General features: G+C 66.7%; 53 protein-coding genes (1 of these 53 cut by a window edge). 34 read left to right on the top strand and 19 right to left on the bottom strand.

The genetic code is table 11. From position 1 onward, the window contains the following. Positions 1-83, top strand: partial view of a CDP-alcohol phosphatidyltransferase family protein gene (locus ROR02_RS02320; protein ID WP_147162395.1) — the 3' portion only. Its footprint begins 802 nt before the window's first position; the window shows 83 of its 885 coding nt (coding positions 803-885); its start codon lies beyond the left edge, outside the window; the stop codon is at positions 81-83. Between the two features lie 77 nt (positions 84-160). Further along, a complete protein-coding gene (queG, locus tag ROR02_RS02315) occupies positions 161-1231 on the top strand; it encodes a tRNA epoxyqueuosine(34) reductase QueG (RefSeq protein ID WP_147162394.1) in 1071 nt (356 codons plus the stop codon). Between the two features lie 45 nt (positions 1232-1276). On the opposite strand, the gene ROR02_RS02310 is transcribed toward queG, so the two are convergent. Next, positions 1277-2002: a ribonuclease T2 family protein gene (locus tag ROR02_RS02310; protein WP_147162393.1), complete on the bottom strand. Its 726-nt coding sequence runs from the start codon at positions 2000-2002 to the stop codon at positions 1277-1279. 742 nt (positions 2003-2744) lie between these two features. Between ROR02_RS02310 and ROR02_RS02305 the strand changes: the two genes are divergently transcribed. The 6 genes from ROR02_RS02305 to ROR02_RS02280 all read left to right on the top strand — a co-directional run bounded on the left by ROR02_RS02305 (position 2745) and on the right by ROR02_RS02280 (position 8954). After that, complete coding sequence (locus ROR02_RS02305) at positions 2745-4118, top strand: ABC transporter substrate-binding protein (RefSeq protein ID WP_147162392.1); 1374 nt, start codon at positions 2745-2747, stop codon at positions 4116-4118. Positions 4119-4205: 87 nt separating this feature from the next. Next, complete coding sequence (locus ROR02_RS02300) at positions 4206-5222, top strand: branched-chain amino acid ABC transporter permease (RefSeq protein WP_147162391.1); 1017 nt, start codon at positions 4206-4208, stop codon at positions 5220-5222. Between the two features lie 2 nt (positions 5223-5224). Beyond that, the gene (locus ROR02_RS02295) at positions 5225-6385 is read left to right on the top strand and encodes a branched-chain amino acid ABC transporter permease (RefSeq protein ID WP_147162390.1); all 1161 of its coding nucleotides are present in this window, start codon (positions 5225-5227) and stop codon (positions 6383-6385) included. A gap of 4 nt (positions 6386-6389) precedes the next feature. Continuing rightward, entirely contained in the window at positions 6390-7151 is a 762-nt protein-coding gene (locus tag ROR02_RS02290) for an ABC transporter ATP-binding protein (RefSeq protein ID WP_147162389.1), read from the top strand. Then, a complete protein-coding gene (locus ROR02_RS02285) occupies positions 7148-7936 on the top strand; it encodes an ABC transporter ATP-binding protein (protein WP_147162388.1) in 789 nt (262 codons plus the stop codon). Before ROR02_RS02290 ends, ROR02_RS02285 begins: the two co-directional genes overlap by 4 nt. Positions 7937-8126: 190 nt before the next feature. Continuing rightward, a complete protein-coding gene (locus ROR02_RS02280; RefSeq protein ID WP_147162387.1) occupies positions 8127-8954 on the top strand; it encodes a universal stress protein in 828 nt (275 codons plus the stop codon). Positions 8955-8983: 29 nt separating this feature from the next. On the opposite strand, the gene ROR02_RS02275 is transcribed toward ROR02_RS02280, so the two are convergent. The 3 genes from ROR02_RS02275 to ROR02_RS02265 form a co-directional block, all read right to left on the bottom strand. Continuing rightward, positions 8984-10885, bottom strand: coding sequence for a cobaltochelatase CobT-related protein (locus tag ROR02_RS02275; protein ID WP_147162386.1), 1902 nt, complete (start codon positions 10883-10885; stop codon positions 8984-8986). Between the two features lie 11 nt (positions 10886-10896). Further along, positions 10897-11886, bottom strand: coding sequence for a cobaltochelatase subunit CobS (cobS, locus tag ROR02_RS02270; RefSeq protein WP_147162385.1), 990 nt, complete (start codon positions 11884-11886; stop codon positions 10897-10899). An 88-nt stretch (positions 11887-11974) separates the two neighbouring features. Continuing rightward, positions 11975-12586 carry a J domain-containing protein gene (locus ROR02_RS02265; RefSeq protein ID WP_147162384.1) on the bottom strand — a complete coding sequence of 204 codons (612 nt, stop codon included), beginning with the start codon at positions 12584-12586 and terminating at the stop codon, positions 11975-11977. A gap of 176 nt (positions 12587-12762) precedes the next feature. Between ROR02_RS02265 and ROR02_RS02260 the strand changes: the two genes are divergently transcribed. From ROR02_RS02260 to ROR02_RS02250, 3 genes are all read left to right on the top strand, one after another. Then, the gene (locus ROR02_RS02260) at positions 12763-13074 is read left to right on the top strand and encodes a BolA family protein (protein ID WP_147162383.1); all 312 of its coding nucleotides are present in this window, start codon (positions 12763-12765) and stop codon (positions 13072-13074) included. A 223-nt stretch (positions 13075-13297) separates the two neighbouring features. Then, positions 13298-13606: a hypothetical protein gene (locus tag ROR02_RS02255; protein ID WP_147162382.1), complete on the top strand. Its 309-nt coding sequence runs from the start codon at positions 13298-13300 to the stop codon at positions 13604-13606. 230 nt (positions 13607-13836) lie between these two features. Continuing rightward, positions 13837-14622 carry a TVP38/TMEM64 family protein gene (locus ROR02_RS02250; RefSeq protein WP_147162381.1) on the top strand — a complete coding sequence of 262 codons (786 nt, stop codon included), beginning with the start codon at positions 13837-13839 and terminating at the stop codon, positions 14620-14622. A 95-nt stretch (positions 14623-14717) separates the two neighbouring features. Here the strand turns inward: ROR02_RS02250 and proC are convergent, their stop codons facing one another. The 3 genes from proC to ROR02_RS02235 all read right to left on the bottom strand — a co-directional run bounded on the left by proC (position 14718) and on the right by ROR02_RS02235 (position 16546). Beyond that, on the bottom strand, positions 14718-15530 hold the full coding sequence (gene proC / locus ROR02_RS02245; RefSeq protein ID WP_147162380.1) for a pyrroline-5-carboxylate reductase: 813 nt from the start codon (positions 15528-15530) through the stop codon (positions 14718-14720). Continuing rightward, the gene (locus tag ROR02_RS02240; protein ID WP_147162379.1) at positions 15530-16030 is read right to left on the bottom strand and encodes a type III secretion system chaperone family protein; all 501 of its coding nucleotides are present in this window, start codon (positions 16028-16030) and stop codon (positions 15530-15532) included. The genes proC and ROR02_RS02240 overlap by 1 nt, the downstream gene beginning before the upstream one ends. A gap of 150 nt (positions 16031-16180) precedes the next feature. Next, positions 16181-16546 carry an accessory factor UbiK family protein gene (locus ROR02_RS02235; RefSeq protein WP_176599698.1) on the bottom strand — a complete coding sequence of 122 codons (366 nt, stop codon included), beginning with the start codon at positions 16544-16546 and terminating at the stop codon, positions 16181-16183. A 238-nt stretch (positions 16547-16784) separates the two neighbouring features. Between ROR02_RS02235 and rfaD the strand changes: the two genes are divergently transcribed. From rfaD to ROR02_RS02175, 12 genes are all read left to right on the top strand, one after another. Then, positions 16785-17771 carry an ADP-glyceromanno-heptose 6-epimerase gene (rfaD, locus tag ROR02_RS02230; protein WP_147162378.1) on the top strand — a complete coding sequence of 329 codons (987 nt, stop codon included), beginning with the start codon at positions 16785-16787 and terminating at the stop codon, positions 17769-17771. A gap of 125 nt (positions 17772-17896) precedes the next feature. After that, entirely contained in the window at positions 17897-19087 is a 1191-nt protein-coding gene (locus tag ROR02_RS02225; RefSeq protein ID WP_147162377.1) for an aspartate aminotransferase family protein, read from the top strand. A gap of 1 nt (position 19088) precedes the next feature. Further along, positions 19089-20018 (top strand): ornithine carbamoyltransferase, encoded by a 930-nt coding sequence (gene argF / locus ROR02_RS02220; RefSeq protein ID WP_147162376.1) that lies wholly within the window; start codon positions 19089-19091, stop codon positions 20016-20018. Continuing rightward, positions 20015-20971: an Hsp33 family molecular chaperone HslO gene (hslO, locus tag ROR02_RS02215; RefSeq protein WP_147162375.1), complete on the top strand. Its 957-nt coding sequence runs from the start codon at positions 20015-20017 to the stop codon at positions 20969-20971. The genes argF and hslO overlap by 4 nt, the downstream gene beginning before the upstream one ends. 59 nt (positions 20972-21030) lie before the next feature. After that, the gene (locus ROR02_RS02210) at positions 21031-21654 is read left to right on the top strand and encodes a hypothetical protein (RefSeq protein ID WP_147162374.1); all 624 of its coding nucleotides are present in this window, start codon (positions 21031-21033) and stop codon (positions 21652-21654) included. Between the two features lie 34 nt (positions 21655-21688). Then, positions 21689-22024, top strand: coding sequence for a tRNA-binding protein (locus tag ROR02_RS02205; RefSeq protein WP_147162373.1), 336 nt, complete (start codon positions 21689-21691; stop codon positions 22022-22024). 116 nt (positions 22025-22140) lie between these two features. Next, the gene (locus ROR02_RS02200; RefSeq protein WP_246135358.1) at positions 22141-22809 is read left to right on the top strand and encodes a hypothetical protein; all 669 of its coding nucleotides are present in this window, start codon (positions 22141-22143) and stop codon (positions 22807-22809) included. Positions 22810-23124: 315 nt separating this feature from the next. Further along, a complete protein-coding gene (locus ROR02_RS02195; protein ID WP_147162372.1) occupies positions 23125-23583 on the top strand; it encodes a phasin family protein in 459 nt (152 codons plus the stop codon). A gap of 205 nt (positions 23584-23788) precedes the next feature. Next, entirely contained in the window at positions 23789-24256 is a 468-nt protein-coding gene (locus ROR02_RS02190) for a MarR family winged helix-turn-helix transcriptional regulator (RefSeq protein ID WP_147162371.1), read from the top strand. Between the two features lie 21 nt (positions 24257-24277). After that, positions 24278-25591 carry an adenylosuccinate lyase gene (gene purB, locus ROR02_RS02185; protein WP_147162370.1) on the top strand — a complete coding sequence of 438 codons (1314 nt, stop codon included), beginning with the start codon at positions 24278-24280 and terminating at the stop codon, positions 25589-25591. Positions 25592-25675: 84 nt separating this feature from the next. Beyond that, complete coding sequence (locus ROR02_RS02180) at positions 25676-26287, top strand: RNA methyltransferase (protein ID WP_147162369.1); 612 nt, start codon at positions 25676-25678, stop codon at positions 26285-26287. Positions 26288-26508: 221 nt separating this feature from the next. Next, positions 26509-27036 (top strand): invasion associated locus B family protein, encoded by a 528-nt coding sequence (locus ROR02_RS02175; RefSeq protein WP_147162368.1) that lies wholly within the window; start codon positions 26509-26511, stop codon positions 27034-27036. Between the two features lie 149 nt (positions 27037-27185). On the opposite strand, the gene fliP is transcribed toward ROR02_RS02175, so the two are convergent. The 4 genes from fliP to ROR02_RS02155 are packed head-to-tail and all read right to left on the bottom strand — an operon-like array spanning position 27186 to position 29009. Then, positions 27186-27974: a flagellar type III secretion system pore protein FliP gene (fliP, locus tag ROR02_RS02170; protein WP_147162367.1), complete on the bottom strand. Its 789-nt coding sequence runs from the start codon at positions 27972-27974 to the stop codon at positions 27186-27188. Beyond that, positions 27971-28345, bottom strand: coding sequence for a flagellar biosynthetic protein FliO (gene fliO / locus ROR02_RS02165; protein ID WP_147162366.1), 375 nt, complete (start codon positions 28343-28345; stop codon positions 27971-27973). The genes fliP and fliO overlap by 4 nt, the downstream gene beginning before the upstream one ends. Before the next feature lie 5 nt (positions 28346-28350). Beyond that, positions 28351-28722 carry a hypothetical protein gene (locus tag ROR02_RS02160; protein ID WP_147162365.1) on the bottom strand — a complete coding sequence of 124 codons (372 nt, stop codon included), beginning with the start codon at positions 28720-28722 and terminating at the stop codon, positions 28351-28353. Beyond that, positions 28719-29009, bottom strand: coding sequence for an EscU/YscU/HrcU family type III secretion system export apparatus switch protein (locus ROR02_RS02155; protein ID WP_246135359.1), 291 nt, complete (start codon positions 29007-29009; stop codon positions 28719-28721). The genes ROR02_RS02160 and ROR02_RS02155 overlap by 4 nt, the downstream gene beginning before the upstream one ends. Before the next feature lie 351 nt (positions 29010-29360). Between ROR02_RS02155 and flgB the strand changes: the two genes are divergently transcribed. The 7 genes from flgB (at position 29361) to ROR02_RS02120 (ending at position 35981) form a co-directional block, all read left to right on the top strand. Further along, complete coding sequence (gene flgB / locus ROR02_RS02150; protein WP_147162363.1) at positions 29361-29768, top strand: flagellar basal body rod protein FlgB; 408 nt, start codon at positions 29361-29363, stop codon at positions 29766-29768. Between the two features lie 83 nt (positions 29769-29851). Continuing rightward, positions 29852-30262: a flagellar basal body rod protein FlgC gene (gene flgC, locus ROR02_RS02145; protein WP_147162362.1), complete on the top strand. Its 411-nt coding sequence runs from the start codon at positions 29852-29854 to the stop codon at positions 30260-30262. 345 nt (positions 30263-30607) lie between these two features. Further along, positions 30608-30937, top strand: a complete 330-nt coding sequence (locus ROR02_RS02140) for a flagellar hook-basal body complex protein FliE (RefSeq protein WP_147162361.1) — start codon at positions 30608-30610, stop codon at positions 30935-30937. A 53-nt stretch (positions 30938-30990) separates the two neighbouring features. Next, on the top strand, positions 30991-31257 hold the full coding sequence (gene fliQ / locus ROR02_RS02135; protein ID WP_170244917.1) for a flagellar biosynthesis protein FliQ: 267 nt from the start codon (positions 30991-30993) through the stop codon (positions 31255-31257). Between the two features lie 97 nt (positions 31258-31354). Further along, the gene (gene fliR / locus ROR02_RS02130) at positions 31355-32116 is read left to right on the top strand and encodes a flagellar biosynthetic protein FliR (RefSeq protein WP_147162360.1); all 762 of its coding nucleotides are present in this window, start codon (positions 31355-31357) and stop codon (positions 32114-32116) included. Between the two features lie 233 nt (positions 32117-32349). After that, positions 32350-33441, top strand: coding sequence for a flagellar biosynthesis protein FlhB (flhB, locus tag ROR02_RS02125; RefSeq protein ID WP_147162359.1), 1092 nt, complete (start codon positions 32350-32352; stop codon positions 33439-33441). Continuing rightward, the gene (locus ROR02_RS02120; RefSeq protein ID WP_147162358.1) at positions 33438-35981 is read left to right on the top strand and encodes a hybrid sensor histidine kinase/response regulator; all 2544 of its coding nucleotides are present in this window, start codon (positions 33438-33440) and stop codon (positions 35979-35981) included. The genes flhB and ROR02_RS02120 overlap by 4 nt, the downstream gene beginning before the upstream one ends. Positions 35982-36017: 36 nt before the next feature. Here ROR02_RS02120 and ROR02_RS02115 read toward each other — a convergent pair whose 3' ends face one another. The 3 genes from ROR02_RS02115 to ehuB are packed head-to-tail and all read right to left on the bottom strand — an operon-like array spanning position 36018 to position 42831. Then, positions 36018-37061, bottom strand: a complete 1044-nt coding sequence (locus ROR02_RS02115) for a response regulator (RefSeq protein ID WP_147162357.1) — start codon at positions 37059-37061, stop codon at positions 36018-36020. 3 nt (positions 37062-37064) lie between these two features. Continuing rightward, the gene (locus ROR02_RS02110) at positions 37065-41957 is read right to left on the bottom strand and encodes a PAS domain S-box protein (protein ID WP_147162356.1); all 4893 of its coding nucleotides are present in this window, start codon (positions 41955-41957) and stop codon (positions 37065-37067) included. Next, the gene (gene ehuB, locus ROR02_RS02105) at positions 41950-42831 is read right to left on the bottom strand and encodes an ectoine/hydroxyectoine ABC transporter substrate-binding protein EhuB (protein ID WP_170244916.1); all 882 of its coding nucleotides are present in this window, start codon (positions 42829-42831) and stop codon (positions 41950-41952) included. Before ehuB ends, ROR02_RS02110 begins: the two co-directional genes overlap by 8 nt. A 622-nt stretch (positions 42832-43453) precedes the next feature. On the opposite strand from ehuB, the gene ROR02_RS02100 reads away from it, so the two are divergent. The 4 genes from ROR02_RS02100 to ROR02_RS17525 all read left to right on the top strand — a co-directional run bounded on the left by ROR02_RS02100 (position 43454) and on the right by ROR02_RS17525 (position 48327). Then, complete coding sequence (locus ROR02_RS02100; protein ID WP_147162354.1) at positions 43454-45577, top strand: PAS domain-containing sensor histidine kinase; 2124 nt, start codon at positions 43454-43456, stop codon at positions 45575-45577. A gap of 202 nt (positions 45578-45779) precedes the next feature. Further along, entirely contained in the window at positions 45780-46787 is a 1008-nt protein-coding gene (locus ROR02_RS02095) for an OmpA family protein (protein ID WP_147162353.1), read from the top strand. A 254-nt stretch (positions 46788-47041) separates the two neighbouring features. After that, positions 47042-48124 (top strand): AAA family ATPase, encoded by a 1083-nt coding sequence (locus ROR02_RS02090; protein WP_147162352.1) that lies wholly within the window; start codon positions 47042-47044, stop codon positions 48122-48124. Next, entirely contained in the window at positions 48121-48327 is a 207-nt protein-coding gene (locus tag ROR02_RS17525) for a DUF4276 family protein (RefSeq protein WP_147162407.1), read from the top strand. Before ROR02_RS02090 ends, ROR02_RS17525 begins: the two co-directional genes overlap by 4 nt. A gap of 82 nt (positions 48328-48409) precedes the next feature. On the opposite strand, the gene gyrB is transcribed toward ROR02_RS17525, so the two are convergent. From gyrB to rpsT, 5 genes are all read right to left on the bottom strand, one after another. Then, positions 48410-50818, bottom strand: coding sequence for a DNA topoisomerase (ATP-hydrolyzing) subunit B (gene gyrB, locus ROR02_RS02080; RefSeq protein ID WP_147162351.1), 2409 nt, complete (start codon positions 50816-50818; stop codon positions 48410-48412). Positions 50819-50871: 53 nt separating this feature from the next. Beyond that, on the bottom strand, positions 50872-52029 hold the full coding sequence (gene recF, locus ROR02_RS02075; protein WP_147162350.1) for a DNA replication/repair protein RecF: 1158 nt from the start codon (positions 52027-52029) through the stop codon (positions 50872-50874). 137 nt (positions 52030-52166) lie between these two features. Then, positions 52167-53285 carry a DNA polymerase III subunit beta gene (gene dnaN / locus ROR02_RS02070; protein ID WP_147162349.1) on the bottom strand — a complete coding sequence of 373 codons (1119 nt, stop codon included), beginning with the start codon at positions 53283-53285 and terminating at the stop codon, positions 52167-52169. A 142-nt stretch (positions 53286-53427) separates the two neighbouring features. Continuing rightward, on the bottom strand, positions 53428-54933 hold the full coding sequence (gene dnaA / locus ROR02_RS02065; protein ID WP_147162348.1) for a chromosomal replication initiator protein DnaA: 1506 nt from the start codon (positions 54931-54933) through the stop codon (positions 53428-53430). 703 nt (positions 54934-55636) lie between these two features. Then, a complete protein-coding gene (rpsT, locus tag ROR02_RS02060; RefSeq protein ID WP_147162347.1) occupies positions 55637-55903 on the bottom strand; it encodes a 30S ribosomal protein S20 in 267 nt (88 codons plus the stop codon). Positions 55904-56110 lie beyond the last annotated feature (207 nt).

The following is a 56110-nucleotide window of genomic DNA, read 5'->3' as shown; positions in this document are numbered from 1 at the left end:
CCGACGGCGGCGCTTCGCCCCCCGGGGCCACGCCCCCCGGTGCCACGCCCCCCGGGGCCGCGCCTCCCGCTTCCTCGTCCTGAGGCCCGTGTCGGCCCCTTTCCCTCGCGGGGGAGGGGCCCGCCCGGCTCCGGGGGCCGGTTGTCCGGAGTCCCGCTCCATGGTTTCCGAAAAGCAGCGTGCCCAGCTTCGGGCCCGGGCCCATGCCCTGGGCTTCGAGGCCTGCGCGATCACCGCCGCCCGCCTGCCCGAGGGCGCGGGGGAAGACCTGCGCGCCTTCGTGGCCCAAGGTCATCACGGCCCCATGGCCTGGATGGCCGAAACCCTGGAACGGCGCGCCGATCCCCGCGTGCTCTGGCCCGAGGCGGTTTCGGTTGTTACCCTGGGCCTGTCCTACGCCCCCCCCGAAATTCCCGACCCCACCGGCGGCGATCCCACCCGCGCCTGCTTCAGCGTCCATGCCCGCCACCGCGATTATCACGCCGTGGCCAAGGGCCGGGCCAAGACCCTGGCCCAGTGGATGGTCTCGCGCCTGGGGGGCGCGGTGAAGGTGTTCGTCGATACCGCCCCGGTGATGGAAAAACCCCTGGCCCACGCCGCCGGCCTGGGCTGGCAGGGCAAGCATACCAATCTGGTCAGCCCCCGTTTCGGGTCGTGGCTGGTGCTGGCCGAGGTGTTCACCACCGTTGACCTGCCCCCCGATCCCCCCATGCCCGATCGCTGCGGGGCCTGCCGGCGTTGCCTGGACGCCTGCCCCACCGGGGCCCTGACGGCGCCCCATGTCATGGATGCCCGGCGCTGCCTCGCCTGCCTGACCATCGAAACCCCGGGACCGATCCCCGAGCCCCTGCGCGGGGCCATGGGCAACCGCGTGTATGGCTGCGATGCCTGCCTCGCGGTGTGCCCGTGGAACCGCTTCGCCCCGCCCACGACCGAGCCCGCCCTGGTGGCGCGCCCCGACCTGATCGACCCGCCCCTGGCCGAACTGGCCGCGCTCGACGATCCCGGCTTTCGCGCCCGCTTCAGCGGCACCGGGGTGCGCCGGTTGGGCTACGCGCGCTTCAAGCGCAACGTGCTGATCGCGCTCGGCAACAGTGGCGCCCCGGCCCTGAAGGACGCGGTGGCGCCGTTCCTCGACGATCCCGATCCGGTGATCGCCGACGCAGCCCGTTGGGCGTGGGGGCGGTTGGGCGCGGAAGAGGGGAACGAGGAAGGGGAAGGGCACGAATAAGGGAAAGGGCGGGGAGGCTCGCCTCCCCGCGCCCCTCCGATCCGTTCAGGGGACGGCGAGGGGTTCGGGGGTGCAGCGCAAGCTGGCGGCGCCTTCGGCCAGGTGGGCGCTGTCCAGGGCCAGGCCGGAGCCGCTGTCGCGCAGGTAAATCCGCAAATCCACCAGAACGGCGCGGCGCTGGGCGCCCCGGCCGACGCGATCCACCTTCAAGCTGGCGGCCTTCAGGATACCCGGCCCGAAATCGGCTTCAAGCGCCCGGCACAAGGCGGCGCTGGTCACGGTGTCGCCCTGGGCCTTGCTGATCAGGCGTTGCGTTTGCGTGGCCCGCGCGGTTTGGGTCAGCGCGATGGCCGTGCGCATGTAGGTGTCGGCATCCCAGCCGGTGCAGGTGCCATGCTTGATCCATTCGTGCCGATCCAGGTGCGAGGCCACCCCGGGCATGACCTCGGCCAGCGCCTGCTCCAGGGCCGGGTCTTGCAACGGCACCGGCGGCAGATCGTCCCAGCCCGGCGAGCGATCGCGGGCAATCAGGTCATCAGATACCGCGCAATAGGCCCGCCCCCGAGGCTGCGGCCACAGGCCATGCAACGACAGCAAGGCATTGGTTGAGGCGTCGGAGGGGGCGCACTCGGGCTTGGCGTCTGGAGTCGCCAGCGTGGCGCAAAAGCCCGGAGTCCAACTGAGCGCCAGCACGAAGTCGTCGGCGCGGGCGAAAGAGGCGCCCGCCACCAGGGCGAGCACGACAGCAAAGGGCGCGAAAAAGGAGCGCATGGCAGGGTCCTTGCCGCATCAAAGGAAAAGGGACTCACCACGCTACCCGTTCGGGCGATCGCGCGCAGCCCGAGAGTCGCCGCCGTGATCGCGGGACAGCGGGCCGGGGACCAGCCTTTGCCGCGTTTGCATCGGTTTTGCATCGGTTTTGAAGAGGAACCGGGGGACAAGCGGAGTCCTCCGGGAAATCCCGGAGGAAGCCTCAATCCGCTTCCAGTCGCGGAGGGGCTTCAGCCTCACCCCCTTTCAACCTCTTGTCAAGCCAGGGAAAAAGGGAGGCGTTTCCACGGGGTGGGGGCGGCGGGCGGTCCGGGCCGGGTGCGAACGGGGTCCGGATCGGGTGTAATGCCAATTTTCCCTTTTTGATTCAAAGGCGTGATCCTTTTCCACGGGGTTCCCGCTCCCAAAAACAACCTTTATCATCTATTGCCTCGCGAACACACGTCTTCTTGCCCGCCGGGGTCTGGGGGCGCGCCGCGTCCCCAGGCGGGGGTTTGGGGGCGCCGCCCCCAACGGGCCTTGCCCGATCCACCCCCCGCTTCCTTTCCCTGAACCGCCCGGTCCTTAAATTACGCAATCAGGTGCCAAAATAGGGTGTTGATTCGATCGGCCCAGGCACCCATACTGCTCCCCATAACGGGCGAAGACCCGGAGAGAGGTTTTACGGTACCGACGGATCACCCGCAAAGGGGAGCGTCGGCCCGGGGGTATTCATCTTCAAGAAACAAGGGAGGACCGACGTATGTCGGAGACGCGTGACACCATCAGTGTGCCTGGTTCCCTGCCCTCCGTTTCCCGGCGCGGCGTGCTCAAGGGCTCGCTGGCCGTGGGGGCTGCCCTGGGCATGCCCACCATCCTGACCCGGCCCGCCTGGGCGCAATCGGGCTTTCGCAACGATCCGGGCAGCGGAGCCACGGTGACCTTCGGGTTCAACGTGCCCCAGACCGGCGCCTACGCCGACGAGGGCGCCGACGAGCTGCGCGCCTTCGAGCTGGCGGTCAAGCACATCAATGGCGAAGGCGACGGCGGTCTTCTCAAGACCATGAAGCCCCTGGCCCTGCGCGGCAACGGGGTGCTGGGCAAGAAGGTCCAGTTCGTGACCGGCGACACCCAGACCAAGGCGGACGCGGCCCGGGCCTCGGCCAAGCGCATGATCGAAAAGGACGGGGTGATCATGTTCTCCGGCGGCTCGTCGTCGGCGGTCGCGGTGGCCCAGCAGGCGCTGGCCCAGGAAATGGGCGTGGTCTTCATGAACGGCCTCACCCACTCCAACGACACCACCGGCAAGGACCGCCGCCGCTACGGCTTCCGCCACTTCTTCAACGCCTACATGTCGGGCGTGGCCCTGGCGCCGGTGCTGAAGGAAGAACTGGGCGCCGATCGCCGCGCCTATCACCTGACGGCGGATTACACCTGGGGCTGGACCCAGGAAGAATCCCTCAAGAACGCCACCGAGGCGATGGGCTGGGAAACCGTGGCCACGGTGCGCACGCCGCTCGGTGCCGGCGACTTCTCGCAGTACATCACGCCCGTTCTCAACTCGGGCGCCGACGTGCTGATCTTGAACCACTACGGCAAGGACATGGTCAACTCGCTGACCCAGGCCGTGCAGTTCGGGCTGCGCGACAAGATGGTCAACGGCAAGAAGTTTGAAATCGTCGTGCCGCTGTACTCCCGCCTGATGGCCCAGGGCGCGGGCGAGAACATCAAGGGCATTCTGGGCACCAAGAACTGGAACTGGTCGCTTCAAGACGAGGCGTCCTTGACCTTCGTCAAGTCGTTCGGCCAGGCCTACGGCTTCCCGCCGTCGCAGGCGGCCCAGACCTGCTACGTGCAAACGCTGCTGTATGCCGATGCCTGCGAGCGCGCCGGTACCTTCCATCCGCCGGCGGTGATCAAGGCCCTGGAGGACTTCCAGTTCGACGGCACCGGCGACGGCCCCACCTTGTACCGCGGCGCCGATCACCAGTGCTTCAAGCGCGTGCTGGTGGTGCGTGGCAAGATGAATCCCACCAGCCAGTTTGACCTGCTGGAAGTGGTCAAGGAAGTGCCGGCCGACGTGGTGACCTACGACCCGAACATGTTCGGGGGAGAACTGGGCCCCTACGAGGTCTGATCACCTGACCCTCGCCCGCGGGGCCGGTCGCCGCCCAGGCGGAGACCGGCCCCGTCGTCTCCTTGCCCCGCGCGAAAGCCCGATGCCATGGACGCACTATTGCTTCAAGTCCTGAACGGACTTGACAAGGGGGGCGCGTATGCGCTCATCGCCCTTGGTCTCACCCTTGTTTTCGGAACCCTGGGCGTTGTCAATTTCGCCCACGGTGCCCTGTTCATGCTGGGCGCCTTTTGTACGGTAACACTGCAAAAAATCCTGGGCACCTCCGTGCGGGTGCGCGACGAAAGCGTGACCTTCTTCGAAGCGTACAAGGAGGTCCCCTACCTTGTTTTGTGGTTTGGCGACGCCGGCAAGGCCGTGTTGCAATGGGTGGTGCCGCTTTCCATCCTGCTGGCCATTCCCGTCATGATGCTGATCGGCCTGGTCATGGAACGAGGCCTGATCCGCCACTTTTATAAACGACCACACGCCGAACAGATCCTGGTCACCTTTGGCCTCGCCATCGTGTTGCAGGAAATCATCAAGGCGATGTTTGGCGCCAACCCCATTCCCCAGGTCGTGCCCCCGATTTTCTCCGGCTCGGCCGAGATCGGGGAGTGGCTGGGCCTGGGCCCCGGGGTCAGCTATCCGTGGTGGCGCTTGATCTACCTGGCCTTCTCGCTGTCGGTGGTGGGTGCCGTGTTCGCCTTCTTGCAGCGCACCACCTACGGCATGACCGTGCGCGCCGGCATGGCCGATCGCGAAACCGTGGGCCTCTTGGGCATCGACATCGAAAACCGCTTCACCCTGGTTTTTGGTCTCGCCGCCGTGGTCGCCGGGCTGGCCGGGGTCATGTACACCCCCGTCCTGCCGCCCGACTATCACATGGGCATGGACTTCCTGGTTTTGTCGTTCGTGGTCGTGGTCGTGGGCGGCATGGGCTCGCTGGGGGGCGCGGTGGCTGCCGGCTTCCTGCTGGGCATCGTGCAGTCGTTCGCCTCGATGACCTTTATCAAGGAAATCCTGCCCGGCATTGACCAGATCATCATTTACTTGATCGCCGTGGGCATCCTGCTGGCCCGTCCCCGTGGCCTGATGGGCCGCAAGGGCGTGATGGAGACCTGACCATGACCCTTGATTCCCCGCGCCGCGAGGCCCTGGTCATGGCGGTGTTCGCCGTCGTGATCCTCACCATGCCCCTTTGGATGGCGCCGTTTGGGGCTTCCTACCCCGACTTGCTGCAAAAGTTCGCCATCTACGGCATTTTCGCCATTGGGTTCAACATCCTGTTCGGTCTGACCGGCTACTTGTCGTTTGGCCACGCCGCGTTCCTGGGCGTGGGATCGTATGCCGCCATGTGGTCTTTCAAGGCGCTCAGCGCCAACGTGCTGCCCGCCGTGCTGGGGGGCGTGCTGATCTCGGGGCTGTTCGCCGCCCTGATCGGCTACGTGTGCCTGCGCCGCTCGGGCATCTACTTTTCGATCCTGACCCTGGCGCTGGCCCAGATGTCCTACAACATGGCCTATTCGGTGCTGACCCCGATCACCAACGGCGAAACCGGCCTCAAGCTGACCCAGACCGACGCGCGCGTGTTCGACCAGCTGGCGGGCGTGGTGCCCGAGGCCGGCTTGCCGTCCACCTCGCTGTTTGGCCTGGAGATGACCGGCTATCCCGGCTTCTACTTCTGCGCCGTGGCCTTGATCGGCGCCTTCTTCGTCGCGCTGCGCATTTTCAATTCGCCCTTCGGCCTGAAGCTGCGCGCGATCAAATCCAATCAGACGCGGCTGTTGTACACGGGGTTCAATCCCAAGCCGCACCTTTGGGTTGCTTTCATCCTGTCGGGCATGTACGCGGGGCTCGCGGGGGCCTTGCTGGTGGTCACCGATCCGCTGGCCGGGGCCGAGCGCATGCAGTGGACCGCCTCGGGCGAGGTGGTGCTGATGACCATCCTGGGCGGGGCCGGCACCCTGGTCGGGCCGCTGCTGGGCGCCGGGTTGATCAAGTACTTTGAAAACATCTTCAGCAGCTTCAACGCCCAGACCCTGCACGACGCCTTTTCGTTCCTGCCCGATTTCCTGGAAAACACCCTGGTTTTCCTGATCAGCCCGTTCGTGGGCCATGGCTGGCACCTGACCTTGGGGGTGCTGTTCATGCTGGTGGTCATCTTCCTGCCCGGAGGCCTGATGGAAGGCATCCGTCGTCTGACCCGTCTGGTGAAGGCGCGCCGGGACCGGAACAGCGACCCGGAAGGCGCGGCCGTCGTGCCGCCTTCGTCGGTGGAGGGCTAGGGCCATGGGCGATATCCTGCTTCACGTCAAGGACGTGCACAAAAGTTTCGGCGGCCTCAAGGCCCTGACCAACATCAACCTGGCCATCGAGCAGGGCACCACCCACGCCATCATCGGCCCCAACGGGGCGGGCAAGTCCACCTTGCTCAACACGGTGATCGGCCGCCTGGTGCCCGACAGCGGCTCGGTGATGTTCGGCGGGCGCTCGCTCACCGGCCTGAAGCCGTTCGAGATCAATCAGGTGGGGGTGGTGCGGGTGTTCCAGACCCCCGAGATTTTCCCCGACCTGACCTTGCTGCAAAACGTGATGATCCCGGCGCTGGCCAAGAAGGAGGGCTCGTTCCGCTTCAACGCCTTCGCCAGCCTGTTCAAGGACACCGACGTGCGCGACCAGGCGCTGGCCATGCTGGAGGACCTGGGCCTGGCCGAGCAGAAGGACCGCGAGGCCGCCCACCTGTCGCGCGGCGACAAGCGGCGCCTGGAAATGGCGATGGGCCTGGTGCAGCGCCCGCGCCTTTTGTTGCTCGACGAGCCCACGGCGGGCATGGCGCGCCACGACACCAACCGCACCATCGACCTGTTGCAGGAGGTCAAGAAGACCGGCCTGACCAAGGTCATCATCGAACACGACATGCACGTGGTGTTTTCGCTTGCCGATCGCATCACGGTCCTGGCCCAGGGCACCATCATCTGCGAAGGCACGCCCGACGAAGTCCGGGGCAACCCCAAGGTCCAGGAAGCCTATCTGGGAGGCGCGCATCTATGACCGACACCCCCACCTTGCTGCCGGCCTTCGATGGGGCCAAGGCGCCGGGCAAGAAGCCCATCCAGGCCCTGGGCACCGCGCCGGCGTTCTTCTATTGCCGCGACGTGCATGCCTATTACGGCGAAAGCTACGTCGTGCAGGGCGTCAGCTTCGACGTGCGCGAGGGCGAGATCCTGGCTTTCCTGGGCCGCAACGGCGCCGGCAAGACCTCGACCTTGCGCACCTTGGCCCGGGTTGACAGCCCGCAGTTGCGCCACGGCGAAATCTGGCTCGACCACAAGCCGCTGCACCGCATGCAGGCCCATCAGGCGGCGCGCAACGGCGTCGCCCTGGTGCCCGAGGACCGGCGGATCATTCCCGGCCTGACGGTCGAGGAAAACCTGATCTTGTCGCAGATCGCGCCCCCGATCGGCTGGTCGATCGAGCGCATCTACGAGTTGTTCCCCCGCCTGGGGGAACGGCGCAACCAGGAAGCCGTTACCTTGTCGGGTGGCGAGCAGCAGATGCTGGCGATCAGTCGGGCGCTCGCCCGCGATATCAAGCTGCTGCTGCTCGACGAACCCTATGAAGGGTTGGCGCCGGTCATCGTGCACGAAATCGAACGCACGCTGGAAAGCGTCAAGGAGCTGGGTATTACCACGATCATCGTGGAGCAGAACGCGATCGCGGCCCTGCACCTGGCCGACCGGGCGATCATCATGGACATGGGAGAACTGGTGTTCGACGGCACCGCCCAGGAGGTTCTGGATAACGCCGAGCTGCGCCAGACGTATCTGGCGATCTAGAGTTCGTCAGGGAAAAGGGGGTACCGCTTTTCCCGCAAGGACAAACTCAAACAAAGGGATCCAGAGTCCGTCCGCTTCAACGGGAAACGGACGGACTCTGAAGGGGCTGTCCCGGTGCAAGGGGGCGGTTCGGGCCCTGCTGGCCCCGGCCTTCCCCCTTGCGTGCGGGCGAGAAAAAAGCGAGGGGGGAATGGAACTGCGCCATCTGTTCGTGCACCTGGACAGCACGCCGGTGCGTGCGCGTCGTGTCGCGCTGGCCCTGGGGCTCGCGCGCCGGTTCAACGCCCATGTCAGCGCCCTGTTCGCCCAGGTCGATGGCGTGGTTCCCACCTACGGGCTGCCCGAGGGCCTGCCGCTCACCACCCAGGCGACGGGGGCGCATGTCATCGACCGCTTCGCGGCCGAGGCACGGGCGGTCGGGGTGTCGTTCGATGCCGCCGTGGCGCCTCCCGGGGGGGCGGCCGAGGTGATCAACGCCACCTTGGAAGGCGCGCGCGACAGCGATCTGGCCTTGCTGGGGGCGTGCCAGGAGGTTTATGCCCACGGCGAGGTGCCGCCCGACCTGATCGCCCAGGTCATTCAGTGGTGCGGGCGGCCGGTTTTGCTGGTGCCCTGCCACGGCCAGGCGGAAACCCTGGGGCGCCGCGTGCTGGTGGGCTGGAATGGTACCCGCGAGGCGGCGCGCGCGCTGAACGACGCGCTGCCCCTGATGCGCCACGCCGAGGCGGTCTATCTGCTGTCGATCGCGCCTCCGTCCGAAATCGCCGCCGAGCTGGCTCCGTCAACCGGGGGCGTGGTCCGCCACCTGCGCCGCCACGGGATCGAGGCCACCTTGGTGCGCGAGCCCCGCCATGCGCTTTCGGTGGCCGATACCCTGGTCTCGCGGGTGACCGACTTCGGCTGCGATCTTCTGGTGCTGGGGGCGTTTGGCCACCTGAGCCTGCCCGCGTGGCTGCGCCAGGGGGTGACCCGCCCCCTGGTCGGCCAAAGCACCGTCCCCACCTTGCTGTCCCATTGACCAGGGAGGAAAGGGGGGCGGCGGCGAGGTTACATGACCAGCGGCGCGGCGCGGCGGTCGCGGCGGGGGTCGACGTCTTCCGAGAACAGGGCCAGGAGTTCGCGCATCATGGTGCCGCCCAGGTCCTCGGGGTCGTTCAAGGTCACGGCGCGGCGGTAATAGCGCGTCACGTCGTGGCCAATCCCGATCGCCACTAGCTGCACCGATGACGTGGTTTCAATCTGGGCGATGACCTCGCGCAGATGGGATTCCAGGTAATGGCCGGTGTTGGCCGACAAGGTGCTGTCATCGACCGGGGCGCCGTCGGAAATGACCATCAGCACGCGCCGGGCCTCGGGGCGCAGGGCCAGCCGGCTATGCGCCCACATCAGGGCCTCGCCGTCGATGTTTTCCTTCAAGATGCCTTCCTTCAGCATCAGGCCCAGGGCACGGCGCGCCCGGCGCCAGGGCTGATCCGCCGGCTTGTAGATGATATGGCGCAGGTCGTTGAGCCGGCCCGGGTTGGCGGGCTGGCCGTTTTCCTTCCACATCTCGCGCGAACGCCCGCCCTTCCAGGCGGTGGTCGTGAAGCCCAGGATCTCGACCTTCACCCCGCAGCGTTCCAGGGTGCGCGCCAGGATGTCGGCGCTGAGCGCGGCCACGGCGATGGGGCGCCCGCGCATCGAGCCCGAGTTGTCGATGAGCAAGGTCACGACGGTGTCGCGGAACTCGGTTTCCTTCTCGCGCTTGTAGGAAAGGGCATGGGACGGGTTGGCGACCACCCGCGCGAGGCGGCCCACGTCGAGGATGCCGTCTTCCAGGTCGAACTCCCACGCCCGGGTCTGCTGGGCCATCAAGCGCCGTTGCAAGCGGTTGGCGATGCGCGACACCACCCCTTGCAGGGGAACCAACTGGCGGTCCAACTGGGCGCGCAGGCGGTTGAGTTCGTCGGGATCGCACAGATCAAGGGCTTCCACCACCTGGTCGAAGGCGCGGGTGAAGGCCTTGTAGCGCGGCGCGATCTCGGGGGGCGGCTCGTTGCGCCGGCGCGAGGGATCGCCGGCTCCGGCCGGATCCTCGCCGTCGGCGCCCGGCATCATGCCATCCTCGGCGCACTGGGCCTGATCGTCGCCCTCGGCGCCCTCGCCGGTGCCCGCTTCCAGGCTGGGGTCGCTTTCCGGGCCACGGCTGGTCACGCCCTCGGGGGGCGGGCCCTTCTCGGGATCGCCGGGCTCGGGGTTGCTGTCGTCCGACGAGGGGGCGTCGTCGTTTTCCGACTCCTCGGTTTCGTCGGTGAAATCCTCCAGCCCCATCTCGGCCAGCAAAGAGCGGGTCACCCGGGCGAAAAGGGCCTGATCGTCCAGGGCCCCGGCCAACTGGTCCAGCGCCCCGGCCAGGGCCGGAGGAAAGGCGGTGCGCACCAGGGCCTGGACCTGGGTCATCACCGGGCCGGCCGGCACCGCGCCAAAGCGGGCCAGCGCCAGCAGGCGCACGGCGTCGTTCACCGGCACCTGGGTGGGGTCGGTGACGGAGGCGAAGCCCTCGCCAGCCAGGCGGCGCTCGATGGTGCCGCCCAGGTTCAAGGCCACGCCCGCCATCTTGCGCGCGCCCAGGCTTTCGTAGCGGGCTTGTTCCAGGGCCTGGTAGATTTCGCGCGCGGCCACGTTGCCGGGCTCCAGGCGCGCGGCCAGGGTGGCGTCGTGGTGGCGCAGCTTCAAGGCCAGGCTGTCGGCGGTGCCGCGCAGGCGGGTCAGCATTCCCGGCTCGGGCATGCGGGGCGGCAGGGGCAGGCGGACCTGACCGCCGGCCAGGGCGCCGGGGCCGGGGGCATACGTGACCGCGAGCCCGGGGTGCTTGGCGATGGCGCGCAAGGTGGCCGCCGTGACCGACTTCAAGGTTTCCACGGCGGTGTCGGACGCGTTGGTGGCCCCCAGGGGCCGGCGGTTTTGCACGAACGCCCCCTCTAGCTCAAGGTCACGCGCGACGCGGCGATGCTTTCGGGCAGGTCGCGGCCAAAGCAGCGCTGGTAGTATTCGGCCAGGATCGGACGTTCCGTTTCATCGCACTTGTTGAGGAACGTCACCCGGAAGGCATAGGCATCGTCGCCGAAGATCAGGGCGTTCTCGGCCCAGGTCAGCACGGTGCGCGGCGACATGACGGTGGAAATGTCGCCGTTGATGAAGCCGCTGCGCGTCAGGTCCGCCACCGCCACCATGGCCGCCAGGGCCTTGCGCCCCTCGTTCGTGTCGTAGCGGGGCTGCTTGGCCAGAACGATGCCCAGTTCAACGTCGGGGTCGAGGTAGTTGAGCGTGGCCACGATGTTCCAGCGGTCCATCTGGCCCTGGTTGATCTGCTGGGTGCCGTGATACAGGCCGGTGGTGTCGCCCAGGCCCACCGTGTTGGTGGTGGCGAACAGGCGGAAAGAGGGATGCGGGCGGATGACCTTGCTTTGGTCGAGCAGCGTCAGGCGCCCTTCGACCTCCAGCACGCGCTGGATGACGAACATCACGTCGGGACGGCCGGCGTCGTATTCGTCGAACACCAAGGCGACGGGGCGCTGCAAGCACCAGGGCAAGATGCCCTCGCGGAACTCGGTGATCTGCTGGCCATCGCGCAGCACGATGGCATCCTTGCCCACCAGATCAATGCGGCTGACGTGGCTGTCGAGGTTGACGCGGATGCAAGGCCAGTTGAGACGCGCCGCCACCTGTTCGATGTGGGTGGACTTGCCGGTGCCGTGGTAGCCCTGGATCATCACCCGGCGGTTGTGCGCGAACCCGGCCAGAATCGCGAGCGTGGTATCGGGATCGAAGCGATAGGCGCTGTCGCGATCGGGTACGTGCTCGCTGGCCTGCGAAAAGGCGGGGACGTGCATGTCGGTATCAAGGCCGAACAGGTCGCGCACCGGAACGGTGATGTCGGGGGCATTCAGCAAGGGCTCGGCGGCGGTCATGGGGATTCCTCGAAGATCGCAAGGCACAAACAAAGGGGGGAAAGGCACGGGCGCACGCGGCGCCTTGGCCGGGAAAAGCGAACGGGCGTCAGGCGCCCAGGGCGGCGCGTAGGACGTGGTAGGCTTCGGTCACCATCTTGAAGCGCTCCTCGGCGTCGCGATCCCCCCCGTTGGCGTCGGGATGATAGCGTTTCACGAGGGTTTTGTAGCGGGTTTTCAACGCGCTCAATGTCAGGGGCTCGTCAAGGTCCATCACGCGCATGGCGCGCGCGCGCGGCCCATCCTCGCGGTGGCGGGGTCTGGGGGAGTCCTGGCCGGGACCTTCACCGGCCATGCCCTCGGGGCCGAACACGGTGAAGGGGTCGTGCATCCGCTCGGCGACGCCGGCGCAGCGATCGCCCAGGGGCCACGTGGGGCGGTCCCAGACGGTGGCGCGACGGATCATGGTTTCGATGTCGGTTTCGTTCAGGCCATCATAGTAGTTCCAGGCCTTGTTGTAGGCCTGAACGTGTTCCAGACAGAACCAGTAGTATTCGCGCAGATCGCGGCTTTTGGGGGCGCGGTACAGGCCCTCGTGGGTGCAGCCGGGATGGTCGCACAAACGGGTCTTCGCGGCGCCCTGGGGCCCGAAGCTGTCAAGGGGGGGAATGGGGCGGCGCTTGCGGCGGCGATCCCATCCAGTGTTATCGGCGCGGGTCATGATGGGCCCACTATGGCGCCCGCGCTGTCTTGAGGCAAGACGCCTCCCGGTTCTCCCCTTGAACCGTGCCGGAGTCGGCCCACATCGGGTCGGAAGGGGTTTTTTCGTCCGCGAGCCCTAACCCGGCTGGCGAGGCAGGATGTTTCCCCGCTTCCCTGGCGAAGGAAAAATATCGCATGGCCCATCCTCCCGTGAGTGAGCAGATTTTTGAACGCCTGGAAACGGCGCTGGCCCCCGAGCATGTCGCGGTGCGCGATGAGTCCCGGCGCCATGCGCATCACGCGGCGATGCGGGCCGGACACGGCGGCCACGGGGAAACCCATCTGCACGTCGAGATCGTCGCGGCGCGGTTCGAGGGCCTTACCCGCCTGGAACGCCACCAGGCTGTCATGGCGGTGCTGGACGGGGTGTTCGCCGATGGCGTGCATGCGCTGTCGTTGCGGCTGCGCACGCCGGCCGAGGCCGCCGCGCAGGGGGCGCACGGCTAGATTCCCCGCCTGCGGCTCAAAGTGCGTCGCAAATTGCGAACGCACCGGGGTCTTCCTTCGCCAAAATCAACCCGAACGCTTATGATTTAAGGAATTATGAACGCCACAGGTTTGGCACGCCCCTTGCTTTCGTCTCTGTGTGTCCAGGAAGGGCGATCAACCCGGCTGAACCGGACGACAAGAAACGAACGATCCACGGACTAGAAAGCAGGGGGTTACGGTCATGAGTGCCAAACTTGCGGGTGAAATGGGTAATCGGGTTCTGATCCTGAGCGAGGATGCGATCATTCTTGATCAGGCGCGGTTGCAGCTGGAAGATCGCTTCGAAGTGGTGACGGCGAGCGCCGCCGACAACGGCCTGCGCGTTTTGGAAGAAGAGGGGCCCTTTGCCCTGGTTCTCGCCGATCTGTCGCCGGACGGCCCGGTGTGGGATGGCATCTTGGAATGCCTCTACTCCCTGCCGAGTGACACCGCCTTGATGCTGCTGGGCAATGGCCCGATGGGCGTGCCTCCCGGGGTGATGCTGCACTAAGCCTGGCCCGGGCTCCGGTACCGCTCGGAGCCTTGCTTGGAAGAAGAAGCAGTCCGTCGGACGACAAGGGGTCGGACGGGGAGGAATAAGAAAAAACATGGCCAAGAGGTTGAGGGACGGCGCCATCTGGGGGCGCCGTCTTTTTTTGGTGACTTGACCCCCGCGTCGCGGGCGGGCCTTGTGGGCGGGCCGGTTCCGGCTTTCCCTGGTTCGTCCGCCCTGGAGCCCCCATGTCGCCGTGGTCGTCTGGTGTCGCCCTGGCTCGCCGCAAACGCTGGGCCTTCGCGCTGGTTCTGGCGGGAATGGCGGCCGCCACCGTGTGGGCCTGGGGGGGCACAGGCGCCGGGGCGTTGCTTGATCCCGTCCGGCTGGCCGCGCTGGCGGCGCCCTGGCTCGCCCATCCCCTGGCCCCGGTGGCGGCCGTCGGCGCGATTGTCGCCCTGGGACTGGTGGGGTTTCCCGTTACCGTTTTGATCCTGGCCGTGGGGTTGGCCTTCCCTCCCGCTGTTGCCTTGATCGTCAACGCGGCCGGCCTCATGGCCAGCGCCGTGGTCTTGTTCGTGGCCGGCCGGGGGCTGCGGCGCTGGCTGCGGGTGTCGCCCGTTCTTGGGCGCGAACCGGAGTCGCCCGTTCTTGGGCGCGAACCGGAGTCGCCCGGGAAGGGGCGCGGACAGGAACCCTCCGGGAAAAGGCGCTGGCGGGGCCTGGCCCTGGCCGAGGGCGGCGCGGCCGGCGTGGCCGCCTTGCGCAACATTCCGGTGGTGCCGTTTTCAATTCTCAGCGTGCTGTATGGCGCAAGCCCGATCGGCTGGCGGGTCTACCTGCTGGGCACGGCGGTGGGCATGGCCCCGGGGGTGGTGGCGCTGTCCCTGCTGGGCGAGCGGCTGGCCGCGACCGTGCGTCACCCCGATGGCTGGTCGATCGGCGCCCTGGTGCTGACCGCCGGGCTCACCGCCTGGGGCGCCCACGCCGCCCAGCGCTGGGCCGAAAAGCGCCCGGGCCGGGCGGGGGAATAGAAAGGGACGCTTCACGACGGGGTGGTCTGCCCTTTCTCCGGGGCTCCGCCCAGTCCCTTTCTCCGGGGCTCCGCCCCAGTCCCCACCGGGCCCGGTTACGAGGCCAGTTCGCGCGAGCGGTGGGCGGCCGCTTCCAGGGCCCGCTTCATCAGGGGGGCCAGGCCGTCGTCGGCCATCAGCACCGCGAGCGCGGCGGCGGTGGTGCCGCCGGGGCTGGTCACCGCGCGGCGCAGGGCGGCCGGCTCGTCGGGCTGGGCATCGAGCAGGGCGCCCGATCCCGCGACCGTCTGCCGGGCCAGCTTTTCCGCCAGCGCGGGGGGAAGCCCCGCGGCCCGGCCAGCCTCGGCCATGGCCTCGACCAGCAAGAACACATAGGCCGGCCCGCTGCCCGACAGCGCCGTCACCTCGTCCATCAGCGCCTCGTCGTCCACCCAGTCGACGGCGCCCACGGCCGAAAGCAGGGTTTCGCAGGCGGCCCGGGCCGGGGCCTCGACCCGGGGGTTGGCGCACAGCACGGTCATGCCGCGCCCGATGGCGGCGGGCGTGTTGGGCATGGCGCGCACCACGGCGGCGGGCGCGTTCAACATCCGCTCGATGCCGGCCAGGGTGATGCCGGCGGCGATGGACAGGAACACGGTGCCCTGGGCCACCAGCGGCCCGTAAGCGGGAAGAACCGAGTTGATCATCTGGGGCTTGACCGCGACCACGCAGATATCGGGCCGGGGGGTCAGGGCCAGGGCCTCGTCTTGGGTGATCCGGCGCACGCCGGGGGGCACCTCGGCGGCCGGATCGACCACGGCAACGGCGGCGGGATCAAGTCCTTGCGCCAGCCAGCCGGCCAGCATCGACCCACCCATGCGTCCGCAGCCCAGCAGCAAGACGCGCAGGCCCAACAACTCCGATGTCATCACGCTTCCCCGACGGTTTCCAGCAAGGCGGCGTCGATCGCTTCCTGGGCCGACTTGCCGCCCCAGATGGCGAACTGGAAGGCCGGATAGAAGCGTTCGCATTCGCCGATGGCGATCTCGACCAGTTCCTCGACCGTGGCCCGGTTCAGATCCTGCCCGGTCAGCAGCACGGTGTGGCGGAACATCGGGATGCCGGTTTCGGTCCACAAGGCAAAATGGCCCAGCCACAGGCGTTCGTTGAGCAGGGCCAGCAGTTCCAGGATTTCCGAGCGCCGGGCCTTGGGCGTGCGCATGTCGAAGGCGCAGCTGAAATGCAAGGCGTCCAGGTCCTCGGACCAGGCGAAGAACAGCCCGTAATCGCACCAGTGTCCCGGGACCTCGGCGGCCATTTCCTGATCGCCCCGGCGCTCGAAGGTCCAGTCCTTGCAAGCGGCGATGGTTTCAATCAGGTCGATGGGATTGGGCGCGGCCGATTCCAGGGGAGAAATCATCGTGGTCATGTCCACGGCTCCGTGTGTGCGGGAAGGACACGTCCACGGACAACGTGGCACGGTTCCCGGGTCAAGGGTGTTCGTCCGGGCGGGACACCCCTTCGTCCCCTTTCCCCGGCGGATCCCGTGGGATCCGGGGCCGGGGGCGAGAGGACGACCTCAGGCGTCGGAGGGCGTCGTGTCGTCCGGTGCAACGCGGGCGGCTCCGTCGACGGGGGGGGTGGAGCGGTGGGCCTGGGCGGTGGCGCCCCGTCGGGGATGGGTGCTGGCGCCGGCGCGGGCGGCCAGCTGGCTTTCCATCTCGGCAAGCCGGCGTTCCAGGTCTTCCTGGCGCTCGCGGGCTTCGCGGACCATGGCCTCGACCACCTCGAAATCCTCGCGACGGACGAGATTCATATCCGACAGGATGCGCTCGACCCGGCTGCGGATCAGGGTTTCCATCTCGCCGCGCAATCCGCCCAGGGCGCCGGCGGCGCCGCCGGCAAGGCGCGACAAATCGTCAAACAGGCGGTTGCTGGGGGTCATGCCCTCTCTCTCTTTCGCGACACGCTCGTGGATTTCCGGCTCCAACGGCCGGCAGGGCTCTGCGGCGCTGGCCGAGAACCCGCCCGTATTATGCGGTCCCGCGCGCTTTGATGCAACCCGTGCCCTCGTTCGCTTCCCCGGCGGAGGCCTGGGGCCCTGGATCGGGGGATGACGCCCGCCGGCGACATGCGTATAACCCCGGGCTTGAAGGATCCTTGAACACAGGGGACGGCAGGCCATGATTCTCGTAACCGGCGGAGCCGGCTTCATCGGCTCGAACATCCTGGCCGGCCTGGAAGCCCGGGGCTTCGACGACCTGGTGGTGGTGGACCGCCTGCGCGACGGCGACAAGTGGCGCAACATCGCCAAGCGCGCCCTGGCCGACATCATCACGCCCGCCGACCTGCCGGCCTTCCTGGCCGCGCACCAAGGCGAGATCGCCGTGATCATCCACATGGGGGCGATTTCGGCGACCACGGAAACCGATGTCGACCGCATCGTGGCCAACAACGTGCGCCTGACCCTTGATCTGTGGTCGTGGTGCACCCGCCACGGGGCGCGCTTCATCTACGCCAGCAGCGCCGCCACCTATGGCGCCGGCGACGAAGGCTTCGACGATGCCTTCACGCCCGAGGCCCTGGCCCGCCTGCGTCCGTTGAATCCCTATGGCTGGTCCAAGCACATGATCGACCGGCGCCTGTGCGCGCTGGTGAGGTCGGGCGCGGCCACGCCGCCGCAGTGGGCCGGGCTCAAGTTCTTCAACGTGTACGGCCCCAACGAGGCGCACAAGGGCCCGATGCGCAGCGTCGTGCACCAGATCCACCCCTTCGCGCGCGAGGGCAAGCCGTTCGGGCTGTTCAAGTCCTACCGCGAGGGCATTCCCGACGGCGGCCAGCTGCGTGATTTCATCTGGGTGGACGATGTCGTGGACGTGGTCTCGTGGCTGGTCGACACGCCCACGGTCAGCGGCCTGTTCAACGTGGGCACCGGGCAGGCGCGTTCGTTCGCCGATCTGGCGAGCGCGGTCTACCGGGCCCTGGATCAGGCGCCCCGCCTGGAATACCGCGACATGCCCGAGTCCTTGCGCCCCCGCTACCAGTATTTCACCGAGGCGCGCATGGACCGGCTGCGCCAGGCCGGCTACCCGGGATCCTTCACGCCCCTGGAAGAGGGCGTGCGGCGCTATGTGCAGGACTATCTGGAGAAATCCGACCCCTTCCGTTGACATCGGCACGCGCAGGCGTAATAACACTCGCTTTCCTCCGGCCGGCATCATGCCCCTGGACGCGTCTTTCGTCGTCCCGGCGCCCAAGCCCATCCGCCGGAGGGGTCCCCTGACGCGAGTGTCCGATGTCCACGATCCCGGCCTTGATGCCAAACTATGCTCGTCTTGACCTGTCCTTCGACCGGGGCGAAGGGGCGTGGCTGCATGCCACCAACGGGCGACGATATCTTGATTTTGCCGCTGGCATCGCGGTGACCTCGCTGGGACATGCCCATCCCCATCTGGTGGAGGCCCTGACCCGGCAGGCGGGCAAGCTGTGGCACTGCTCGAACCTGTTTCGCATTCCCGAGCAGGAGCGGCTGGCCGAGCGGCTGGTGGCGGCTTCGTTCGCTGATTCCGTGCTGTTTTGCAATTCGGGCGCCGAGGCCATCGAGGCGTCCTTGAAGCTGGCCCGGCGTTATCAGTTCGAGCGCCTGGGCGGCGTGCGGCGCTGGCGGACCCTGGTCACCCAAAACGCCTTTCACGGGCGCACGATGGCGACCATTGCCGCCGGGGGCCAGCAAAAGCACATCCACGGTTTCGAGCCGGTGATGGAAGGCTTCGACCGGGTGCCCTATGGCGACCTGGAGGCGGCCCGCGCCGCCATCACTCCCGAGACCGGCGCCATTCTGGTGGAGCCCATCCAGGGCGAAGGCGGCGTTCATCCGGCGCCCGCCGGGTATCTGGCGGGCTTGCGCGCCCTGGCCGACCAGGAAGGGCTGGTGTTGATTCTGGACGAGGTGCAGACCGGCATGGGCCGCACCGGCACCTTGTTCGCCCACGAGCTCGACGGGATCGTGCCCGACGTGGTGGCCACCGCCAAGGGATTGGGCGGCGGCTTCCCGGTGGGCGCGTGCCTGGCGCGGGGGCCGTTCGCGGGCGTTCTGACCGCCGGCACCCATGGCACCACCTTTGGCGGCAACCCGCTGGCCATGGCCGTGGGCAACGCCGTGCTCGACGTGCTGCTGGCCGACGGTTTCCTGGAACAGGTCCGCGCCCATGCCGCCACCTTGCGCGCGGGCCTGGAAGCCCTGGTGGCGCGCTATCCCGGCCTGCTGGCCGAGGTGCGCGGCCGGGGCCTGCTGCTGGGGCTCGCGTGCCGCTGTCCCAACGCCGACTTGTTGAGTGCCTTGCGCGACGAGGGCCTGCTGGCGGTGCCCGCCGCCGATAACGTCGTGCGTTTGCTGCCGCCCTTGACCCTTGGCCTTGCCGACATCGAGGCCGCCGAAGCTTGTCTTGCGCGTGCGTGCGCGCGCCTTGCCGGGGAGACCGTCTGACATGGCCCGGGCCCGTCCCATTCGTCATTTTCTTGATCTTGCCGACATCGACCCGGCGACCTTGCGTGGCATCGTGGACCAGGGGGCGGCCTTCAAGGCCGCCCGCCACGCGGGCACGCCCGAGACCCCCGTGCTGGCCGGAAAAACCCTCGCGCTGATTTTCCAGCGCAACTCCACGCGAACCCGGGTGTCGTTCGAAGTCGGCATGCGGCAGCTGGGGGGCGATGTCCTGGTGCTGACCGGCGATACGCTGCAACTGAGCCGGGGCGAGACCATCGCCGACACGGCGCGGGTTCTGTCGCGCTACGTCGATGCCATCATGCTGCGCACCGACAGCCACGACGACCTGGACGAACTGGCGGCGCACGCCAGCGTGCCGGTGATCAACGGTCTGACCAACCTGGCCCATCCCTGCCAGATCCTGGCCGACATCATGACGGTGGAAGAACACCGGGGGCCGATCGCGGGCAAGGTCGTGGCCTGGGTGGGCGACGGCAACAACGTGTCGTGCTCGTGGATCAAGGCGGCGGCCCGCTTCGGGTTTTCCATCCGCGTGGCCTGTCCGGCCGAGTTCGCGCCTCCGGACGATGTCGTCGCGTGGACGCGGGCCAACGGTGGCGACGTGACCGTGACCGACGATCCGGCCGCCGCGGCGGCCGGGGCCGACTGCGTCGTGACCGACACCTGGATGTCGATGAGCGTGGGTGAAGCCGAGCGCGAGATGCGCACGCGCCTGCTGCATCCCTACCAGGTCAACCGGCCGCTGATGGCGCTGGCCCACTCGGAGGCGTTGTTCTTGCACTGCCTGCCGGCCCACCGGGGAGAGGAAGTGACGGCGGATGTCATCGACGGGCCGCAGTCGGTGGTGTGGGACGAGGCCGAAAACCGCCTGCATGCCCAGAAGGCCATTCTGGCGTGGTGCCTGACGTGAGCGCTTTCGGCGACAACGTGATCTTGCCCTTTCACCTCGCCTCGGGCGAGTTCCGGGGGCGCCTGGTGCGGGCCGGTCGCGCGGTGGGCGATACCCTGGCAGGGCATGACTATCCGCCGGTGGTGGCCGCGCTGGTCGCCGAAACCGTGGTGCTGGGCGTGGCGTTGTCGTCGGTTCTCAAGTACGACGGCGTGTTCACCTTGCAGATTCAAGGCGACGGGCCGGTGCGGGCGCTGATCGCCGACGTGACCAGCGCCGGCATGGTGCGGGCGGTGGCGCGCTACGACGCCGGCCGCCTGCCGGCCGGGGAGCCGCCGGCCGCCGGGCGGCTCGCGGCCCTGATCGGGCAGGGGCACCTGGCGTTCACCGTCGATCAGGGGCCGCACACCGAGCGCTATCAGGGCATTGTTCAGATCGAGGGGGACAGTCTGGCCGCGTGTGCCCAGCGCTATTTCGATCTGTCGGAACAGCTGCCCACGACCTTGCTGGTGGCGACCCGGCCGCCGGTTGCCGGGGATGAGGCGTGGGGCGCGACCGCCTTGCTGCTTCAGCGCATGCCCCGGACGGCCGGCCCCGCCGCCGACGACGGGGGAACCGACTGGGATGACGCCTGGGAAACGGCCAGCGTGCTGATGCGTTCGCTGACCCCGGCCGAGCTGACCGATCCGGCCCTGACGCCCGAAGCCCTGCTGCGCCGGCCGTTCCATGCCCAGGACCTGCGCCTCGCGGCGCCGCGACCGGTGTTTTATGGCTGCCGCTGTTCGGCGCGCAAGGTGGCGCGGGCCCTGCTGACCTTGCCCGTCGAGGAGCGCGAGAGCCTGGCGGAAAACGGGACCATTGACGTGACGTGCGAGTTTTGCAAAGCAACATACGCCCTGACGCCCAGCGAGCTGGAGGCGTTGTGCGCCGAGCCCTCCCCGGGCCCGTCGGGGGAGCCTTCCGGGTCCGCCTGAGTCCGCCTGAGGCGGCACCCTTTCGTATCCCATCGACACTTTTCCTTGAGGTGAGCGGCATGTCCTCTCTTTCCTCGTTTGCGTCGCGCCGGCAGGTTCTGGCCTTGTCCGCGTCCGCCCTGGTGGCGGCCGTGGCCGGGGGGTGCTCGCCGCCCCCTGCGCCCCAGCGATTCAACGACCTTCATTTTACCCACCTGCAGCCGCTGGTCTTCAAGGCGGCCCAGGTGGATGTGCGCGAGGATTATCGTCCGCCGATGCGCCCGCCCAACGTCGAGCATGAAATGCCGCTGTCCCCGATGGGGGCGGCCCGGCAGTGGGCGTTTGAACGCTTGCAGGCCGACGGCACGGCGGGGCGCAGCGTGGTCTTGTCGATCCAAGACGGCGCGGTGACCGAGAAATCCCTGGCGGTGCAAAAGGGCGTGGAAGGGGCGTTTCGCACCGAGCAGGCCGAGCGCTACGACGCTTCCCTGGAGGCAACGCTTCAGGTCATCGACACGACCACCGGGGTGACGATGGCCCAGGCCACGGCGCGGGTGTGGCGCTTCGCCACCGTGCCCGAAAACGCCAGTGTCCAGGACCGCGAGGCGGCCTGGTTCACCTTGATCCAGGGATTGATGAGCGATTTCAACGCCCGCATGGAGCAGTCGATCCGGACGTATGCCTCGGGGGCGCTGGTGCGCTAGAGTCTGTCGTTTCGCCGGAAGGGAAGGGGGCTCGATGAGCGCGACACTCGACGATTTCCACCGCCTGGATATCCGAATCGGGACCGTGGTCGAGGCGTTTCCCTTCCCCGAGGCGCGCAAGCCCGCGTGGCGGCTGACCGTTGATTTCGGCCCGGAGCTGGGCCGGCGCCACAGCTCGGCCCAGTTGACCCGCCACTACACGCCCGAAACCCTGGTGGGGCGCCAGGTGCTGGCGGTGGTCAACTTTCCGCCCCGGCGCATTGGTCCGGTGGTGAGCGAATGCCTGGTGCTGGCGGTGCCCGATCCGGACGGCGAACCGGTGTTGCTGGGGCCCGATCAGGGGGTTCCCGACGGCGGGCGTTTGTACTGAGAGACGCGAGCGCGGCTCCCTGGCGCGCGAAAAAAGTCTTCCTCCCGTCTGGTGCCGAAACCATATGGAGACGGGGGACGCGGTCCCCTGCACGATAACCGACAGGGAGAGATCCCATGAACACCGACGAAACCCACGCCCCCGACGCCGTGCTGGCCGCCGCCCTGCGCGCCGCCGCCGCCCAGGGCTGGACGCGCGCCAGCCTGGCCGGCGTGGCCGAGGATGCGGGTGTGCCCCTGGCCGAAGTGCTCAGCCGTTTTCCCACCCGGGGGCACATGTTGCGCGCCTGGGGGAAAGCCATCGACCGGGCGATGCTGGAAGGCGGCGTGACCCAGGACGCCCGCGACGGCGTGCGTGATCGCCTGTTCGATCTGTTGATGCGCCGTTTCGATGCCCTCGCCCCCGATCGCGAAGCCCTGCGGGCGTTGCTCCCCACCTTCGGCGGCGATCCCCTGCTGGCCGCCGTGGTGGCCATGGGGCTGTCGCGCTCGATGTCCCTGACCTTGGAAGCCGCCGGTGTCGGCAGCAGCGGACCCGCCGGCCTGTTGCGCGTGAAGGGTCTGGGGCTGGTGTACGCCTATGCCACCCGGGTTTTCCTGAACGACGACACGCCGGATCTGGCCCGGACCATGGCGGCGCTCGACAAGGCGCTGGACAAGGCCGACCGGGTGGCCGGCACGGTTTTCTCGGGGCGGTGCGGTCGCTTCCGGCGCAAGGAAGAAGACACGATTCGTCCGCCGGTCATGCCGGTTGATCCCGGCCCGGCGCCCGAGCCGGTGCTTTAGCAGGCTGCCCGCTTGGCGCTGACACGGGCGGAGTCTGGATGCCTTTGCGCGCGTGCGTCTCTTCGGGAAAGGCGGCGCCCCCCTTTCCCCAACGGACTCCTGAGGTTTCCCGCGGGGTCCCGGCCCCCGGGGCAGCGGTACAGGGATCCAGGCAAGGCCTGGGGGGTGCGCGCGCAGGGTGATTTTGCGGCGCACAAAGATCCGCGTTGACACTCCTGGCGCTGCCTCCTAAGGTGGCGGCGATTGCTTATTCCCCCCCTTGCCCGGCCTTCTTGTTTCCCACCCGGGGGTCGGGCCCGCCAGGAGAGCGCCGTCATGGCTAAGCAACCCGAGACGTTTTTTGACTTCGACTTTGCCAAGTACTTTTCCGATTTCAAGGTGCCGGGGCTGGACGTGGACACGCTGGTGAACAGCCAGCGCCGGAACTTCGAGGCGTTGACGCACGTCAACAAAACCGCCCTGGATGGCATGCAGGCCATTTTCAAGCGCCAGGTTGAAATTCTGCGCCAGGCGATGGACGAAGCGGCGGAAGCGGCCCGTGATCTGTCCAAGGCCGACACCCCGCAAGACAAGATGGCGCGTCAGACCGAACTCGCTCGCGAGGCTTTTGAAAAAGCGATTTCGAACATGCGCGAGCTGATGGAAATGGCCACCAAGTCGAATGGCGAGGTGTTCGACCTGATGAACAATCGCGTGAGCCAGGTCATGGATGAAATGCGCGCGTTGACGGCGCAGCATAAGCCCGGAACGCCGACGTCCGAGAAAAAGGACTAGCGCGATCCCCCCGGCGCCGGGGTCCTCCCGGAGGGGGCCGGCGCCGCCCGGCGGGGCGTTCAATAAAGAGACCGCCTCGGTCCGGCGTTTTTTTCCGAGAGCCATGGGAAAGCGCGTTATCGCCAACAGGCCAGAAGTCTTGCCTTTTTTCGCTATTACCCGGACAATGCCCCTTGGTTCGGGATAAGCGGGAGCGGCGGGGGTCGTGCGCGAACAGTATCAAACAACGGTGCGGCTGATTGAACGCCTGCACCGCCATTTTCTCGACGTGATCCGTTGCGAATTGCGGCGGCTCGGAGTCGAGGACATCAACGCGGTGCAGGCCTTGCTGCTGCATAACATCGGATCCGAGGATCTGGTGATCCGCGATCTGAAGGAGCGTGGATATTATCACGGCTCCAATGTTTCCTACAACATCAAGAAGTTGACCGAGGCGGGCTACATCGCGCAAGAGCGAAGCCAGCACGATCGGCGGGCCACGCGCGTGCAGCTGACGGACAAGGGGCTCGCCCTGTGCGAAGCCCTGCGCACGATGCAAGCCGGCATGGCCGATGGGTTTGCCCGCTATGATCTGGATGGCGAGACCCTGGAGAAGGCCAACGAGGCACTGGCGGCGGTTGAGCGCGCCTGGGCCGATCACATCCGGTTTGGTCTGCCTTCGTTTCCTTCCTGACGGCACCGAAAGGTTGTTAGCATGATCCCCCGTTACACGCGCGAGCGCATGGCGGCCATCTGGGCGCCCGAGAATCGGTTTCGCATCTGGTTCGAGATCGAGGCGCACGCCTGCGATGCCCTGGCCGAGCTGGGGGTGATCCCCCAGGCCGCCGCCCGCGCGGTGTGGGAAAAGGGCAACAAGCCCTACACGGCCGAGCGAATCGCCCGGATTGACGCCATCGAGGCCGAGGTGCGCCACGATGTGATCGCCTTCCTCACCGAGCTTTCGGAGCACGTGGGCGAACCGGCGCGCTTCATCCACCAGGGCATGACCAGCTCGGACGTGCTGGATACCTGCCTTGCCGTTCAGCTGACCCAGGCCGCCGATCTGCTGCTGGAAGACCTGGAGGGCCTGCTGGCCGCCCTGAAGGCCCGCGCCCAGGAACACAAGATGACCGTGTGCATGGGGCGCAGCCACGGCATTCATGCCGAGCCGGTGACCCTGGGCCTGAAGTTCGCGGGCTTCCATGCCGAGTTCCACCGCGCCCGCGCGCGCTTGCAGGCGGCCCGCCAGGATATCGCCACCTGCGCCATCTCCGGGGCGGTGGGCACGTTCGCCAACATCGATCCCCGGGTCGAGGCCCACGTGGCCCATCAACTGGGGCTGTCGGTGGAACCGCTGTCCACCCAGGTGATTCCGCGCGACCGCCACGCGGCGTTCTTCTCGACCCTGGCGGTCATCGCCAGCTCGGTGGAGCGGGCGGCGGTCGAGGTGCGCCACTTGCAGCGCACCGAGGTGGGCGAGGCCGAGGAGGCGTTCGCCAAGGGGCAGAAGGGCAGTTCGGCCATGCCCCACAAGCGCAATCCGGTGCTGAGCGAGAACCTGACCGGGCTGGCCCGCATGGTTCGGGCCTATGCCCTGCCGGCCCTGGAGAACGTGGCCCTGTGGCACGAGCGCGACATCAGCCACTCGGCGGTCGAGCGCATGATCGGGCCCGATGCCACCGTGACCTTGGATTTCGCCCTGGTCCGCCTGACCTCGGTCATGGCGAATCTGGTGGTTCACCCCAAGGCGATCGAGCGCAACATTGCCATGACCGGCGGCCTGATGTTCAGCCAGCGGGTGCTGCTGGCCCTGACCCAGGCCGGCGTGTCGCGCGAGGATGCCTATCGTCTGGTGCAGCGCCATGCCATGGCGGTGTGGGACGAGGGGGGCACCTTGCTGGAGCGTTTGAAGGCCGATCCCGAGGTCACGGCCAAGGTGCCTCCGGCGGCCCTGGAACCCTTGTTCGACCTGTCGGTTCATACCCGCCATGTGGACACCATCTTCCAGCGGGTTTTCGCCGGCGCCTGACCAGGACGCGCGCCGGAGCCACCATGGCCCGGCGCGCCTTCCCCACGGCACGGCCTGCAACGAACGACCGGGAGGACAAGAACGGTGGAAAGCCGTTTGCGCGGATATTTTGGAATCGGCATCGAGGGGGTGAGCAAGCCCTACAACCTGGGCAACGTCTTTCGCACGGCGCACGCTTTTGATGCCGCGTTTGTGTTCACCATCCGCGCCAGTTACGCGCAGGAGGAGGTGGGCAAGGTGGACACCTCCGACGCGCTGGCGGCGCTGCCGTTTTATCGCTTCCCCGACGTGGCCGATCTGGTGGTGCCCTCGGGGTGCCAGGTGGTGGGCATCGAACTGACCGACGATGCCATTGATCTCCCCAGTTTTCGCCATCCCGTGCGCGCCGTTTACGTGCTGGGCGCGGAACGGGTGGGGCTGTCGGACGCCATGCTGGCGCGCTGCGATCACGTGGTGAAAATCCCCATGCGCTTTTCGATCAACCTGGGGATGGCGGGCGCCTTGGTGATGTACGACCGGCTCACCACCTTGGGGCGGTTCGCGCCGCGTCCGGTGCGTTCGGGGGGGCCGACGGAGCCGCTGGCCGGTCATCGCCATGGCACGGCGTTTTTCCGCTCCTCCGAGGCCCAGCGCCTCGCGCGCTGGCAAGGCGCGCCGCCGATGGCCGAGGTCGCCGACGCGCGCGGCAAGGATTAGAGCGCAGTCCGATCAAGACGGATCAGCGAATGCACTCTAACTTTTGGATTTTTCGCATTTTCGGACCGCCGAGACGGTGCCATTTCGGCTGAAAATGCTTTAGCGGAAACGGGGTGGATTGGCCTTGTCGGGGATCCAGGCATTGACGGATCCGGTCCTGGCTGGTTCCATGGGGCCTTCCGGCCCACCCCTCCTTTCGACAACAGGGAATAGGAACCGTCATGCGGGCAAGCAAGACAGTCGCGCCGGGTTTGGGCGTGGTAGCCCTGGGGATCGCCCTTGGACTCGCCGCGCCAGCCCAGGCTCAACAGGTCAGCACCCTGGGAACTTCCCAGGATTGGACGGCCTACACCATGACCGAAAATGGCCAGAAGGTTTGCTACATCGCCTCCCAGCCAAAGAAAGACGAAGGCAATTACAAAAAACGGGGTGATATTTTTGCCCTGATCACCCACCGGCCGGCTCAGAACCAGTATTACGTTGTCACGATCTATGCCGGGTATGCCTATCGTTCCGGAGCGCAGGTCACGCTTCAGGTGGATCGCAATTCCTTCCAGCTGTTTACCGAGGGAGAAACCGCCTGGGCCCAGGATGACACGGACCGCAAGATCGTGCAGGCCATGCGCTCGGGGCACTCGATGGTGGTCAAGGGCACGTCAAGCCGGGGCACGACGACCACCGATACCTACTCGCTCATGGGGGTGACGGCGGCGCTGTCGACGATCGACAAGGCTTGCAACGCGCCTTAATCCCCTTTTTCGGAAGCGCGCGCCTCCCGTTTTGGGTCGGTTGGGGCGCGGATCGCGCGAAAGGGTCCTCCCGGACTGCCGGCCAAGGAAGCCGGACGGCCGGGAGGACCCTTTTTTCGTGCCCACGGGCGGGGCGGGGCGGCGCGATTTTACCCCGGTGGCGCGCCGTAGCTCGACAGCAGCGAGCCCACCACCAGATACCAGCCATCGACCAGAACGAAGAAAATCAGCTTGAAGGGCATGGCGAGCATCATGGGGGGCAGCATCATCATGCCCATGGACATCAGGACCGACGCGATCACCATGTCGATGACGACAAAGGGCAGGTAGATCAGAAAGCCGATTTCAAAGGCCCGCCGCAGCTCCGAGATCATGAACGAGGGGATCAGGGCCCACGTTGAAACCTCCTCGGGCGTCTCCAGCTTTTCCTTGCGGAAATTCGCGAACAAAGCCAGATCCTTGGGCCGGGTATGGGCCAGCATGAAGGTTCGGAAGGGGGCCAGGGTGCGCTCGAACGCCTGTTCCTCGGTGATTTCCTCGCGGACCAGGGGGGCCACGCCCTCGTCCCAGGCCTGTTCAAAGGTGGGGGCCATGATGAAAAACGTGATGAACATGGCCAGGCTGACCAGCACCATGTTGGGGGGCGTGGTCTGGGTGCCCAGGGCCTGGCGCAAGATGGACAGCACGACGGCGACGCGGGTGAAGCTGGTGATCATGATCAGCAGGCCCGGCGCCACGCTGAGCACGGTCAGAAGGGCGACAAGCTGAACGACGCGCGCGGTCGTCGATCCGGCGTCGGGGCCCATGTCCAGATTCAGGGACTGGGCGGCGGCGGGGGCGGCAAGGGCCAGGGCGGCGCCCAGCACCACCACGCCCAGGCCCAGCACCCGACGGGCCGGAAAAGGGGAAGGCGAACGCTCCGGGTGGGGCGCGGTCATGGGGAAGCCTCACGCACGGGGGAAGACGGAAGGGGCGAATCGGGCACGGCGGCGGCCAGGTGCCGGGCAAAGGACGCGGACGCCTCGCCGGGGGGCGGAATGCTCTCGGGCAGGCGCGGGCCAAGGGTTTCGATCACCACGTCGGTGGTTCCGCCGATCAGCAGCAGGTGTTCGGTGTCGTCGCGGCGGATCAGCACCAGGCGCCGCTTGGGATCCACGGCCATGACCTCGACCACGCTCAACCGGCGCCCCGGTCGCCAGCGTCCCGTGAGGCCGGGGCCAAACCGCCGGACCAGGAAGGCGAGCAGAAAGATCAGCCCGAGGACGAAAATCAAGACGAGGAAAAAACGCGCGGAGTGATCCAGGTCCATGGAGGTCAGGGCTCCCGGGAGGGGCTGCTGGAAGGGGGCCGCGGGGAGGAATCGGGGGAGCCCGGGGGCGGGGCGGGCAGGCGCCGGTAGGCCCGTTCAGCCGTTTGCGCGCGCGCTGGGCCGGTTGGGGGGTGGGCGCGCAAGGCGGCCTCCAGGGAATCCAGGTCAAGCACCAGGGCTTCCAGGGTGGGCAGGAACAAGCGGGCCTCGTCGCGCGGCAGCGCGCTGACGGCGTGGCACACGGCCCCGATCTTGGTTTCCAGCACGGCCAGATCCACCGCGCGGGCTTCGTCGATCAGGCGCCGGGCGGTGGCGATCACCGACGCGATGCGTTCCAGATCGTCGGCAAGGGCGGGGAGGGCGGCCGAAAAGGTCACGGGGTTTCTCCTCGCGTCGGCAAGGGGGACGGCTCCAGCCCTTCGGGCCAGGCGCCGTTGGCCCGGTAGACGTAGGACAGGATTTCGGCCACGGCGGCAAACGCCTCGATGGGAATTTCGCTGTCCAGGTCAAGAACAGCCAGGATTTCCGCGAGATCGGCATCCTCGCGCACCCGTACCCCGTTGGCAAAGGCAAGCGCGAGGATCTGCTCGGCCACGGCGCCCCGGCCGCTGGCCAGAACCCGGGGCGCGCTGTCTCCCAGGGCCGGATCGTAGCCCAGGGCCACGGCGACGCTGGAAAGGCGGTCTTCGCCCGCGTTCGTGCCCGTCGTCCCGTGTCGTGTGGGGTGATCGCTCACCGCGCCGTTCTCCCCTTCGATGCGGGCGTACGGACAGGTTCATGGGACGCACGAGCGTTCCCGAGGGGAAAGTATCCCGGTGTTTCCGTTAAGAACGCGTTAATGCTTTCAGGCCGGACAAGGGCGGCGCGGCACCGGGTTCAGATTAATCTTTACGCTTCGTTAAGGATTGTGCCAGATAGTCAAAAGGCGTGGCTATGGGTCACGCGGTTGAGGTCGGGCACGCCCGGGGGTGGGTCCGGTGTCTGGCCTTCGGCCCGAGGGAAGGACCCCATCCCCATGGATCTGACCAAACTTGCGATCTTTCAGATGGCGCGGGCCCGGATGGACTGGGCGGCGGAGCGTCAGCGGATCTTGTCCGAGAACGTGGCCAATGCCGACACGCCGGGGTACCATTCCCACGATCTCAAGGAACTGGATTTCGGCAACCTCGCCAAGAGCGCCTCGAACCGGGTGCAGATGGTGCGGACCAACGCCATGCATCAGCAGTCCGGAGTCCCGGATCCAGGGGCATACCGCGAAGTGACGGACCGCTATCCTTACGAAAGCTCCGCCGACGGCAACGAGGTCATTCTGGAAGAGCAGATGTCGCGCCTGTCCGACACCCGCAACCAGTACAAGACCGCCCTGGAGCTGGTGCGCAAGCACATGACGCTCATCAAGCTGGCGTCGCGCAGCGGGCGCTAGAACGCCAACGGTGACGAGATCAAGAGCCCGCTCTTCCTTGTGAAGCACACGGGCCCAAGGGCAGGACCGGAAGGGAAGGGGCCATGGACGAGTTCAAGCAGACCTCCCAGATCGCGACCTCGGGGCTCAAGGCCCAGGCCGAGCGCCTGCGCACCATCGCCCAGAACCTGGCCAACGCCGATTCCATCGCCGAGCACAAGGGGGAGGACCCCTACCGGCGTCGGGTGGTGACCTTCCGCAATGTCATGGACCGCGAACTGGGGGCCGACGTCGTCAAGACCGGCCGCGTGCGCGAGGACATGAGCGCCTTTAACCGCAAGTACATTCCCGGGCACCCCGCCGCCGATGACCAGGGCTATGTTCTGACGCCCAACGTCAATCCCCTGGTTGAAATGATGGACATGCGCGAAGCCCAGCGCAGCTACGACGCCAATCTGAACGTCATCACCATTACCCGGCAGATGACCCGCGATACCATTGAGTTGCTTCGCTAGAGTTTGTCAGGGAAAAGTGGGCACCGCTTTTCCCGAAAAGACAAACTCAAACAAAGGGATGTAGTGTCTGTCCGCTTCAACGTGAAACAGACAGACACTAGAGTTTGTCAGGGAAAAGTGGGCACCGCTTTTCCCGAAAAGACAAGCTCAAGCAAAGGGATGTCGTGTCTGTCCGTTTCAAGGTCAAGCGGACGGATTCTAGAGTGAGACCCGAAAAGGGGGAACCGCTTTTCGGAGACGTCGAACACACGGACAAAGATCAAGAGCATCGCGCCCGGGTCCGGTTCAGCGCACGATGCCCTGGAGCATTTCGCGCCTTGGCGCGGCAAGGAAGGGAGAGCCTCCATGGCCGTTGATTTCGCAAGCGCCGTTTCGGCCTACAAGTCCGCCGCCGGCATGTTCGCGCAGTCGGCCACCGCCGGCGCGCCTGCCTTGCCGGATGAAAACCCCGGTCAGGGGGCCAGCTTCACGGGGCTGGTGCGCGATGCCCTGCAATCAACCATCCAGGCGGGCAAGGAAAGCGAGACCCTGACCCGTCAGGCGATCGAGGGCAAGGCCGACCTGCGCGAGGTGGTGATGGCGGTCAACAACGCCGAAACCACCTTGCAAACGGTGATCGCGGTTCGTGACAAGGTGGTGAGCGCCTACGAAACCATTTTGCGCATGCCGATCTGAGGGCAAGCAGGCAAGCCCCGGACGCGCGGGGCCGGTAAGGACGGGAATGCCGCATGGATGAGGCCATGGTCCTTGATCTGGCGCGCGACGCGATTCAGATGATGCTGATCGTGTCGGGGCCGCCCTTGATGGTGGGCATGGTGATCGGTCTGTTCATCGCCTTGTTTCAGACCCTGACCCAGATCCAGGAAATGACCCTGGTTTTCGTGCCCAAGATTCTGGTGGTGTTCGCGACCTTGCTGATCACGTTGCCCTGGATGGTGCGTCAGCTGACCGAGTTCATGGTCCATCTGATGGACATCGCCACCACGCTGCCGTGATCGTGTTGTTCGGAAGAGGGCGTCTTCGTGGTTTGTCGTGCCTTCACCCCGCCCGTGGGGACGAAACGCAACACGAAAGGCACCAGGAGGGTTCCCGGTGCTTGAGACTCTTCTTGCCCTGAATGCGTTTCATCTTTTGCTGGTTTTTACACGCCTGGGAACCGCGTTCATGCTGTTCCCGGGGTTTTCGGCGGTTTTCGTTTCCGCGAATATCCGCCTGATCCTGGCGGTGGCGCTGAGCGTCGTGTGCCTGCCGGCGGTGCAGGGCACCTTGCCTTCCATGCCCGGATCGATTCCGGCCCTGGTGCTGCTGCTGGCCGCCGAAGCGGGGATTGGCGCCTTCCTGGGACTCATGGCGCAGTTCCTGCTGGTATCGGTCAGCCTGGCCGGGACGGTGATCGGCTTTTCCACCGGTTTGATGATGGCGCAGGCCTTCGATCCCGTGAACGCGCAGCAAAGCGCGATCGTCAGCGGCTTTCTAAGCCAGGCGGCGCTGGTCTTGCTGATGGTCATGGGGCTGCATCATTTGATGATCGAGGCCGTGGTGGGCAGCTATCAGGTGTTCTTGCCCGGGTCCTTCCCCGATACAGGCGACACGTTGCGCCTTTTTACCCAGATGCTGACCGGGGCTTTCCGGATTGGCTGGCAGATCGCCGCGCCTTTTATTGTGTACAGCATTCTGTTTAATACAACCTTGGGGATTCTCGCCCGTCTGATGCCGCAGCTCAACGTTTTGTTCATTGCCATGCCGCTTCAGATCATGGCGGGTCTGGGCTTGCTGATGACGGCGGGGCCGCTCATTCTGACCACGTTTCTGGGTGAACTTGAACGCGGCTTGCGCCCGCTGGCCATTCCCTAGAGCCTGTGCGCTTCACGTTGACGCGCGCAGACTCCGGATCCCTTTGTTTGAGGTTGCCCGGGAAAAGCGGTGCTCCTGCTTTTTGTTCTGACGCCCGATTTTTCCGGAAAGAGGTTTTTGCTTTTCGGGTTTCGCGCTAGGGCCGACTCGACGCCAGGGGATGGGGCGCGGATCAGGCAGGCGCCCACTGGCGGCGACCGTCGCGGCGCCGCTCCAATCCGGGATGCGCCGCCATGGCCGATGAAGACAAGGACTCCAAAACCGAGGACCCGACCAGCCGTCGCCTGGGCCAGGCGCGCGAGGACGGGAACGTGCCCCAGTCGATCGAGGTCAAGAACTTCGCGATGCTGGGCGGCGCCCTGGTCATGGTGGCCGCGCTGGCGCCGTGGATGGCCGATGGCGTGGTTCAGAATATCCGCCCCTATCTTGAACGCCCCCATGCCATGACCGTCGACATCGATGGCTTGCAGGAGATCGGGGTGGGGCTGGTGCTGGGGATCGGACGTTATCTGATCGTGCCCAGCTTCCTGTTCGTGGTCCTCGCGCTGGTGGCGGCACTGGGGCAGTTTGGCTTGCTGTGGGCGCCCAAGAAATTAACGCCAGATTTCAAAAAAATTAATCCGATCAGCGGGTTTGCCCGCCTCTTCTCGCTGCGTTCCCTGGTTGAGGGGGCAAAGGGAATCTTCAAGGTGGCGATCGTTTCCGCCTTGGTGTGGGTTTTGCTCTCGCCTCATTTGCGCGCGCCGGAAGCCATGATGGACCAGGATATTCTGGTCACCATGCATGATCTGTATGATTTATTGGTTTTATTGCTGTGGGCGGTGTGCATCGTGGTGGCCGTGATTGCCGCCGCCGACTGGACGTATCAAAAGTACCAGTTCAATCAAGACATGAAAATGACCAAGCAGGAGGTCAAGGACGAGCACAAGAACATGGAAGGCGACCCGCAGGTCAAGGGCCGTATTCGGCAGTTGCGGCTTCAACGCTCCCGCGAGCGCATGATGGCCAAGGTGCCGACGGCCAGCGTGGTGATCACCAACCCGACGCACTTCGCGGTGGCGCTGAAATACGATATTGAAACCATGAGCGCGCCGGTCCTGGTGGCCAAGGGTCAGGACCACATCGCGCACAAGATTCGCGAGATCGCCGAGGAGAACGAGGTGCCCATCGTCGAGAATCCCCCGCTGGCACGCGCCCTGTTCGCCGCCGTCGAGCTTGATCGGGAAATTCCTCCCGAGCACTACAAGGCGGTGGCCGAGGTGATCGGCTACGTGATGCGCCTGAAGCAAAGCGGTCTTTCCGGGAGCGGCAGGATGGCGCCATGAGCGAGGGGGGCCTGGCACGCGAACCCGTGTTGTGGGGCGTGGCCCTGGGGCTGGCCGGGGCCATCGCGGCGGGCCTGTGGGCGGCCCTGGGCGATCAGGCCCTGGCCGGATGGGCGGCGGCGGCCTCGGGCGCGGTGGCGTTGGGATCCCTGATGGCGTTGTCGCGCACCTTGGCCATGTGGCGCCAGCGCGCGGCGAGCGGCGAGGACGCGGCGGCCCTCCTGGATGCCGAGGAAGGGCCCCGCCTGCTGACCGATGCCTACGGCGTCCCGCGTCACGCCAACGCCCAGGCCCTGGCACTGTGGGGCGAGACCGGCCCGCTCGCCTGGCTGGAAGAACGGCTGCACGGCGACATGATGGCCCAGGACGCCCTGGACCGCCTGGCCGAGGCGGCGCGCGCCGGGCTGCGCGAGGAAGTGGATCTGCCCTTGATCGATCCCGGCGGGCTGAGTGGCGAGCCCGAATGGATGCGGGTGCTGGTGACGCCGGGCCCGGAACGGCGCACGCGGTTGTGGTCGGCCCGGGATGTCACCGCGCGCCGCGCCATCGACGAAGTTTTGTTGCGCGAGCGCGAGGAACTGGCCGATTTCCTGTTTTTCCTGCCGGCCGGCCTGTATTCGGCCGACACCGAGGGGCGCTTGCGCTACGTGAACCAGGCGTTGGCCCAGTGGCTGGGGCGCGATCCGGAAGCGATGGTGGGCATGGCCCTGCCCGCCCTGACCGACGGCATGCCGCCCGAGCCGGATGGCGCCTGGGCGGGGCGGCTGCGCTTCTTGCCGGTGGGCGATCCCCCGTTCGATGCCGAGGTGCGCCAGTCGACCTACGACGACGCGGGACAGCTGTGGACGCGCTCGGTCGTCGTGCGCCTGCCCGAGGGGGAAGGCGAGGGAACGGGCGCGGGCGAGGGAGAAGGCCGCCGCCGCCGGCCGTGGCTGTTCGAGGACGCGCCGGTGGGGATCGCGCTCACCGACCCGGAAGGCGCGATCACCGAGTGCAACACCTCGTTCCTGGCCATGGTCGGGCGCGAGCGCGACACGGTGCTGGACCAGCCGCTGGCGGCCCTGGCCTCGCGCGAGGATCGGGCGGAACTGGCGGCCCAGATTGCCCGCGTGCTGCAAGGCCAGGTGGGGCGCACGCAAACCGATGTCCGCCTGATCCGGGGCGAGCGCGAGGCGTCGGTGGCCATGTTCCTGTCGGCGATGACCGGCCGGCCCGGCGATCCGCCGGACGGGGTCGTCGCCCATCTGATCGACACCACCGAGCAAAAGAACCTGGAACAGCAGTTCGCCCAGGCCCAGAAGATGCAGGCCATGGGGCAGCTGGCCGGAGGCGTGGCCCACGATTTCAATAACCTGCTCACGGCCATGATCGGATTCTCCGATCTTTTGTTGCAGCGCCACGGCATTGGCGATCCCAGCTTCGCCGACCTGATGCAAATCCGCCAGAACGCCAACCGGGCCGCCAACCTGGTGCGCCAGTTGCTGGCGTTCTCGCGGCGCCAGCCGCTGCGCCCGCGCCTGCTGAACGTCACCGATGCGCTATCGGAGCTGTCGCATTTGCTGCGCCGCCTGCTGGGCGAGCGGGTGACGCTGCGCCTGGCCCACGGGCGCGAGCCCGGCTACATCCGGGTCGATCCCGGCCAGTTCGATCAGGTGATCATCAACCTGGCGGTCAACGCCCGCGACGCCATGCCCCAGGGGGGAACCCTGACCATCACCACCCGGCACGAAGTGGCGGAAAGCCCGGTCAATCACGGCACCGAGGCGGTTCCTCCGGGGGATTACGTGATCATCGAGGTTTCCGACACCGGCGCGGGGATCAGCCGGGAGCATCTGGGCCGGTTGTTCGAGCCCTTTTTTACCACCAAGTCCGAGGGCACGGCGGGGGCGGGCACCGGGTTGGGGCTTTCAACGGTGTACGGGATCGTGCGCCAGACCGAGGGATACATTTTCGTCGAATCGACCCTGGGGGAGGGGGCCACCTTCACCATCTGCCTGCCTCGTCACGAAGCCCCGGCGGAGGAAGCGCCTCCCCGACGCGACGCCGGACGGGAGTCGGCCCCGCTGCCGACCGGAGACGCGGGGGCGGTCCCGGGCACGGCCGACGCCAGCGCCCGCGCGACCGGGGCCGGCCGCCGCTCCGGCGGCGACGAAGACGAGGAAGCCCGCGACCTGTCGGGGCGCGAAACCATTTTGCTGGTCGAGGACGAGGACGCCGTGCGGGTGTTCGGGGCCCGGGCCCTGCGCAACAAGGGCTACACGGTGCTGGAAGCGCGCACGGGCGAGGGCGCCTTGGATGTGCTGGCCGACGGGGTGCGCATTGACCTGCTGATCACCGACATGGTGATGCCCGGCATGGATGGCGCCACCTTGGCCCAGCGGGTGCGCGCCGAACGGCCGGACCTGCGCATCATCCTGATTTCGGGCTATTCCGAGGACGTGATCCGGGGCGACGTGGTGAGCCAACCCGACACCTATTTCCTGCCCAAGCCGTTCAGCTTGAAGGCGCTGGCCGAAAAGGTGCGCGAGGTGCTGGCGTGAAAACGGGGAAGCGCTCCGCCGACCCGGAGCACTTGGTCAGGCCGGGGCCGTCGCGGCGGGAGGGGACGGAACATGCCACGCGGGACCGGCGGCGGCGTGTTCGCGGGCGTCCCATTCGGTCTTGATCGCGAGAATGCGCGGCAGGCCATCCAGGAACGCGTCGACCAGACGGGCTTCCAGATGGGCCCCGGCATCGTGGCGCAAGGTGGCCACCACCTGGGCGAGCGGCCAGGGCGCCTTGTAGGGCCGGCGCATCGACAAGGCGTCGAAGACGTCGGCCACGGCGACGATGCGCGCGGATTCGGGGATGGCGGTGCCAGCCAGGCCGTTGGGGTACCCCCGGCCGTCCCAGCGCTCATGATGGTTGAGGGCGATTTCCGCCGCCAGCTTGAACACCGGGGCGTCGCTGCCGGCCAGGATGTCGTGGCCGATGGTGGAATGGGTTTTCATGACCTCCCATTCCTCGGGCGTCAGGGGGCCGGGTTTTTTCAAGATGGCGTCGGGAATGCCGACCTTGCCCGTGTCGTGCATGGGCGCCGCCATTTCGATCAGGTCGCAGCGCTCCTCGGACCAGCCCATCAGCCCCGCCAGGGCCCGGCTGTAGGCGGCCATGCGCCAGATGTGCACCCCCGTGTCCTCGTCGTTGTAGTGGCCGGCCTTGCCCAGCATGAAAACGGCGTCGCGGTAGCTGTTTTCCAGCATGTTGACGCGGACCAGCGAAAGGTGGTTGGCGATGCGCGCGCGCACGATGGGGGGGGAAACCGGCTTGGTCAGGTAATCAACGCCGCCGGCTTCGAACCCGGCTTCCTCGTCGCCCACGTCGGCCATGTTGGTCACGAACAAGACGGGAATGTCCGAGGTCACGGGATTGTTCTTCAAGCGCCGGCAGACCTCGTATCCGTTGAGATCGGGCATCTGGACGTCGAGCAGGATCAGGCTGGGCGCGTGGCGGGTCACGGCGCGCAAGGCGCCTTCGCCGCTGGTGGCGAACACCACGTCGTAGGATTCCTGCAACGTCTGCCGAAGCAAGGCGAGATTCAAGGGATCGTCATCGACGCAAAGAATCGGGCCACCACGCATGGGTCATTCTCCATCCGTCCGTGTGTCCGTGGGGGACGCCGCCGGCGCAACCGCCGAGTCCCGCAGCCAGTCGCGCAACGAGCGGATCAGGGCTTCGGCGGCGCGAAAATCAAAGGCATCGATGCGTTCGCGGGCGGGGGCCAGCAACTCGGCCGGGACCAGCGTGGCCAGGGCGCCCAGGATGGGTTCGGCCTCGCCCGGCCGGTCGCGGTCAAGGGCGTTCAGCAAGGCCTCAAGGGTCGGCAAGGCGGCCGGGATATCGGTGGTGAGGGGGCCCTGGGGGAGGGAGGTGGGCAAACCGGTTTCGTGGGTGATGGCCATCAAGCTGTCGTCAAGGGCCGTGGCGAGGGCGCGCGTCAGGTCGTCGACGGGGGCGGTCGGGGAGCCCTCTTCCCGGGCCCAGCGGGCCAGGGCGCCGGCCAGTCCTTCCACCCGGGCCAGGGCCAGGGCACCGGCCGCGCCCTTCAGCTTGTGGGCCAGGGTGCCCGCGGTCGTTTTATCTCCGGCGTCCACGGCGTCGCGCAGCCGTTCGCCCGCGCCGTCGTAGTCCTGGGCGAAGCGCCGCAAGGCCTTGTGGTAGCGCGCGGTGTCGCCCCAGACCCCCCGCCCGCGCCGTGGATCCAGGACCGGGAGGCGGCGGGGATCGGCGGGCGGAGGCGGGGGCGGAGGCGGAGGAAGGGAGGGGGTGTCCAGGGGGCTGGCATCGCGCACCGCGTTGATCAACTCGTCGATTTCAAAGGGTTTGGCGACGAACCCGCTCATGCCCACGGCAAGGGCGGCCTCGCGCTCGCTTTTCAAGGCGCCGGCACTGACCGCGATCACGGGAATGGTTTCCAGGCCGGGCATGGCGCGCAGGCGTCTCGTGGTTTCGCAGCCGTCCATGTCGGGCATCTGGACATCCATCAGCACGACATCGAACGGGGCGTTGGTGGCGCGCAGAAGATCCAGGGCCTCTTGTCCATGGCTTGCGACGCAAACCGTGGCGCCTTCGTTCGACAAGATCAGTTCGGCCATTTCCAGGTTGATCTCGCTGTCGTCAACCACGAGGACGCGCTTGCCCGACAGGCGGGGCGTCCCCTTCGGGGCGGGAACCGGGAGCCTGAGCTGTGTCTTGTCGCGGCGGTTTTCGGCCGCGTGCACCGCGTCGGCCAGGGCCGAGGCCGTCACGGGCTTGGTCAGGATGACGTCGGCCACGTCGGCGTCGGGGTGACGCTTCAGGTCGTCGCGGCTGTAGGCGCTGATCATGACGATCAGGGGTTTCTGTCCGGCGGTCTCCTGTTCCAGGGCCGTGCGAATGGCCTTGCCGGCCTTCAGGCCGTCGAGCCCGGGCATCTGCCAGTCCAGCAGCAAGACGTCGAAGGGGGTGCCCTCGTGCGCGCGGGTCAGGGCCCGGGTCACCGCTTCTTCCCCCGAGGCCACGGGCTCGGCGGTCCATCCCAGATTCAAGGCGGTGGCCGACAAAACCGCCCGGGCGTCGGCGTGATCGTCGGCGATCAGCAGGTGCCGGTGCCCCAGGAGAGAGACGAAGGCGTCGGGTTGATCACACGTGTTGAACGGCAGGTCGACAATGAACGTGCTGCCCCGGCCCGGGGTGCTTTCAACGGCAATGGTGCCGCCCATCAGGTCGACGAGGCGCTTGCAGATGCTCAGGCCCAGCCCCGATCCGCCATAGCGCCGCGTGGTCGAGCTGTCCGCCTGCTCGAACGCCGAGAAGATGGCCTGCTGCTTGTCGGGGGCGATCCCGATGCCACTGTCGCTTACCATGAAGCGGAGGTGGACACGCGAAGAGGTGTTTTCAAGGCAGGCAACGGTGAGCGAGACAAACCCGTGCTCGGTGAACTTCAAGGCGTTGCACACCAGATTGGTCAAGACCTGTTCCACGCGCAGCGCGTCGCCTTCCAGGCCCTGGACATCGGGGGGCGCGGGGCCCACCAGCAGTTCGATCGGTTTGTTCTCGGCGGCGCTGGCCATCACGGTGGCCACGTGCTCCAGCACGTCGTTCAAAAGGAAGGGCACGTTCTCGATGGCAACGCGTCCGGCCTCGATGCGGGAAAAATCCAGGATATCGTTGAGAATGGTCATCAGGGACTGACCGGCGCGGCGCAGCTTGCGCACCAGCTCGTGCTCGGAGGCCCCGAGCGGGGCCCGGTCCAGAAGGCTGGCGAACCCCAGGATGACGTTCATGGGGGTGCGGATTTCGTGGCTCATGTTGGCCAGGAATTCGCTGCGGACCTGGGCCAGGCGTTCGGCTTCCACGCGCGCGGCGTCGGCCAGGCGTTCGGCTTCCTTGATCGAGGTAATGTCATCAATCACGGAGAGAAAGCCCCGGACCTCTCCATTCATCATGTCGGGAATGAGGCTCTGGCGGGCGTAGCGCACGGAGGACCCGTCGGGGGAGGAAAAGACCTGCTCGAAGGTCTGCGCGACGCCCCGCAAGACACCCTTCACGTAAGGTTCCTTGCGCTGGAAGCGTTTTTCTCCGATCACCTCGCGCATGTGCCGGCCGGGAATGGTGGCCGGGTCAATGCCGAACCATGTCAGGTAGGCGTGGTTGGCGAAGCGGTTGGTAAGGTCGGTGTTCCAGTAGCCTACCGTCGCGGGCAGGGTATCGAGCACGTTTTGCAAGACCGTGCGGGTCCGCTGCAGCGAGTCTTCCATGGCCTTCAGCGGACTGATGTCCATGAAGCTGAGGACGGCGCCGCTGAGGACCGCGCCGTCGCGAATGGGATGCGAGGCGCACAGCACCGGAATCGGGCGGCCGTCGCTGGTCCAGAACACATCCTCGCGGTTTTCAACGGCGACGCCGGCCCGCAGGTCGGCCAGCAAGGCGCAGTTCTCGGGCTGGCAGGGGGCGCCGTTTCCAGGGGGGGAATGGATCAACGCGTGGATCGACTGGCCAAGGGCCTGGGCCGGCGTCAGGGCCAGCATCTCGCAGGCAATGGGGTTGATGAAGGTCACGGAGCCGTCGGGGGCGATGCCACACAGGCCATCGGCGGTGGAGTCCAGCAGCAGGCGGGCCTGGGCCTCGGCGGCGATCAGCTCGCGGGTGCGCTCGCTGACCAGGGCTTCCAGATGCTGGCGGTGGCGTTCCAGCTCGGCCTCGGCGCGCCGGCGTTCGGTGACATCCAGGGCGATCGCCCCAATGAACCAGGCGTTGCTGGCGTCTTGGAACGGGAACTTGATCGTGCGCCAGTCGCTGAAGGTTCCGTCGGGGTTGGGGGTGCGCTCGTCCACCTCGATGGGGCGGCGCAGCTCGACGACCATCTGGTCGGAGGCGGACAGGGCCTCGGCCACGTCGGGGGGGAAAAGATCCTTGTTGGTCTGTCCCAGCCAGTCGGCCGGGCCCTTGCCCGTGCGCTGGGTGAAACGCCGGCTGAGGTACAGGTGGCGCCCGCTCAAATCCTTGATCCAGGCCACGGTGGGACTGTTGTCCATGAACAGCTGGAAGCGCTTTTCGCTGGTGCGCAGGGCGTTTTCCGCCTTTTTGCGTTCTGTGATGTCGGAAAGGCTCAAAATCCCGATGATCGGCAGACCGTCCGGATCCGAGACCAGGCATCCGCCACAGCTGAAGGTTTTTTCCCAAAGGCCATCGCGGCGCCGGCTGGTAATCTCGAAATCGCGAAGATTTTCCCCGCGCAGGACCCGCATGATCGGCCACTGCGAAAATTCCAGCAAAACCCCGTCGGCATCGGTGAGTTCATAGTGTTCATGGAACTGGGCCAGCGAGCCCTGGGGGGCGCGCTGGCCCGTGAACCCGTGCATGACCATCGCGGCCCGGTTCCAGGACAGGAATTCCCCGGCGGGCGAAAACAAGATCAGGCCTTCGTTCAGGTTTTCGATGATGCCTTGAAGCTGGGCCTCGCGGTCGCGCATCTGCCGTTCGGCCATCTTGCGCTCGGTGATGTCGCGCGCGATCCCGAAGACTCCGGCCAGGCGGCCGCGATTGTCGTGAATGGGCCCCTTGGTGGTCCACAAAATCCGTTCCGTGCCATCGGGGCGGGACAACGCGGTTTCAAAGCTGCACACACGGCCGGCCGCGAAGACCACCTCGTCCGAGTGCCGGATCTGGGTCAGAACCTCGGGAGAGACGACCTCCTCGTCCGTGCGTCCGAGCATGTCGGCGGAGGTGCGTCCGATCATGGTGGCGACGGTCTCGTTGACCATCAGGTACCGCCCCTCGGTGTCGCGCACGAAAACCCCGTCGGTGGTGGTTTCCAGAAGGGCGCGGATCATGTCCTGCTGGTGGTTGAGGGCATTTTGAATCCGGTGCGCGCGCAACGCCAAGGTCACGGCGGTCACCAGGAACAGGCTCCACAAGGCCAGGGCCACTTCCAGTTCGTGGCGGCGGGTTTCCACGTCGTGGGCCAGGTTGGCAAGCAACTGGTCGCTCAGATGGTTGGCCAGGCGGTCCGCCTCGTAATACTGCTGAAGCAGGGAAAGGCGGGTGTTCTGATCAAGGGTGTCTTGCCGGACGACGGCCCGGATCGTCTGATCAAACTGGGCCAGGGCGTCCTGATAGGCCTTGAGATCCTCAAGCAGGCTGTCGGGGGGAGGGGTGCTTTGTCTTCCCTCCAGGGTGGTTTTGCCTTCTATCGCGTCCTTGAGATGCAGGGCTGATTTTTCCAGAAGGGACAAGGTCGCTCCGGAAAGCTCCTGGGAGTCCCGACGCTGGGACCCTTCGCGAATCTGAAGCAGCAAGGCCTGGGTGGCGGCACCCTGGGACTGGTGGATGCTGTCGGCCAGCGGCGCGAAGGTCGTGTAGGAGCGGTGCCAGATTTGATGCGCCCATCCCAGGAAAAGACCGGACGACACCACGATCACCCCCAGCAGGGCGGTGATGAACGCGTTGGGACGCATGTCCCATCGCGAACGGGGGGAGGAGGGCGGGTCACTCATGCGTATCGTCCTGCCCGGGAGACGAGGAGGGCTCCGGGGACTCGGGGAAAGACTCCGGGGACTCGGGGAAAAGCAGGGAATCGGCAAAGCCGAAAGGAGCAACCAGGCGCTGGTGCGCGGGAGTGCCTCGAAATTCCAAAAGAAACTGATCGAAGTGCTGGCGCAGCAGCTCGTCCTTTGGGCGAAAGGCGAAAGCCGTGCATCCGGCGGGTTTGCTCTCGCCGGAGAACGGCCGGGCCCGTTCGACCTGGGGGTGGGTATTCGCCATGTGCTGGATGGTGGGACCGGTCAGGGCCAGGGCGTCGGCGGCCCCGTGAAGGACACCGGCAAGGGCAAGGTCCGCGTCGGGGAAACGCAACAGACGCTCGGAAGGCACGCCACTGGCGAGGGCGTCGTTTTCCTCGACCGCGCCGCTGACCACCGCAAGGCGGGCGTTGGAAGAGGCGGCGATGTCGGCGAGGCTGTGGAGAGCCAAGGGGTTGCCCGCGCGCACCAGCAACGCGGCCACCACGCACGACGAGGGCGGGCTGAACGCCACCACACGGGCGCGATCCGGGCGGATGAACAGGCCCGACGCAATCAGGTCGAAGCGTCCGGTCAGGAGATCGGGGATCAGGTCGCCGAACGATGTCTGGACCCAGTCAACATGCAAGACGCCAAGGCGATCCAGCACGACCCGCGCCACTTCGGGGCTTTCCCCGGTGACCCGGCCCGTCTCGTCCCGATAGGCGAAGGGAGGCTCCCAGGCATAGCCCACCCGAATGGTGCCGGTGCGGGCGATCCGGTCCCAGGTTCTCTCGGGCGCGCCGGGAGCCCAGTACAAGGTTGCTCCGACGGCAAGGGTCAGAGCCAGCCCAAGGGCGAGGAGAACCAACCACTGTCCTCTCACTGCAAGGCCCTCCCTGGGCTTGGCGTGGTCGAAGCATCCTGGGGAGTGACGCGCCAGAGGACGAGACGATTCCGGCCGGCTTCCGCCATTCCCGTTCTTGGCGCCCTCCGGCCCCTCCCTTCTTTGCGTGCCCTCCGGTCACCGTGGCCTCTCCCACTTTATGACTCGCGCGAGAGCAACCCATCAGAGCGATAAGGGGGGGCTCCCTTCAGGCCCTCGGCGCCGGAAATCGATTTCGTTACGTGGACAAAAGGATGGGTTTGGTCATTTGACACCGCCCTTCCAAAGAGTGCAACCTAAATCCGAGGTGTCGAAAATGTTAGGGGGAGGGTTCCGGTAAGGGCAATACTATCAAAAGGCATAACGCCCCTAACATGCCCCTTCTACGCACTCGGGCAGTCGCGGCGGGTGGTCTTGGGATGAGGGTTGTCCACTCTCAAAAATAACCACTTTAGTGGAATGGGGCGCGTGCCATGAAAACTAAAACGACGAAAGCAGATGTCGTCAGGTCTGCCCTGTCGGGGTAGTCTTGGTATTCTTTCGTGCTTTTCTTTAGAACCGCAAGAGTTGGTTCGCGTGTCTCTAAAGCTGCCTAAAGGGGGGCGCGGTGTCGATCAAAGGGGCGATCAAGGGCCTGCTCGCGACCCTGGCAAGTGGTTGCCTCGCGGCCGCCGTGGGCGGCATCGTGGTTTACGCGCACGGTTTTTCGGCGCTTGCGTCACTGCGCGACGGCCCCTTGCCTCCCGTCCAGCAGACCCGGCTGTTCGCCGACCTGGCGGCCGCTCTGGATGGCCTGGGGGTGATTCTGGCCTTGCTCATCGTGCTGGTGGCCGGCGGCTCGATGGCCTGGGTCTTCCTGGCCGGGCGGTTCATCGCGGGGCCCCTTGCCGCCTTGCGTCAGGCCCTGGGCGACCACGCGGCCAGTCTGGGCGTGCACCTCCCGAGGGAGGAGGCCGAGGACCCCTGGACCCCCGAAGGGCTGGGCACCACCTTGCGGGGATTGCTGGAACTGGTCGCCTCGCGCGAGGCCGACCTGGTGGCCAGCGAGGCGCATCTGGCGGCGGTGATTGATGCCATTCCGGTCGGGATCCTGGCCGTGGAGTCGACGGGATACATCCGTTCCGACAATCTGGCCGCCCGACTGCTGTTCGGACAGACGGACCCCCTGGTCGGCAAGAACCTGTCGGCGCTGATCGCGCCGCCGGTTCACCCGGGGATCCCCGGCCGGGGCAAGGACACCGCCTTGGACATGGTCACGCGGGCGGCCCAGACCCACGAAACCCTGGCGGTTCACTGCTGGCGCGATCCCAGCTTGTTTCCGGCCGACGTCACCGCGCGCACGGTATCGCGTGGCGGATCCCTGACCACCGTGGTCACCGTGCACGAAACCACCGAACGGCGCCGCGCCGAGGCCGAGCGCGCCCATCATCGCGCCCTGGTCAGTGCCGCTCTTGAGGCCAGCACCGACGGTTTCCTGGTGGTTGACCTGGACGGCGTGGTGATTTCCTGGAACCGGCGCTATTACGACCTGCTGGGTCTCGATTCGGATGTCGTGCCCCGCCTGCCGCAAGCCCAGCGCTACGAGCGCGTGCGTGCGGTCATGGCGGATCCCGACGCCTTCCATGCCCTGTACGACCGTCTGGTCAACGACCCCGCCACCACGGTGGTGGAAACCATGCACCTGGCCGGCGGCCGGCGTCTCGACGTCTTCACCGGCCCCTTCCGGGTGGATGGGGTTGTCGCGGGGCGTTTGTGGACCGAGCGCGACATCACCGAGCGCGAACGGGTCCAGGCCGACATGGCCCGCGCCAAGGAAGAGGCGGAAAACGCCCTGGCCGAGCTGAAGGAAACCCAGGCCCATCTGGTGGAAGCCGAGAAAATGGCCTCGCTGGGGCAACTGGTCGCCGGTATCGCCCACGAGATCAATACGCCGATCGGCATCGCCGTCACCGCCGCGTCGCATATCGCCGACGAGGCCCGGGAGCTTGCCGTGGCGGTCAAGGCGAATCTTCTGCGGCGCTCGACGTTCGAGTCGTTCCTGGAAACCGTGCACGACAGCGCAACCGTTTTGCTGTCCAACGTCCGCCGCGCGGCGGAGCTGATTCAAAGTTTCAAGCAGGTTGCCGTCGACCAGACCAGCGACGAGCGCCGTTTGTTCGATCTGGCCACCTACACGCAAGAAGTCCTGCTCAGCCTCGGCCCCTCCCTGCGCAAGGCCCCGCAGCGGGTCGAAGTGGATATCCCCCCGGACCTGATGCTCGACAGCTATCCGGGGGCGATGGCCCGCGTCCTCGCGAATCTTGTCCTGAATGCCCTGATGCATGCCTTCCCCGGACTCCCCGCCGCCGGCACCCGGGATGACACGCCCGACGCTCCCCGTGAAGCGGTCGGCTTTCCCGGCTGCCTGTACCTGTCGGCGCGGTCCCTGGACGACGAGCGCGTCGAGATGCGCGTGGCCGACAATGGCGTGGGCATGACCGCCGAGGTGCGCAGGCGGGCGTTCGATCCTTTTTTCACCACCCGGCGGGGGCAGGGCGGATCGGGTCTGGGGCTGCATATCGTCTATAATCTGGTCACGCGCACCTTGGGCGGGCGGATCGAAATCGACAGCGCGCCCGGTCAGGGCACCTGCTTTGTCCTGACCTTGCCCCGCCGGGCGCCAGAAGTCCCGGTGGCGGCGCCATCACAGTGTGACGCTTCGGGCACACTTGGGGGAGATTCAACCGTCTGATCGCCCTTCGGCCTTGCTTCGAGTGCCTCAAGACAGGATCTTGAAACGCGAGGCGGGAGCGAAAGGCCTGCAGCGCCAGAAGGGGCTTCGGCGGGCGAGGGCCTTGACGGACGTCCCCGGCGGATCGGATAACACGCCAGGCGGGCATGACACCACGGTCCCGCAAGACGGTTTCACTTTGGGAATATGGGATCCAATTGCCATGACCAAGACCATTTTCCGCGTTGCGCTGGTGGGGGCGATGGCCGCGCTGCCGCTGGCCGCCCAGGCCCAAACGCCGCAGGGTCCGTATGTCGCGCTGCAAGGTGGCGTGAACTTCAACATCGATCGCGAACTGTCGGTTGGCGGCGTTGACGCCGACGTGGAAACCGATCTGGGGTACGCGGCGGGCGGCACGGCCGGTTACGCCTTCGGCGGCGGTCCGCGCGTTGAGTTGGAAGCCACGTGGCGCCGCAACAACATCGACAACATCGGTCCGCTGAGCAACGACGGTGACCTGAGCTCGGTCGCCCTGATGGTCAACGCCCTGTACGACATCCCGACCGGGACCAAGTTCTATCCGTATGTCGGTGCCGGTATCGGCTGGGTCATCGGCATGATGGACAGCGATATCGCCGACGGCACCAGCGGCGCCTTCGGCTACCAGGGCATCGCCGGCGTGGGCTACAACATCACCGACAACGTGGGCATGACCCTGGACTACCGCTTCCTGGGCACCACCGGCATGAAGTTCGATGCCGTGGCCGACCGCGACTCCGACTACGACAACTACCTGAACCACACCGTGATGCTGGGCCTGCGCTACTCGTTCGGCACGCCCGCGCCCAAGCCCGCGCCGATGCCGGTGCAGCCGGTGGTCGAGCAGAAGGTCGTCGAGGTTCCCGAGTCGTACCTGGTCTTCTTCGACTTCGACAGCACCGCGATCACGCCGGAAGCCGCTGGCATCATCAGCACCGCCGCCAGCAACGCCAAGGCCAAGGGCACCTCGACCATCGAAGTGACCGGCCACGCCGACCGTTCCGGCTCGCCCGAGTACAACATGCGTCTGTCGACCCGTCGCGCCGAGTCCGTGATGGCCGAACTGGGCCGCAACGGTATTCCGCGCTCGCAGGTGGCCGTGTTCGCCAAGGGTGAAGCCGACCCGCTGGTCCCGACCCCCGACGGCGTGCGCGAGCCGCAGAATCGCCGCGTGGTCATCATCCTGAAGTAATCCCCGGCTTGAGAGGGAGAGCCGAACGGTTCTCCCTTCCCCGGCACGGTTCAAACCGGCGTCCCACCCTGGGGCGCCGGTTTTTTTTAGGGGCACGGCCCGGGCATGGATTCGGCCCCGCCCGCAGTGAGCGAACGCGCGATCGTCGGTGAGGGCGCGCGGAAAAGGGGATAGGCTCGACGGGGGTCGGAAGGCGTGTTGCCGTGCCTTCGGCCTTCACTATTCGAAAGCGCTTGAAAAGGAGGAACGCCCCCATGACGCCAGACGCTCCTCTGCCCCTTTTGAACGGGCGAATTGTCCGGCTGAGCGTGCACGGTTTTCGAAGCCTGCGGGCGATCGAGGCCTTGGAACTGCCTCGGATTGCCGTGCTGATCGGGGCCAACGGTTCAGGCAAATCCAACGTGATCCGCTTTCTTGAAATGATGAGCTGGATGCTGCGGGATGGAGATTTGCAGGAATTCGTCATGGAAGGAGGCGGGGGAGGCGATCAATTCTTCATGGGGCCCCGGCAGACACCACGAATCCATGCCGAGATTCGGATTGAAACCGATGAAGGCTATCACGAGTATCGCTTTGATCTGACACACCTGTCGGCCCGCGATACGGTGGTAATCAGGAATGAAGCCTATCGGTCCTTCGATAAAACAAAGCAGGCTTCGGCGTCGTGGACAGAGATCGACGGATTCGGCAAAGAATCAACCCTTCCCACTCTTGATTACCCAATTCCAAAGGCCATTTGCCATCTTCTTGGGAACTGTGTGCCCTACCATTTCCATGACACATCGGATCAGGCTGCCATCCGCCTGCGCTGGGATGTCTCCGATTGTGTTCGCTTGCGCTCGGATGGGGGGAACCTGGGGGCGGTGCTGCTGGATCTGCGAGAGAATGATCCCAGACGCTACCAGTTGATCACCCGCCAGATCGGACGGGTTCTTCCGGTTTTCAAGGATTTCGTGTTGGAGCCCATGGCCGGGCGGGTTTGGCTTCGATGGCGGGGGACGCAAGGCGACAAGACCTTCGGCGCGCACCTGACTTCCGACGGATCGTTGCGGCTGTTTTGTCTGATCACGCTTTTGAACCTGCCGCCGGAGCGCCTTCCGGATGTGATGTTGCTTGACGAACCCGAACTCGGCTTGCATCCCCACGCCCTCGCCCTGGTGGCGGAAATGATCAAGCGCGTCGCGGAAGTCCGTCAGATTATCATCGCCACCCAGTCCCCCGCCCTGGTTGACTGCTTTGATCTGGAAAACCTGATCGTGGCCCGGGCCGACAACGGGGAAACCACCTTGCGCCCGCTGGCGCGTGATCAATACCAAAGCTGGCTTGACGAGGAATAGCAGCGGCGTATTCGACACCGGAGGACATCAACGACGGCACGCACACGGCTCCGTCGAAACGGCTGAAAGGGATCTTTCCACCCGGCACGTATTCAAAAGCCGAACACGGTCCCCTGATCGCCGAAGCCATCGGCATCGACCGCATGCGAGCCCGATGCCCGGGGTTCAACGCCTGGGTTACCCATCTTCAAGCCTGGGGATAAAGAGGAACGAGGGGGTCCGGGGAGGCCGCGCCTCCCCGGGCGGGGGTCTTCGGGGGCGGCAGCCCCCGCAAGGCATCCCGCTTTAAACGTCCAGGTTCTTCACGTTCAAGGCGTTGTCCTGGATGAAATCGCGGCGGGGTTCGACCACGTCGCCCATCAGGGTGCTGAACACGTCCTCGGCCTCGTCGATCTGCGACACCTTGACCTGGAGCAGGCGCCGCGCGTTGGGGTCCAGGGTGGTTTCCCACAGCTGTTCCGGGTTCATCTCGCCCAGGCCCTTGTAGCGCTGGATGGAAATGCCGCGCCGGCCGGCGGCGATCACCGCGTTGACCAGCGATACGGGGCCGGTCACGCGGGTGGTTCCTTCCCGGGTGCGCAAGGTGCCGGCCTCGGCGTAGGTGTCGCGCAGTTCGGCGGCCATGGCATCCAGGCGCCGGGCCTCGGTGGAGTGGATCACGGCCGCGTCCAGGGTGTGCACCTCTTCCACGCCGCGCAGCGTGCGCCGGAAAATCAGGCCGCCCTCGTCGGCCAGATGGCCGCTCCAGCCCCGTTCCAGCGGGTCGGTCAGATCGTCGAGGCGCTGGGCAACCCGAGTCGCGGCCTCCTGCGCCCGGGTCGGGTCGGCCAGGATTTCGGGGTGGAAGGCGCCGGCGATCGCCACTTGTTCCAGCAGCATCCAGGGGACCTTGCGGCTCATGCTCATCAGGGCGGCGCGGGCGAGTCGGGCGCGGTCGACCAGATGGCGCAGTTCTCCCACCCCCACCTGGGCCCCGGCTCCGGTCACCAGCACCGCCTCGTCGAGTCCCGAGGCGATCAGGTAATCATCCATTTCGCGGTCGTCCTTCAGGTATTGCTCGGACGTGCCGCGCCGGGCGCGATACAGTGGCGGCTGGGCAATGTACAGGTAGCCCCGCTCCACGATTTCGGGCATCTGGCGGAAGAAGAAGGTAAGCAGCAAGGTGCGGATGTGACTGCCGTCCACGTCGGCGTCGGTCATGATGATGATTTTGTGGTAGCGGGTCTTGTCGATCGCGAAATCATCCTTGCCGATCCCGGTCCCCAGCGCCGCGATCAGGGTGCCGATTTCCGCCGACGACAGCATCTTGTCGAATCGGGCCCGCTCCACGTTCAGGATTTTGCCGCGCAAGGGCAAGATCGCCTGGAAGGCGCGGTCGCGGCCCTGCTTGGCCGAGCCACCGGCCGAGTCGCCCTCCACGATGAACAGTTCCGATTGCGCGGGGTCGCGGTTCTGGCAGTCGGCCAGCTTGCCGGGCAGGCTGGCCATGTCGAGGGCCCCCTTGCGCCGGGTCAGGTCGCGGGCGCGTCGGGCGGCCTCGCGGGCGGCGGCGGCCTCGATCACCTTGCCCACGATCTTGCGCGCTTCTTGCGGGTGTTCCTCCAGCCACTGGTCGACGCGTTCGGAAACGATCTGCTCGACCACCGGGCGCACCTCGGACGACACCAGTTTTTCCTTGGTCTGGCTGGAAAACTTGGGGTCGGGCACCTTGACCGACAGCACGCAGGTGAGGCCCTCGCGCATGTCGTCGCCGCTCAGCGTCACCTTTTCCTTTTTCATCAGGCCGCTGTTCTGGGCGTAGGTGTTGAGGGTGCGGGTCAGGGCGGCGCGAAAGCCCGCCATGTGGGTGCCGCCGTCGCGTTGCGGGATGTTGTTGGTGAAGCACAGCACCGACTCGTGATAGCTGTCGGTCCACTCCATCGACAGGTCCACGGTAATCCCGTCCTTGTCGCCCGTCGCGGTGATCGGGGGCGTGTGCAGCACGGTTTTTGACTTGTCGAGATAGCGCACGAAGGCCTCGATCCCACCTTCGTAGTGGAATTCAAGGCTCCTGGGTTCGGTGCCGCGCCGGTCGATCAACACCAGCCGCACCCCTGAGTTCAGGAAGGCCAGCTCGCGCAGGCGGTGTTCCAGGGTGGCGAAGTCGTATTCGATGTGGGTGAAAATCGTGGGGGAGGCGAAAAAGGTGATCTCGGTGCCGGTGCGGCCGTCCGAGTCGCCGACCACCGCCAGCGGGGCCACCGCCACGCCGTGTTCAAAGCGCAGGGCGTGGGCCTTGCCGTCGCGCCAGACGCGCAGGTCCAGCCAGTCGGACAGGGCGTTGACCACCGACACGCCGACCCCGTGCAGGCCGCCCGACACCTTGTAGGCGTTCTGGTTGAACTTGCCGCCGGCGTGCAGCTGAGTCATCACCACTTCGGCGGCGCTGACGCCCTCGCCCTTGTGGATGTCCACGGGGATGCCACGCCCGTTGTCGCGCACGGTCACCGAACCGTCGCCGTTCAAGATCACTTCTGTTCGGTCGCAATAGCCGGCCAGGGCTTCGTCGATGGCGTTGTCCACCACCTCGTAGACCATGTGGTGCAGGCCCGAGCCGTCGTCGGTGTCGCCGATGTACATGCCCGGGCGTTTGCGAACCGCCTCCAACCCCTTAAGGACGTTGATGGATTCCGAGGTGTAGGCCGTTTGTGTCATGGGGAGTCCGTCTTGTTCCAAAGGCGCGTCCAGCGGGGCCGGCGCGAAGGGACTCAGTGTACCACACCACCCGCTTCCAGGCGCAGAAATTGAGCCGTTTTTTCCCAGGATTCAAATGGTTGGGCGTCGGCGCCGGTGATCCAGGCCTGGGCGCCCAGGCCGGCCACCAGCTCCCCCAGCCCGGCGCGGCGCCGGGCATCCAGGTGGGCGGTGCCTTCGTCGAGAAGCAGGAGGGGAGCCTGGCCGCGCAGCCCGGCCAGCACCCGCGCCAGCGCCAGAATCAGGGCGACCAGCAGCGCCTTCTGCTCGCCGGTCGAGCATCGCGGGGCCGGAATCCCCTGTCCGGCATGGGTGGCCAGAAGGTCGTCGCGATGCGGCCCCTGGGTGGTCTGGCCACTGGCGGCGTCGCGGGCGCGCGAGTGGGCGAACAAGGCGCGCAACCGGTCCTCGGCGGCCAGCGCCGGGCCCCGGGCCAGCCACGTCGCGCAGTCCGAGTGCAAGGCCAGGTGGACCCCGGGAAAGGGGGCGTCGGTGTCGTGCGTCGCGACGGCCAGGCGTTCGATCAGGTCCAGGCGGGCGGCGGTCAGGGCAATGCCATGGCGGGCAAGGCCATCCTCCAGCGCGTCCAGCCACGCGCCCGGCGGCCGGGGCTCGCGCAGCAGGCGCTGGCGTTCGCGCTGGGCCCGGGCATAGGCGGCGGCCCGGCTGGCGTGCGCCGGGTCCAGGGCATTCACCAGGCGGTCGAGAAAACGCCGGCGCGGGGTGGCGCTGCCCCGGAACAGCCCGTCCATGTCGGGGGTCAGCCACAGCACCGCCAGATGGTTGCCCAGCCCCGCCTGCCCGGACAAGGTCCGGCCATCCACCCGCACCACGCGCCGGTCCATCCCCGTGGCCGCGTCGCAGCCGGTGCCGATCTCGGTGAGGGCGCCCCGGCCGACCCGCAGCCGGACCGCGACCCCCCATCCGGGCGCCGGGGGCGCGGCGGGGGTGGGGCGATGGGCCACCTCGGCCAGCGCCGCCCCGCGCAGCCCCCGGCCGGGGGCCAGGAACGACAGGGCTTCAAGAAGATTGGTCTTGCCCGCGCCATTGGGCCCCAGCACCACCACCGGCGCCGGATCCACGCTCAGGCGCAGATGGGCATAGGAGCGAAAGGTGCCAAGGGTCACCTGCTCCACCGCCGTGGCCGGGAAAACCTGAAAAGACCGGTTCATGGCGGGCCTGGAACGGGGCGGGGAAACGAATCGGGCCCTTGGGGCTCCCGAAGGACGCCCCCAGCGTGGAGCGCGGCCCCGGCGTGGGGCGCGGCTCCGGCGTGGGGCGCGGCCCCGGCGTGGGGTGCCGCCCCGCTTCAGACGCGCATGGGCATGAGCACGTACACCGCCGAACCGTCGGCGCCGTCGCGCAGCACCGTGGGCGACGATGAATCGGCAAGGGTCAGGCGTACCGAGTCGCCTTGGATCTGGTCGAGGATATCAAGCAGGTAGCGGGCATTGAACCCGATATCAAGCGGGGCGGCCTCGAACTTGGCTTCGATCTCCTCCAGCGCCGACCCGGCGTCGGGGCTTGAGGCCGACAACGTGAGCAGGCCCGGCGTGGCCGCGACCTTGATGGCGCGGGATTTCTCGGTCGAGATCGCCGCCACCCGGTCCACCGCCTGGGCAAAGGGCTGACGCTCGACCTCCAGGACCTTGTCGTTGTCGGTGGGGATCACCCGTTCGTAGTCGGGGAACTTGCCATCGATCAGCTTCGAGATCAGGCGCACGTCGTCGAAGGCAAAGCGGACCTTGTGCTCCGACAGCGACACCGTGACCGCCATGCCGGTTTCGTCGATCAGCTTGCGCAGCTCGCCCACCGTCTTGCGCGGCAAGATCACGGCCGGCATGCCCGCCGCGCCCTCGGGCAGGGGGGTTTCCACGCAGGCCAGGCGGTGGCCGTCGGTGGCCACCGCGCGCAAGACCGGAACGCCCGCGTTTTCGGTCGCGTGCAGGAAAATCCCGTTCAGGTAATAGCGGGTTTCCTCGGTGGATATGGCGAAGCGGGTGCGGTCGATCAGGCTGCGCAGGTCGGCCGAGGGAATGGCGAAGGTGTGCGAGAACTCGCCCGGGTTCATGACCGGGAAGTCGTCCACCGGCAGGCAGGCCAGCCGGAACCGCGAGCGTCCGGCGCGCAGCACCAGCTGCCCCTCGGTGGCGTCGTGGGTCAGCTCCACCTGGCTGCCGTCGGGCAGCTTGCGCACGATGTCGTAAAGGGTATGGGCCGGCGCGGTGGTCAGGCCGGGGGTCGCGACCTCGGCCCCCAGGGTTTCCACGATTTCCAGGTCCATGTCGGTGGCATTGAGGGCCAGACCCTGGTCCGTGGCGTCCATGCGCAGGTTGGACAGAATGGGGATGGTGTTGCGCCGTTCAACAACGCTTTGCACATGCCCCAGGGACTTCAGGAACGCGGTCCGCTCGATGGTCAGCTTCATGGATGGGCCCGAACCATGCAAGGGGCCCCGCCGCACAGGGCGCGGAGCCGACAGGGATCACCGGGGTGCCAAGCCCCGAAAGGGCCGGTAGTATAGCGATCCCCGTTCTTCGTCCCAAGGGAATTCCTTGTTCTCGGGGACGTTACGACTCCAACATGCGGCGCAGCAGGTCGACATCCTCGGCAAAGGCGGGATCGCCGGCCATCAGTTCCTCGATTTTGCGCACCGCGTGCATGACCGTGGTGTGGTCGCGGCCCCCGAAGTTTCGTCCGATGTCGGGCAGCGACCGGCTGGTGAGCTGCTTGCTCAGGTACATGGCCACCTGACGCGGGCGGGCGATGGCGCGGGCGCGGCGGGCCGAATGCATGTCGGCGAGCCGGATCTTGAAATGCTCGGCGACTTTTTTCTGAATGTCCTCGATGCTGACCCGGCGGTCGTAGGCCCGCACCAGATCGTGCAGAACCTCCTGGGCCGTCTCCACGGTCAAGGTCCGCCCCACCAGCTGGGCATGGGCCACCAGGCGAATCAGGGCGCCCTCGACCTCGCGGCCGTTGGTGGTGACCTTGTGGGCGATGAACTCCAGCACCCGCGAGGGAACCTCCACCCCCATCTGCTCGGCCTTGGACTGCAAGATGCCCAGGCGCAGCTCGTAGGTCGTGGGGTGCAGGTCGGCGACCAGGCCGCAGCCCATGCGCGAGCGCAGGCGCTGGCCGATGTTTTCCAGGTCGCTGGGCGATTTGTCGGCCGACAGCACGATCTGGCTCCCCTGGTCGACCAGGGCATTGAAAGTATGGAAGAATTCTTCCTGGGTGCTTTCCTTGCCACTGATGAACTGGATATCGTCCACCATCAGCACGTCCACGCTGCGGAACTGCTCCTTGAACGACAGCGTGTCTTGCTGGCGCAGGGCCCGGATGAACCGGTGCATGAACTGTTCCGCCGACAGGTAAATGACGCGGCACCCGGCCTGATTCTCGCGCAGTCTGCGGGCGATGGCGTGCATCAGATGGGTTTTGCCCAGGCCCACGCCCCCGTACAGGAACAGGGGGTTGAACGAAACGCCCTCGGTTTCGGCCACGCGCTTGGCGGCGGCGTAGGCGAACTCGTTGGGCTTGCCGACCACGAAGTTGTCGAAGGTAAAGCGCGGGTCAAGCGGGGCCGACAGGCCATCGTCGGCGGCCTCGCGGGTCGACGCGGCCGGGGCGGCCGCCGGAGTCGGGGCCGGTTCGATCCGCGTGGTCTGGGGCGCGGGGGCCGCCGGCATGGCGCGTGTTTCATCGCTGGTCGCGGCGCGCGCGGTCCGTCCGGCGCGCGCGCGCGTGGCCGGAGCGGGCAGGGGAGCCGGCGGCGGCGCCGGGGGCGCGGCCGGGCGGGGCGCGCCGGATTCGACCACGAAATCGACAATGCGCACGCTGGGATCGATCTCGGACCACAAGGAGCGAATCCGGTCGCCGTAATGGGTCATCACCCAGTCGCGCATGAAGCGGGTGGGCACGCCCAGGCGCACCGACCCCGCCCCGATTTGGGACAGGGTCAGGGGCTGGACCCAGGTGCGGAACGCGGCCTCGCCGAATTCGCGCTTCAACTGCCCCCGAACCCGATCCCAACGGACCAGTGCCGACCCGTCGCGTCCCGACGTCCCGTCCATTCCCCAACTCCACTTCCAGGCGTCCTGCCCCGGTTCGCTTCCAGGAGACCGCCCCCCGGACGTCGCCCATGCCCCGGGAGGGCGGGCAATCCTTCATAACGAGGTTAATATCTCGTTAATATGGGAACCGTGTCAATGATCACAGGACTTTCTCGTTTGCTTCAAAGAAGACGATAAGACGAAATCACTAAAAACCGCATAACCGCACTCCAGTAGACTCTGGGGAGTGAGTTTGAAACCTTGTATTTAGTCGAAATGAGAGTCGCCCGAGTCTCCGGGGCCTGGAATGAGCCATCCGGCACAGGACCAGTAGCGACCTCTGACAAAGGGTATGATCCCCCTGGGGCTAATACAACAAGATCGAATAGGGAACGGGGAAAATTTCGGGCGTTGACACCATATTTGGTATCTTTGCCGTCCTCATAGCCCATAAACCGCTAAATAATGCGTATTCCGGGGGCGTTGGACGGGGTTCTTGAACCGGAGTCTGGCATGGCCCTGCTGACGGACTCGTTGGCAACCATAGGGTGTTCCCGGGCTTCTCGCTGAAGGCGTGTGGAGCCAAAAAAACCCGCCGGCGCGGCCGCCGGGCGGGGAGGGCACTCATCGAGCATGGCAAAAAACAAAAGGGGGCCATCGCCCCCTTTTTGGATCAAGCAGGGTCGCCAGGGACCGCCGCGACCGCCAGGCGGCCGCGGGAGTGTCAGGCGCCCAGAGCCTTCACACGGGCCGACAGGCGCGAGATCTTGCGCGACGCCGTGTTCTTGTGCAGCACGCCACGGGTGACGCCGCGGTGCAGCTCGGGCACGGCCGTCTGGAAAGCAGCCTGAGCCGCCGCGCTGTCGCCGCTCGCGATCGCCGCTTCAACCTTCTTGACGAAGGTCCGGATGCGCCCGAGTCGGGCATGGTTAATCGTGGCGCGGCTGGCATTCCGGCGAATGCGCTTCTCCGCCGACTTGTGGTTGGCCATTCCCTGCTCCGCATGGTGTGGTCAATGAAAAGGGGCACTCTCCACCCAGGACGATTCCGGCCCAGGGAGTGCACAGAAGACATGCCTTATAGGCGTTCCCCCCTCGGGCGTCAAGCGTGCCTTGCGTGGCGCTCAGGGCAGTCGGGTGAAGCCCTGGATGTCCTTGGAAGAGGGTTCCCCAACGCCGCGACGGCGGCGCGCGGCCTT

Origin of the sequence: Pararhodospirillum oryzae, assembly GCF_007992075.1 — a bacterium.
Classification (GTDB): domain Bacteria; phylum Pseudomonadota; class Alphaproteobacteria; order Rhodospirillales; family Rhodospirillaceae; genus Pararhodospirillum; species Pararhodospirillum oryzae.
The sequence above is the reverse complement of the archived record's forward strand: the minus strand, read 5'-3'. Positions and strand labels throughout refer to the sequence as shown.

Excerpts from the sequence above, each read along its gene's own strand:
- queG (WP_147162394.1), top strand. The coding sequence starts at position 161 with ATGGTTTCCGAAAAGCAGCGTGCCCAGCTTCGGGCCCGGGCCCATGCC.
- ROR02_RS02310 (WP_147162393.1), bottom strand. The coding sequence starts at position 2,002 with ATGCGCTCCTTTTTCGCGCCCTTTGCTGTCGTGCTCGCCCTGGTGGCG.
- ROR02_RS02305 (WP_147162392.1), top strand. The coding sequence starts at position 2,745 with ATGTCGGAGACGCGTGACACCATCAGTGTGCCTGGTTCCCTGCCCTCC.
- ROR02_RS02300 (WP_147162391.1), top strand. The coding sequence starts at position 4,206 with ATGGACGCACTATTGCTTCAAGTCCTGAACGGACTTGACAAGGGGGGC.
- ROR02_RS02295 (WP_147162390.1), top strand. The coding sequence starts at position 5,225 with ATGACCCTTGATTCCCCGCGCCGCGAGGCCCTGGTCATGGCGGTGTTC.
- ROR02_RS02290 (WP_147162389.1), top strand. The coding sequence starts at position 6,390 with ATGGGCGATATCCTGCTTCACGTCAAGGACGTGCACAAAAGTTTCGGC.
- ROR02_RS02285 (WP_147162388.1), top strand. The coding sequence starts at position 7,148 with ATGACCGACACCCCCACCTTGCTGCCGGCCTTCGATGGGGCCAAGGCG.
- ROR02_RS02280 (WP_147162387.1), top strand. The coding sequence starts at position 8,127 with ATGGAACTGCGCCATCTGTTCGTGCACCTGGACAGCACGCCGGTGCGT.
- cobS (WP_147162385.1), bottom strand. The coding sequence starts at position 11,886 with ATGACCGCCGCCGAGCCCTTGCTGAATGCCCCCGACATCACCGTTCCG.
- ROR02_RS02265 (WP_147162384.1), bottom strand. The coding sequence starts at position 12,586 with ATGACCCGCGCCGATAACACTGGATGGGATCGCCGCCGCAAGCGCCGC.
- ROR02_RS02260 (WP_147162383.1), top strand. The coding sequence starts at position 12,763 with ATGGCCCATCCTCCCGTGAGTGAGCAGATTTTTGAACGCCTGGAAACG.
- ROR02_RS02255 (WP_147162382.1), top strand. The coding sequence starts at position 13,298 with ATGAGTGCCAAACTTGCGGGTGAAATGGGTAATCGGGTTCTGATCCTG.
- ROR02_RS02250 (WP_147162381.1), top strand. The coding sequence starts at position 13,837 with ATGTCGCCGTGGTCGTCTGGTGTCGCCCTGGCTCGCCGCAAACGCTGG.
- proC (WP_147162380.1), bottom strand. The coding sequence starts at position 15,530 with ATGACATCGGAGTTGTTGGGCCTGCGCGTCTTGCTGCTGGGCTGCGGA.
- ROR02_RS02240 (WP_147162379.1), bottom strand. The coding sequence starts at position 16,030 with ATGACCACGATGATTTCTCCCCTGGAATCGGCCGCGCCCAATCCCATC.
- ROR02_RS02235 (WP_176599698.1), bottom strand. The coding sequence starts at position 16,546 with ATGACCCCCAGCAACCGCCTGTTTGACGATTTGTCGCGCCTTGCCGGC.
- rfaD (WP_147162378.1), top strand. The coding sequence starts at position 16,785 with ATGATTCTCGTAACCGGCGGAGCCGGCTTCATCGGCTCGAACATCCTG.
- ROR02_RS02225 (WP_147162377.1), top strand. The coding sequence starts at position 17,897 with ATGTCCACGATCCCGGCCTTGATGCCAAACTATGCTCGTCTTGACCTG.
- argF (WP_147162376.1), top strand. The coding sequence starts at position 19,089 with ATGGCCCGGGCCCGTCCCATTCGTCATTTTCTTGATCTTGCCGACATC.
- ROR02_RS02210 (WP_147162374.1), top strand. The coding sequence starts at position 21,031 with ATGTCCTCTCTTTCCTCGTTTGCGTCGCGCCGGCAGGTTCTGGCCTTG.
- ROR02_RS02205 (WP_147162373.1), top strand. The coding sequence starts at position 21,689 with ATGAGCGCGACACTCGACGATTTCCACCGCCTGGATATCCGAATCGGG.
- ROR02_RS02200 (WP_246135358.1), top strand. The coding sequence starts at position 22,141 with ATGAACACCGACGAAACCCACGCCCCCGACGCCGTGCTGGCCGCCGCC.
- ROR02_RS02195 (WP_147162372.1), top strand. The coding sequence starts at position 23,125 with ATGGCTAAGCAACCCGAGACGTTTTTTGACTTCGACTTTGCCAAGTAC.
- purB (WP_147162370.1), top strand. The coding sequence starts at position 24,278 with ATGATCCCCCGTTACACGCGCGAGCGCATGGCGGCCATCTGGGCGCCC.
- ROR02_RS02175 (WP_147162368.1), top strand. The coding sequence starts at position 26,509 with ATGCGGGCAAGCAAGACAGTCGCGCCGGGTTTGGGCGTGGTAGCCCTG.
- fliP (WP_147162367.1), bottom strand. The coding sequence starts at position 27,974 with ATGACCGCGCCCCACCCGGAGCGTTCGCCTTCCCCTTTTCCGGCCCGT.
- fliO (WP_147162366.1), bottom strand. The coding sequence starts at position 28,345 with ATGGACCTGGATCACTCCGCGCGTTTTTTCCTCGTCTTGATTTTCGTC.
- flgB (WP_147162363.1), top strand. The coding sequence starts at position 29,361 with ATGGATCTGACCAAACTTGCGATCTTTCAGATGGCGCGGGCCCGGATG.
- flgC (WP_147162362.1), top strand. The coding sequence starts at position 29,852 with ATGGACGAGTTCAAGCAGACCTCCCAGATCGCGACCTCGGGGCTCAAG.
- ROR02_RS02140 (WP_147162361.1), top strand. The coding sequence starts at position 30,608 with ATGGCCGTTGATTTCGCAAGCGCCGTTTCGGCCTACAAGTCCGCCGCC.
- fliQ (WP_170244917.1), top strand. The coding sequence starts at position 30,991 with ATGGATGAGGCCATGGTCCTTGATCTGGCGCGCGACGCGATTCAGATG.
- flhB (WP_147162359.1), top strand. The coding sequence starts at position 32,350 with ATGGCCGATGAAGACAAGGACTCCAAAACCGAGGACCCGACCAGCCGT.
- ROR02_RS02120 (WP_147162358.1), top strand. The coding sequence starts at position 33,438 with ATGAGCGAGGGGGGCCTGGCACGCGAACCCGTGTTGTGGGGCGTGGCC.
- ROR02_RS02115 (WP_147162357.1), bottom strand. The coding sequence starts at position 37,061 with ATGCGTGGTGGCCCGATTCTTTGCGTCGATGACGATCCCTTGAATCTC.
- ROR02_RS02110 (WP_147162356.1), bottom strand. The coding sequence starts at position 41,957 with ATGAGTGACCCGCCCTCCTCCCCCCGTTCGCGATGGGACATGCGTCCC.
- ROR02_RS02095 (WP_147162353.1), top strand. The coding sequence starts at position 45,780 with ATGACCAAGACCATTTTCCGCGTTGCGCTGGTGGGGGCGATGGCCGCG.
- ROR02_RS02090 (WP_147162352.1), top strand. The coding sequence starts at position 47,042 with ATGACGCCAGACGCTCCTCTGCCCCTTTTGAACGGGCGAATTGTCCGG.
- gyrB (WP_147162351.1), bottom strand. The coding sequence starts at position 50,818 with ATGACACAAACGGCCTACACCTCGGAATCCATCAACGTCCTTAAGGGG.
- recF (WP_147162350.1), bottom strand. The coding sequence starts at position 52,029 with ATGAACCGGTCTTTTCAGGTTTTCCCGGCCACGGCGGTGGAGCAGGTG.
- dnaN (WP_147162349.1), bottom strand. The coding sequence starts at position 53,285 with ATGAAGCTGACCATCGAGCGGACCGCGTTCCTGAAGTCCCTGGGGCAT.
- dnaA (WP_147162348.1), bottom strand. The coding sequence starts at position 54,933 with ATGGACGGGACGTCGGGACGCGACGGGTCGGCACTGGTCCGTTGGGAT.
- rpsT (WP_147162347.1), bottom strand. The coding sequence starts at position 55,903 with ATGGCCAACCACAAGTCGGCGGAGAAGCGCATTCGCCGGAATGCCAGC.